Origin of the sequence: Trinickia terrae, assembly GCF_005144415.1 — a bacterium.
In the GTDB taxonomy this organism is placed as follows: domain Bacteria; phylum Pseudomonadota; class Gammaproteobacteria; order Burkholderiales; family Burkholderiaceae; genus Trinickia_A; species Trinickia_A terrae.
Window position 1 is genome coordinate 57,672 of the sequence record NZ_SWJE01000018.1, and the last position, 57,671, is coordinate 115,342.

The following is a 57,671-nucleotide window of genomic DNA, read 5'->3' on the forward strand; positions in this document are numbered from 1 at the left end:
GACGAGCATCGCGGACGGCCCGGCGGCGGCATGCCCGGCGTCCAGGTGTTCGGCGTGCACGGCGGGCTGACCGGCGTGCTCGCGCCGACGCTCGATCGCCGCAGCGTCGGCGCTGCGCTGCGCGCGCGCCGGACTTGGGCGACGACGGGCGAGCACAGCGCCCTCCTCGTGCGCTGCGGCGAGCACTGGCAGGGCGACGCGTTCGAGCATCGCGGGCCGGCGACGCTCGACTACCGGCTGCTCGGCCGCGCCGGCTGGGAGCACGTGGCCGCGTACGACCACACCGGGCTGATCTGGGAGCGCAATCTGCATGCGGAGCTCGGCTACGCCGAGCGGCTGATCCGGGTGCGCTGGGGCGGCGCGCGGATTCGCGACCGCTATCGGTGGGCGGCGTGGCAAGGACGCATCCGGATCGTCAACGGCACGATTCATAACTTCGGTGCGGCGGGGTTCGAGCACATCGAGGAGGCAGCCTGGCGCACGGGCGCGACCGATATCGAATTCCGCAGCGACACCTACGGCGACGCCGACAGCATCGAAATCGACGTGAGCAACCTGGCGGCGGCGACCATCGTGATCGAGGGGACGATCGACAGCTTCGTGAAGGTCGGGGATCCGCTCCAAGGGAATCCGTTCGTGCATGCGCCTACGTTCCGTTGGGAGATCAGTGGCGCGGAGCTGCTTGCGCGTGGCGCGGCGACGCACGATCTGGGCGGGACGGGGCTCTTCGTGGCCGTCGAGCGGCTGACCGACAAGCCGTTGCCGGCGGATCTTTCCGGCAGCGTGGAGATCGAGCCGCAGAATGCGCCGTTTGGCTTCAGGCCCGTCTATTTCTTCGGTCGGCAACGGGATGACAGCAAGGTGTGGGCGTCGGCGCAGTTTATTGAGTTTGGGGGGTAGACGGGGCAAGCGCGTCGTTGATCGGGGCGTGTCCGGAAGCGGATCCCCAGGCGCTGTCGGGACCATCGAACCAACATTGCCAGAGACTAACGATAGTGCCGACCAGCAATTCCCCAGAAAGTAAAACCCGCGATGCCGCCTGAGATTCCTAAAAACGGAACTAGTGGTGATTCTCCGTCGCCCCATGGGTTTAACCACACTATATAGATCACGGCCGTAAGCAGTCCGATGCCAACTCCTATGGCGACATAGAATATAAAAATATTAATTTTTATAAATCGCACAAAAAATGACAAAATTGCACAGGGAATAGCACAAGTCAGAACCGCAATTGCCCACGATGCAAAAAACGTCAATCCTGACATAAAAACCAGGTCGGCGGCTTTCTGCCAGAAAGTAAAATTCGTTGAACTCTCAAAGGTTGTGACTCGACTCATTGTCTCAATAGCAACGAACGTAAGCGTTGCTACTGTAACGCTCGCGAAGTAGCCAGCAATCACGCGCTCTGTTGAGGGCATCAGCAGTGCCTTATCTGGTTGCATTTGCTCTTCCCGTTCGATGGCGGCATCTTACTATTTTTCGAAGATAATCTTGAATAATTTAAATTGTATGGGATATGAAAACCATGATCGCAATAACTCATGAAGTTGGCTCCGCATTCTGCGTTCAACCAAGCGTAGAAAAGTTGGCCGCATCCATCACCTCCCAGCCCAAACAACATCACTATCCACCGCATAAAGCCGACACCCGCGATGCCCATTCGCGCACGCAGCAAGCGCATCGTTGATCGGGTCCAGTCCGGACGCCGCTCCCCAAGCGCCATCGGGCGCGACCGCAAACGCGCGCGGCCTGTGTGCCGTCAAGAATTTGCCATAGGCCTGCCGCCCTGGCGCGCCCAAATAGGGAACCGCGGCAACATCCGACAACGCAGCAAACTTCGTCACCGGCGGCTCGGATTCCAGCCGCGGCCAGACGACGGCATTGTCCACAGCGTAGAGCTGGCAATACTTCGTGATCTTCCAGCAATTCTTCATCGCCGCAGCGGCGGGATCGAAACCTCCCGACGCCCACGTTCCGTTGGTCAAGCCGATGGCCATCGCACGAGGCAGCGGCGCAGCAAGAAACCCTCGATACAGCTTCTCGCGTTGCGCGTCGCTCAGATAAGGCACTGCGCTGAGATCGTTGATATCGGCATAAGCATTCGAAGCAGGCGCACGCGCGGGCAGATATTCCGGGTTCACTTCTTCGCTTGGCATGTCGATGCTGGCAAGAAAGGCATCCGCCTTTTTCACCCAAAGCGGCAAGCCTGCACCGGATGCAGTCATCGCATGCGCATCCTTCTGGAACGCACCATAGTCGACGAGCTCGGCATGCGCCCCCGCAGCCGTGTATTGCCGAAACATCGCCTGCCAAGTGGACGTGGCGAATATCTGATCGTTCTCGCCGAAGAACCATATCGAGCGCAGACGCGTACGCGCACCGAACTGCCCCGCTCCGCTGATCAGGCCAGCATCGGAACTGGCGCAATCCGATTCCTTCACGCCGCCCGCAAAACTCATGAGCCCTTTGACGTCGGGCGGATTCAGCGCGCCGAACGCCAGCGTGTTCCAGCCACCCATGCTCTTTCCCGCGACGACGATATGCGCGGCATCGATGCCTGGCTGCCGCTTCAGGTAGTCGAGCACCTTGCGAATGTCTTGCGCCGCGTCGAGACCGATACCCATGATGTCGCATCCATGCGGACGCAGGTAGCCTTCGGACCCGGCATAGCCTCGCATCATCGGCATGGCGACCGCGTAGCCGCGCGACAGAAAGTAGTAAGGGATGAACTCGTCGGCAACTCTCGGTGCATTCGCTGGATCGTGCGATGAGCCGTGGTTGACGAGCGCCAGCGGAAACGGGCCGCCGCGCGAAGGCATATAAAGCGTGACCTTCAGGCGCACGAGCGGCGAGGAATCGACGGGCACGGTCAAGAGCCGCTCGTTAAGCGGCGCTGGGGGCGGATCGGACGGATCGCAGACGGCAGGCCGCGCGAGCAACAACAGCGACAGTGCAATCAGCATCGGCGCGACAACGTTGAAGAATCCTCGCGACATGTCGTTTTTCTTGAAGAATCGGCGCAGTTCCGCGCAGCTATTTCGAGGGATGGGGAAATCGGAATTATGTCGATGAGCCGCCCGCCTGCCAACTCTGACAGTCCACGCATCCCAGTCCGTATTTATATAGTGGAGGGCCCCACAACAATTCGCGTTACGCGAAGGAGACATCCATGACACTGGTCCCGCAAACACGCGCCCCGCTGCAACAGCTATTCCCTGACGAGGCGTCCGCAAACGCACCCGACGACACACGGCCCGGCTCCGGCTGGCCCGTCGCTTTCACCAACTACGAATTCCCGGTGAGCGGTCAAGGCACGATCTCCTTCACATTCAAGACCGATCGGCCCTTTCGCATCGTGCTGAGCTCGCAGAAGAACCTCGACGGCACGCTGCTCGTGCTCGAGGTCGGCCTGGAAAAAACCGCCCTGCGCCGCGACAACGGCACGGACCCCAGCGGCGTGATCGCCGAAACCACGGCGAAGAAAGCGCTGATCGACCCGGGGACCGCGATCTCGTACTGGATGAGCCTGGACTACCTGAACGCACGCGTGCGCTTCGGCAAGGGTGAGATGCTGCCGCAACTCGTCGTGTTCGAAGCGCCGCTGCCGATCACGCCGGCCAATTGCCAGGTGCTGCCCGCCGGCGCGACCGCCAAGGCGCGCCGCGAAGCGCGCAAGGCGGCAGCGAGCGCGGCGGCCGGCGACTACAAGAAGCTGCGCTACATCGGACTCGCGGCGCAGGCGGGCACGCGGCGGCCGGAAGCGCTGGCGCACCTGCTGTGGCCGCTGCCCGTCGTGCTCGCGCCGCCGCCGGTGCTGGTTACGAGCGACCGCATCACGCTCGACACGATTGCACGCAACGAGGCGACCGTGATCGCGAGCCTGCCCGACGCGTGCCAGGTGCTCTACGGCAACGTAGCCGGCCCCGCGATCGAGCTCGACACGCTGGACTTCCCCGATTTCTCGAAAGCGATCAACTACAGCATCGTCACGCCGGGCTGCATCTGCTATGAGAAGCTGAAGGAAAAGGCCTGCGAATTCGGCAAGTGCGAGCCCGACGAGACCTATCTGCGCATCACGATCGGCCCGAACCAGGGCGACTCGCCCGGCTCTCCTTACGTGCTCGAAATCTGGCCCGGCAACCACTATTCGCCGATCCACGACCATGGCGAGGCGTGCGCGGTGATCAAGGTGCTGCACGGCGACATCTGGGTCGAGCTTTATCCGGAGCTGAACCCGAAGGTCACCGACTATTTCACCGAGGCGGTGTTCCACAAGGGCGAAGTGACCTACCTGACACCCGAGTATTACCAGGTGCACAAGCTCGTCAACCGCAACCCGCCGGGCAACATGACGGCGACGATCCAGTGCTACCGCTACCCGGACGACGATACGGTGCACTGGGAGTATTTCGACTATATCGACGGCGACCAGATCAAGCAGTTCACGCCGAACTCGGATTGGGAATACCTGCAGTTCCGCGCGCTGATCCGCGCGGAATGGGCGAAGGTGAATGGCTAGGAAACGCGTTCAACCAGAAAAAGCGTATTGCCCTTGCGGCATTGCCGATGGCGGCGTGGAAGGACTCGTGCCGCCGAGCCGGAATACCGATACGGTAACCTTCAGGCTCCTTGCCTGCTCTTCGAGAGACTGCGCAGCAGCTGCCGCCTGCTCGACGAGCGCCGCGTTCTGTTGCGTGACCTGATCCATCTGGTTCACTGCCTGGTTGACCTGCTCGATGCCGCGGCTCTGTTCTTCAGACGCCGCGGCAATGGCGCCCACGATATCCGAAACATTCTTGATGGCCTGCTTCACGTCCCCCATCGTTTCCCCTGCCTTCACAGCTTGTTGCGCGCCATCCCGAATCAAGATCACCGATGACTCGATCAGGTCCTTGATCTCCTTCGCCGCGGCCGACGAGCGCTGGGCCAGGTTGCGCACCTCGCTCGCCACGACGGCGAAACCGCGCCCGAGCTCGCCCGCGCGCGCGGCCTCGACAGCGGCGTTCAACGCGAGAATGTTCGTCTGGAATGCGATGCTTTCGATGACGCCCGTGATTTCCGAAATCTTGCTCGAGCTCCCGCTGATCTTGCCGATCGCGTGCACCATCCCCTGTACCGCCTCGTTGCCCAAATCGGCCGTCTCCGTGGCGTCGGTGGCGAGTCTGTTCGCCTCTCGCGCGTTATCCGCGTTCTGCTTCACCGTCTCGGTCAGCTGCGTCATGCTCGCCGCTGTTTCCTCCAGCGACGCGGCCTGTTCCTCCGTGCGGGAAGACAGATCCGTGTTGCCCGACGAGATCTCCTGCGCGCCGGTCCGCACGGAATCGGTAGAGAGAACCACGGAGCCGATGACGTTCCTGAACTGCTCCAGGAGCGCATTGAATGCCGCGGCGGTTTGTCCAATTTCGTCCATTCGCCGCACCGGCGCCGCGCGGGTCAGGTCGAGCGATGCCTGCATTTCCGTCATGGCAGCCCGCATGCCGTTCAGGCTGAGCTTGACGCCTCGGACGACGCTCAGGCCGAATGCGCCGACACCCAGCAGCACGGCGGCCACGCCCAGCAGCATGACCCAGAACGACATCTGAAAAGCGGCTTTGTTCGCTGTTCGCAGATCATTGCCCAGCTTGATGTTGTAAGTGATCTGGGCGTTCAGATCGGCCAACAGCTTCTGGATCGCCGCGCCGATGCCGGTGGTATCGTCCGCCAGCATCGTGACAGCCCCTTCGTGATCGCCCGCGTCAGCCTTGGCGAGAAACGCAGGCAGCATGGTCCTCACGTTGGCGAGATCGGCCCGCATGGCGTCCGTCATCCGCTGATCGGTCGCATCGGAAACGTCATTTTTGTTGTAGTAGCCGACAAGCTCGTCGAGCTTGTCGAGCGTAGCGGCGATGCGGGTCTCCACCTTGGCCCGCTTTGGCTCGTCGGCTGCCAGGATCTGCTTGTTGAGCAAGATGCGCAGCGCCGTCGACTGCGCGACTATCTTGTCGATATCCGCAATGCCTGGAATGGTGTGGTCCTGCACGTACTCGAACCTGGAATGAGACTTCAAAAGAAACGCAATGCCCATTGCGCCGCACAGAACCAGTGAAGCGGCAAGCAGCGCGAAGACCAAATACAGGCGTCGGGAGATCGTCATCATTGGACCCACGATGTAAGTTTCACAGAAAAGACAAGACGGAATTTGTCGTAACAAATGGGGCAAAAGATACCGGCGAGGACCGGGTGCCCCGGCCATGAATCTCCCTGGCCGGGATGTCTGCCTATCCGGACCGGATAGCGCATGTTTGCCGCAGCGCTTGTCGATGAATAACGGCACGAATCTGTGACGACTCAAGGCGATTCGCCGGAAGTGTGAGCTGAATTTTCTGTAAGGATTTTCCGAAGTAATTCGTTATCCGTATCGAAGTGTCCGGCCGGCGCCGCTCGCCACTTGATCCAGGAGCTCTACGCAGCCGCGCCGCTGTTTCGTGCGTTGAGAGCCTCGGCGTGGGACCTCGCCATTGTGGGTTGGCACCTTGGTGACGTCGACGGAAGAGATCTGCTGCGGTGGATGCGCGCAACGTTTCCAGTGCTGCCACCCGTCGTATTCTTCACGGCGCACAACACAGCGGATGACATCGTATTTGCGCTCGAGAACGGCGCGCTCGACTACATCGTCGGGCCGATTCCCGTGATGGTTCTGAGAGCGCGCCTCAAGGCGATCGCGAGGCGCATTGCAGCCTGATTTCTCCCCTCATCACGATGCCGCTCGGCGTTGATTTACGCTGCTGACCAGCGGCTACTCCAGCAAACTTCGGCCGCGGCGATTTCCGCGCGAGCGCCTCGATCCCCTGCCTTTCCCAGCCACGAAGCACGCTCCCCCAGGGAGCGGCGCCCCGCACGCGCCGCCGTTCAACTTTTCCGCCCGCCTGCCGTTAAACGAACGAGCGCGATGCCTTTATAGGCCATAGCATCAGCACCAGAACCCACCCAGCCCAACCCCGACCGTCATGCAACCAGGCACCCCCACCACCGCCGCCAGCTTCGACACCATGGGCGTAGCCCTGTTCGACTTCTTCGATTTGACGCCCACGTCGCTGTGGCTGGAGGACTATAGCCAGCTGCGCGAGCTGTTCGACAACTGGCGCGCTCAGGGCGTGACCGACCTGCGCCGCTTTCTCGAAGAGGACACGCGGCGCGTGGCCGCCTGCTCCGCCTGCATCCGCGTGCTGAAGGTCAACCGCCGCACGCTCGCGCTCTACGGCGCACAGTCTTTCGACGAGCTTACGTCGCGGCTCGATCACGTGCTGCGCGACGACATGCTCGAAGCGCACGTGGACGAGCTCGTGCAGATGTGGTCGGGGAGCACGTCGTTCGAGAGCAAGAGCGTGAACTACACGCTCGACGGCCGGCGTCTCGACATCCTCCTCAAAGGCGTGATTCTGCCCGGACACGAAGCGAAATGGGATCGCGTGCTGGTGGCGATCGACGACATCACCGAGCTCGAAGACGCCCGCCGCCGCGCCGCGGCGAGCGAGCAATACGCACGCGGCGTGTTCGAGCACGCGCCCGTGTCGCTATGGGTCGAGAACTTCTCGACCATCAAGGAGCTGCTCGAAGACGTGCGGGTGCAGGGGATCACGGACTTCCGGACGTTTACCGACGTGCACCCCGAGTTCGTCGAGCGCTGCATGGCCGAAATCCAGGTGCTCGACGTCAACCAGCACACGCTCGGCATGTTCAAGTCGCCGGACAAGGCGACGCTGCTCTCGCGGCTGCCCGAGGTGTTCCGCGACGACATGCGCCCGCACTTTCGCGAGCAGTTGATCGACCTGTGGGAAGGACGGCTCTTTCAGCAGCGCGAGGTGGTCAACTACGCGTTGGACGGCAACGAAGTGAACGTGCATCTGCAGTTCTCGGTGTTCCCGGGACACGAAGCGCGTTGGGACCTCGTGCTGCTTGCGCTCACCGACATCACCGCGCGCAAGAAGGCCGAAATGTACCTCGAATATCTCGGCAAGCACGATGTGCTCACGAAGCTGAAAAACCGCTCGTTCTATGTCGACGAGCTGAACCGGCTGGAGCGCAAGGGGCCGTTCCCGGTCAGCGCGATCATCGCGGACCTCAACAACCTGAAGGCCGTGAACGACCAGCTCGGCCACGCGGCCGGCGACGCGCTGCTGCGCCGCGCCGGCGAAGTGCTCGCCAAGGCGATCCAGAAGCCGTTCCAGGCGGCGCGCATCGGCGGCGACGAATTCGCGGTGCTGATGCCGGGCGCCGGGGAGCGCGATGCGGAAATCGTGATGGAGAGCATCGCCAAGCTGGTCGAGCTGAACAATCAGTTCTATACCGGATCCAAGCTCAGCTTCTCGATGGGCAGCGCCACCTGCGAGAAGGGCGCCCGCCTCGAAGACATGCTGCGTGCCGCCGACGCCGCGATGTACGAGAACAAGCGAAACCACTATGAAGCGGCGAACAACTCGGAGCGCTAGGCCCGCGGCGCATCACCGGCCGCACGGAGATACGATCAGCCCGGCGATATCGGTCGCGACAAGGCCGGCCAGGAACAGCAGCGTCGACATCAGGCTGACGCCGGTGATGAACGAGACGCGGCGCATGAGCGGATGGTTCGAACGAGCGCCCGCTTCGCGCGCCGTCGCCACGGCCACGCGCCGGTTACGCAAGGCGAAAGCGGCGCCGCACAGGCCGATGGTCAAGCACACGGCGCCGGCCCACGCGTTTGCAGTCAACCCGCCATCCAACTGCGGCTTGTCATAGGCGAAGCAGCTTTGCGCCGCGAGCGCCTCGACGATGCCGATCTGCACGAACCACGCGAGCGGCGCAGCCAACAAGCCGATCAGCAACGCCGGTGCACCGAGCGGATGATGTACGGCGCGAGGGGCGCCTGACGAGGTCTGTTCTTGCATAGGGACTGCGCTCCGAGTCGAGTCGATTCGACAAACGCAGCAAGCGGCGTTCCCGCCGCGCGATCGACCTCGCCATGCCCCGTGCGTGGCGCGTTCCGCGTGGGATATGTGGAAGTCCCTTGTAAATATGACGCGCGTCGCGTCACTCCCCGGTTGATTCTTGTGAAGGGGATTGCCCTTTTCTCCGGACGAGATGAAACAGGAGCACTGCGCACCAAACGCAAAGAAGGCAGGCTCCGATCGGGATCGTCAAGAGGCCAGCCCAGCCAAGGACGCCCATTGCCGCAAGCAAGCCCCCGAAATCATGTCCGAAAATGACGCAGGGATAGGCGCCTGCTTCGTCCAGCCTGCACCCGTTCGCGCTGGCCACCGTGCCCGCAATGACAACGGGGATGAAAGGAGCCACGGCAAACAACAGAATCAGCGCCAAGGCAGTGAAGTATCTCGACATGATGTATTCAGCCACTCGCAACGAAAGATCCCGCCAATCATACCTACGGCAGGAGCGCACGCTGCGGCTGCGCGCGCGGATCGTGCAGCGCGGCAGTCGACCACCCTCCTCCCAGATCGCCGATCAGCGAAGCTGCGTCGAGCAGCCGCTGCTGCTGCACGTTCAACGCGCTCTGCTCGTCGTTGAGCTGCGTGGTCTGCGCGGTTGCGACGGTCGTGTAGTCGACCGTGCCCGCCTGATATTCGTTCTGCGCGATTTCGGCGCCGCGCTTGGCGTCGCGCACGGCCGCCGCCAACGCGTCGGCCTGCTGCGCGAGAATGCGCAAGCCGGCCAGGTCGTTCTCGACGTTCTGGAACGAGCTGAGCACGACGCCGCGATAGTTCGCGACCGCGGCGTCATACGCGGCCTTCGCCGCCGCCACCTGCGCGTTGCGCTCGCCGCCGTCGAACAGCGTCTCGGTGGCGCTGCCGCCGAGCGACCACACGTAGTTGCCGATGTGCAGCAAGCCGTTCAGCGGCGACTGGGTGAAACCGTCGAGCGCCGACAGCGAGATCGACGGGTAATACGCGGCCACCGCCACGCCGATCGACGCATTCGCCGAGGCCATCTGGCGTTCGGCGACGGCGATGTCGGGGCGGCGTTCGAGCAGCGTCGACGGCACGCCCGCGGGAATCTCCGGCAACGTCGGCAGTGCCGTGCTGTGGGGGATCACCAGGTCCTCGGGGTTCTTGCCGACCAGCACCGCGATCGCATGCGCGTTCTGCGCGCGGGCGACGCCGAGCGCGATCAGGCTCGCCTGCGCGTTTTCGAGCTGGGTGCGCGCGAGGATCAGGTCGGACGGCGGCACGGTTCCGGCCTGGTCCTGATTGGCAACGACGCGCAAGTAGCCTGTATACGCATCGACGGTTCGCTGCAGCAGGTCGATGTTGGCGTCGGTGACGCGCAGATCGATGACGGCCGTCGCGAGCGCGATCTGCTCGGATAGGGTCGCGTTGGCGAGCGTCGCTTCGCTCGCCTGAGCGGTTGCGGCGCTCTCTTCGACCTGGCGGCGCACCAGGCCCCACAAGTCGGGCGCCCAGCTGACGTTGCCTTCGAGCGAGCCGGAGTTGTTCACGGGCTGAAAGCGCGAGCTGCTCAGGTTGCTCGTCGCGGTGCGCGAACGCGTGAGCGAGCCTGTCACGCCGATCGAAGGAAACAGCGCGCTCCTCGCCACGCGCATTTCGGCCAGCGCCTGCTGGTAGTTCGCGTAATCCCGGCGCACGGTCTGGTTCGAGACCGACACGAGCGGTTCGAGCTCGTCGAGCAGCGGATCGTGAAAGCCGGTCCACCAGTCGCCCTTGGGCCCCTCGGCCGCATCGGGCTCGGCCTCGGTCCAGCCTTGCAGTTCCTGATAGTGCGCAGGCACCGCCACCTGCGGGCGATGGTAGTCTGGCCCCGCCATGCAGCCGCTAAGCAAGGCAAGCGTCGCGGCCATCGCTGCGGTCGAAGTCTTCATCATCATGCGCTCGCATCCGGTCGGCGGTTCCACGGCAGGTTCGCGCTCCACCTGGCAACGCGGGAACGCAGGCGATCGAGGTAGAGGTAGATCACGGGCGTCGTGTAGAGCGTAAAGACCTGGCTCAGGATCAGGCCGCCCATCACGGTGACGCCGAGCGGCTGGCGCAGCGACGCGCCCTGCCCGATCCCCACCGCGAGCGGCACCGCGCCGAGCACGGCGGCGGCCGTGGTCATCATGATCGGCCGCAGCCGCACCACGGCGGCTTCGTGGATCGCCTGCTTCGCTTCCATGCCCTGGCTGCGCTGCAGCTGAATCGCGACATCGACCATCATGATCCCGTTCTTCTTCACGATGCCGATCAACAGAATGATGCCGATCATCGCGATCACCGAGAACGGCGTGCCGAGAATCAGCATCGCGAGCGTCGCGCCGATGCCCGCCGACGGCAGCGTCGAGAGGATCGTGATCGGGTGGATCGTGTTCTCGTAGAGGACGCCGAGCACGATATAGACGACCGTCAGCGCGGCGAAGATCAGCAAAGGAATGGTGCCCATCGATTGCGCGAACGCCTGCGCCGCGCCCGCGAACGCGCCGTGGATCGACGCGGGCATGCCGATCGCCTGCGCGGCTTCGTCGATCGCCACTTTCGCCTGGCTCAGCGAGCCGCCCGTCGGCAGGTTGAACGAGACCGTCGCGGCGACGAGCCCGCTCTGGTGGTTCACCTGCGTCGCCGTGTGGTTGCTCGTGTAGGTCACCATCGCGGGGAGCGGCACCATGCTCTCGGCCGCCGTGCTGTCGGCGCTGCCGCTCGAGGTGCCGCCCTTGCTGTTGGAGATGCTGTTGGTGAGCTGGTTCGCTTGGGCGTCGGCGTTGAGCGAGTTGGTCGCGGTGGCGGTTTTCGCGGCGCTCACCGCCACCGCCTGCTGAGTCGCCTTGACGGTGCCGCCCGGCATCTGCGTCTGCTGCGTGCCGCTCGAGTTGCCGGCCGCCGCGCTCAGGAACACGTTGTCGAGCGTCTGCGGATACTGCCAGTACTGCGGCGCCACCTCCATCACCACGAAGTATTGGTTGAGCGCGTTGTAGATCGTCGAGACCGTGCGCTGGCCGAACGCGTCGTAGAGCACGTTGTCGATCTGGTTGGGCGCGAAGCTGTAGCGGCGCGCGGTGCTGCGGCTGATGCTGACGTAGGTCTGCAGGCCATTCTGCTGAAGGTCGGTGTTCACGTCCGTCATCTGGGCGCGGTGCTTGCCCAGTTCCGCGACGAGCAGCGGCACCCATTTGAAGAGCGAGTCGGGATCGTCGCTCGTCAGCGTGTACTGGTACTCGGCCGCCGCTTGCCGGCCGCCGATCCGCAGGTCCTGCTGCGCCTGCAGGAACAGCCGCGCGCCCGACACCGCATTGAGCTTCGGCCGCAGCCGGTTGACGACCTCGGCCGCCGACAGTTGCCGCTCGGCGAGCGGCTTGAGCTCGATGAACACGTTTGCGGTATTGAGCGCGCGCCCGCCAGTAAAGCCGGCGACGGCCGCCACCGCCGGATCCTTCTGCGCGATGTCCTGCAACTGCACGAGCTTCTTTTGCATGGCGGGGAACGAGATGCTCTCGTCGGCAATGATCTGGCCGATCAGGATGCCGGTGTCCTGCTCCGGAAAAAACGTCCCCGGCAGCAGCCTGAACAGGAACACGTTCGCCACCAGCAGGCCCACCAGCAAGAGGCCGATCAGAAGCGCGTGGTCGAGCACGGCATGCAGCGTGTGCGCATACATGTTCTTGAAGCGCTCGAACTGCGTTTCGACCCATACCGCCCAGCGCGCCTTCGAATGCTCCGCACTCTGACGCGTGAGCACATAGGCGCACATCGTCGGCGTGACCGTCAGCGAGATCACGAGCGAGATCAGTATCGCGATCGACAGCGTCACCGCGAACTCGTGGAACAGCAGCCCGACGATGCCCGGCATCAAGAGGATCGGCAGGAACACCGCGATCAGCGACAGGCTCATCGAGATCACCGTGAAGCCCACCTCCGCGCTGCCCCGCAAGGCCGCTTCGCGCCGCGGCGTGCCCGCCTCCAGATGGCGCACGATGTTCTCGAGCACGACCACCGCGTCGTCGACCACGAAGCCTGTGCCGATCGTGAGCGCCATCAGCGAGAGATTGTCGATGCTGTAGCCGAGCAGGTACATCGGCCCGAACGTGCCGACGATCGACAGCGGCATCGCCACCGCCGGAATCAGCGTGGCGCGCGGCGAGAGCAGGAACACGTAGACGACGCCGATCACGAGGAACACGGCGAGGATCAGCGTGCGCTCGGTATCGCCGACGGACGAGGCGACCGATTGCGAGCGATCGAGCGCGACCCCCACGCGGATGTCGCTCGGCAGCGCCGCCTCGATGATCGGCAGCCGCGCGCGGATCTGCTGGACGGTCTTGACGACGTTGCTGCCCGGCCGCGGATACACGATCACGAGCACGGCCGACTTGCCGTTGTAGAGGCCCGCGTTGCGGATGTTCTCGTTGGAGTCGAGCACGTCGGCCACGTCGCGCAGCTTGACGGGCGCGTCGTTGCGGTAAGCGATGATGAGGTCCTTGTACGGCTTCGCGCTGCTGATCTGATCGTTCGAGAGGATCTCGTAGCGCTGGTCGCCCTGGTCGATGTGGCCCTTCGCGCTGTTCGCGTTGGCCGCGCCGATCGCCGCGCGCACGTCTTCGAGGCCGATGCCGTAGCTCGTCAGCTTGCCCGGCTGCAGCTCGACGCGCACGCTCGGCAAGGCCCCGCCGCCCAGCGTGATCTGCCCCACCCCGCTGATCTGCGAGAGCTGCTGCTGGATCACCGAATCGGCCGAGTCGTAGAGCTGCGCCTTGGTCAGCGTGTCCGAAGTCAGCGCGAGCACCATCACCGGCGCATCCGCGGGGTTGTACTGGCGATAGGTGGGATTGCTGCGCAGCGTCGTCGGCAGGTCGGCGCGGGCGGCCTGGATCGCCGCTTCGACGTCGCGCGAGGCGCCGTTGATGTCGCGATTCAGGTTGAACACGACGATGATCATCGACGAGCTCGTGTAGCTGATCGACGTGAGCTCGTTCACGCCGGCGATGGTCGCGATGCGCCGTTCGAGCGGCTCGGCCACCGTCGACGCCATGATCTCGGGGCTGCCGCCCGCCATGTTCGCCTGCACGACGACGACCGGATAGGCGACGTTCGGCAGCGGCGCGACCGGCAGCCGGAAATAGGCGAGCAGGCCCGACAGCTCGATCGCGATCGCGAGCAGCGTGGTCGCGACGGGCCGCCGGATGAAGAGCGCCGAGATGTTCACGGCGCCTCCCGCCGGGCCGCCCCAAGGAAGGCGCCCGCCCCCTCGGGGGGCAGCGAACGAATGTGAGCGTGGGGGTCGTTCATTCCCTGGCTCCACCGGCGCCACCGGCTCCGTCACCCGCGCCTGGCCGCTCGCTCGCCGCATGGCCGCGGAAGCGCCGCGCAAGCCGGTCGAACATCAGGTAGATCACCGGCGTCGTGAACAGCGTGAGCAACTGGCTCAGCGTCAGCCCGCCGATGATCGCGAGACCGAGCGGCCGGCGCAGCTCGGAGCCCGTGCCGGTGCCGAGCAGCATCGGCAGCGCGCCTAGCATGGCGGCGAGCGTCGTCATCAGGATCGGCCTGAAGCGCAAGAGCGATGCCTCGAAAATCGCTTCCCTCGGCGGCTTGCCGTGCACGCGCTCCGCTTCGAGCGCGAAGTCGACCATCATGATCGCGTTCTTCTTGACGATGCCGATCAGGAGCACGATGCCGATGATCCCGATCACGTCGAGGTCGCTGCCCGCCATCATCAGCGCGAGCAGCGCGCCGATCCCGGCCGACGGCAGCGTCGAGAGGATCGTCACCGGATGGATATAGCTCTCGTAGAGCACACCGAGCACGATGTAGACGGCGGCGAGCGCGGCGATCAGCAGGTAGACCTCGCTGGAGAGCGAATCCTCGAACGCCTGCGCCGCACCCTGGAACGCCGATTGGATCGACGGCGGCAGATTGACGGCCGCCTCGGCCTCGCGAATGCGCGCGACCGCCGTGGAGAGCGAGGCGTCCTTCGCGAGATTGAACGAGATCGTGACGGCCGGGAACTGCGCGAGATGGCTGATCACGAGCGGCGAGCGCGTGATGCTGATCCTGGCGATGCCCTTGAGCGGCACCTGGCCGCTGCTGCTCGTCTGGCTCGGCAGGTAGAGGTTGCCGAGCGAGGCGACATCGGGCAGCGACTCGGGCTTGGCGACGAGGATCACGCGGTACTGGTCGGACTGCTCGAAGATCGTCGAAACGATGCGCTGGCCGAGCGCGTCGTAGAGCGCGTTGTCGATCGTCGCCGCCGTGATCCCGTAGCGCGCCGCCAGTTGCCGGTTCACCTCGACGTTGACGCTCAGGCCGTCGGTGTTCAGGTCGCTCTGGACGTCGGTGATCGACGGGATCTGCTTCATCTTGTCGATGAGCGCGGGCACGTACCGGTTGAACGCCTGCGAGCTCGGCCCGCGCAATACGAACTTGTATTGGTTCGGCGAGACCGTCGTGTCGAGCGTCAGGTCCTGCTCGGGCTGCAGATAAAGCTTGATGCCCGGCACGTTCGCGACTTCGTCCTGCAAGCGCCGCGCGATCTCGACGGCGGTGAGCGGACGGTCGTCGCGCGCGCGCAGGTTGATCAGGAAGCGGCCGTTGTTGAGCGTGGTGTTGGTGCCGTCGATGCCGACGTAGGACGTGACCGACGCCACGTCGGGGTCCTTCAGGATCGCCTCGGCGAGCGCCGCCTGGCGCGTCACCATCGCGTGGTACGACACCGAGTTGTCGGCGACGCTGATCCCCTGGATCACGCCGACGTCCTGCACCGGGAACAGCCCCTTCGGAATCAACACGTACAGCACCACGGTGAGCACGAGCGTGCCGAGCGCCACGAAGAGCGTGAGCGTCTGGTGTTCGAGCACCCAGGCGAGCGACCGTTCGTAGGCCGCGAGCGTCTTGTTGAAGAGGCCCTCGCTCACGCGCTCGAAGCGGCTCGGATGCCGCTCGGCCTGCGCGCGCAGGATCCGCGCGCACATCATCGGCACGACGGTCAGCGACACCACGGCCGAGATCACGATCGTGACCGCGAGCGTGATCGCGAACTCGCTGAAGAGCCGCCCGATCACGCCCCCCATGAACAGCAGCGGAATCAGCACCGCGATCAGCGAGATCGTCAGCGACAGAATCGTGAAGCCGATCTGTCCCGCCCCTTCGAGCGCCGCTTCGAGCGGGCTCATGCCCTCCTCCAGATAGCGCACGATGTTCTCGATCATCACGATCGAGTCGTCGACGACGAAGCCCGTCGCGATGATGAGCGCCATCAGCGAGAGGTTGTCGATCGAGTAGTTGAGCTCGTACATCATCGCGAGCGTGCCGACGAGCGAGACCGGCACCGAGATGCTCGGGATGATCGTCGCGGGCACATTGCGCAGGAACACGAAGATCACCGCCACCACCAGGGCAATCGCGAGCAGCAGCTCGAAGGCCGCATCCGAGACCGAGGCGCGGATCACGCCCGTGCTGTCGCCGACGATCGTCACCTGCATCCCCGCCGGCAGCGTCGATTCGAGCAAGGGCAATTGCTTCTTGATCTGGTTGACGGTGGCGATCACGTTCGCGCCCGGCTGGCGCTGCACGTTGAGCACGATCGCCGGCGTGCGGCCGTACCACGCGCCGCGCTCGACATCCTCGGCGGCCTGGCTCACGCGCGCGACGTCGCGCAGATAGACCGGCGCGCCGTTCTGGTAGGCGATCACCGTCTGCAGGTAATCGTTCGGGTCCGAGATCTGGTCGTTCGCGTTGATCGTGTAGTCGAGCTCGGGACCGTCGAAGTTGCCCTTCGGCTGGCTGACATTGACGTTGGCGAGCAGCGAGCGCAGGTCGTCGAGGTTGAGGCCGTAAGCGGCGAGCTTCTGCGGATCCGCCTCGACGCGCACCGCCGGCACGTTGCCGCCCGCCGTCGTCACCACGCCCACGCCCGGCACTTCGGAGATCTTCGTCGCGAGCCGGTTGTTCGCCGCGTCCTGCAGCTGTGTGAGCGACATCGACTTCGACGTCACCGCGAGCGTGAGGATCGGCTGGTCGGCCGGGTTCACCTTCGCGTAGGTCGGCGGCGCCGGCAGGCCGCTCGGCAGGAAGCTGTTGGCCGCGTTGATCGCCTGCTGGACGTTCTGCTCGGCGATGTCGAGGTTCAGCGACAGGTCGAACTGCAGCGTGATGACCGACGCCCCTTCCGAGCTGTACGAAATCATCTGCTGCAGGCCGGGGATCTGGCCCAGCTGCACCTCGAGCGGCGCGGTCACCGTGGTCGCCATCACGTTCGGGCTCGCGCCGGGATAGAAGGTCTGCACCTGGATCGTCGGATAGTCGACGTCGGGCAGCGCCGACACCGGCAGGAAGCGCACGGCCACGAGCCCCACCATCACGAGCGCGATCATCAGGAGCGACGTGGCGACCGGCCGGAGGATGAACAGGCGGGAGATGTTCATCGGCGTGCGGTCCGGGGCTTATGAAGCGTTCGAGGCTTGCGATGCCGCGCCGGCTGCCGGCCGGCGGCGGGCATCGCTCGCCGCGCCTGGAGCTGCGGCCTCGGACGCGCCGCTCGCGGGGGGACGCGCCTCTCCGACCTGGATTTTCGCGCCGTCGCTCAGGCGGTCCATGCCGTCGGTCACGACCGTGTCGCCCGCGGCGAGGCCTGAGGCGATCACCGTATGCTTGCCGTCGCTCGGCCCCAGCGTGACCTTGTGCACGGACACCGTCTTGTCGGCATTGACGAGATAGACGTAGTCGCCGGGCGCGCCATTCTGCACCGCGGGCGTCGGCACGAGGACCGCGTTCCGCAGCGTGTCGACGAGCAGCTTGACGTTGACGAACTCATTCGGGAACAGCGCTTCGTCGTCGTTGGGAAAGGTCGCGCGCAGCGTGACGGTGCCGGTGGCCGTGGCCATCTGGTTGTTGACCGCATACAGCATGCCGGCGCCGATCTCCTTGGTGTTGTCGCTGCTGTACGCGGTGACCGTCATCTTCGCGCCCGAGTTGAAGCGCTGCAGCACGTCGCCGAGCGAATTCTGCGGCACGGTGAACTCCACGGTAGTGGGCTTCATCGTCGTGATGACGGCGATGCCGGGCTGGCTCGACGCGGTCACGTAGTTGCCCGGATCGACGAGCCGCAGGCCGACCCGTCCGGAAACCGGCGAGGTGATGCGGCAATAGGCGAGATCGAGCTCGAACTGCGCGATGTTGGCTTGATCGACCTTGACCGCGGCCTCTTCCTGCTGAACCAGGAACTTCTGGTCGAAGTAGGTCTGCTCAGCGATCGATTTCTTCTGATAGAGGTCCGCGTAGCGCGCCAGATCCGAGCGGCCCTGCGCGAGTGAAGCTTTATCCTTGGCGAGCTGCGCCTCGGCCTGCTGCTTGGAGATTTCGTACTGACGCGGATCGATCTGGGCAAGGAACTGCCCTTTCTCGACGTCCTGCCCTTCGCGGTAGCCGACCGCCGTCAGGTAGCCGCTCAACTGCGGCAGCACGGTGACGGTGGCGACCGGGGTGACGGTGCCCAGTTCGCTGAGGACGACGGGCATCTCGCCGAGCGTCGCGGTGGCGACCGTCACGACCTGGGGCGCGGAGCCGCGCGCGGGAGCCTGCTTGCGCAGCACGTGCACGACGATGAGCGCGACCAGCGCGACCAGCACGACCGCGATCACGAGCCGCCTGCGCCCCGGGTGCTTCACCGGCGTTTGCGAAGCCTCGCTCATACCCGCCTCCGGATACGATGACTGCCTTCATGTGACAGAGAGACTCCGGCCCGCCGGCAACGGCTTCGGCAAACGGCAGGCGCCTCCTGCTGGGCACGACCAAAGCTTGATGCTGACGCTCGCGGCCCGCCGAGACGGCCCGCCGCGTTCACCGCGCATTGTCACGTCGCGGTGGCCGGTGTGCAAGTTCGGAGCGTAACGCAGGGGGAGCGATCTGGTGAGGCGGGGATGTTCCGGTTTGTTACGACGGGGGAAGCGGGTAAAGGCAGGTAATGGTTTTTTTGGCTGACGCGTGCCTGCAGACTTCAGGCACGCATCATGAGTGTGTCGTGGTAGCGCCAGACCTTGGGGTCGGCGCTGAGCAAGGGAATGCCCTCAACCAGCGCTTGCGTGACCATCAGCCGGTCAAATGGGTCAGCGTGGTCGGCATGCAGAGGCAGTTGCGTGACAGCTTCGGCGTGCTCGCCGGAAATGGACAACTCAGTAAAACCGGCCAAGCGAAATGCCGTGCGGGCGTCGCGCGGGTGCAATTTCAGATTACCTTTTGTGTGCTTGATGGCAATTTCCCAGATTGCGGCAACACTGACCAGCAGTGTGTTGGCAGGATCCTCGATCAAGCGGGCCGCCTCGATGGACAACTGAGGCGCCCCTTCGGCGGCCCATAGTGCGATGTGGGTATCGAGCAGCAGTCTCACGGCGCGAGCCCGCCGTCGGTGCTTGCGGAAAAATCGGCGTCGATCGCCTCGTCGCCTGCATTGAACGCTTCCACCGAGGTGGGCACGTCAAGCCCGGCAAGCAGATGCCGGGCGGCGCCGATGCGCTGCGGTGGGGCGTATGGCACGAGTCGGGCGACCGGTGCTCCGTTGCGCGCAATGATGACCTCGGTTTCCTGGCCGACCTCGAGTCGTTCGACGAGGCTCGAAAGACGGGACTTGGCGTCGTGCATGTTAACCGTCAGCATGACAAGCTCCTGAGTATTAGCTAACCAATATTAGCTAGTATGCCGGCGCAAGCACGGGTACGCAAGCGTGCATGCGCGCATCGCTACGCCATGCGCCGATCCGAGCCCCAAAACTGCAACGCATCAGCGTTGTAATGCCTCAATTAAAAAACACTAAACCTCTCAAATCTGTTAGTGATTTTCAGACAAATCGCATGCTACTTTCGCGTGGTCCTCAATTAATCAGAGGATGAGTCAAAAAGAACGAGACCTGTTTTTCAAACCATTCAGGAGAAAATCATGGCGGAAAGCTTTCCTTTCAATCACACGGGCGTATTTACGATCGGCAAGCAGGGCCTGCCGGGCGGCCTCACGCTCAAGGCGGTTCTCTCGGTGCCGCAAAACAGCAGCGAAGTTAACGGCTACGGCCAGCTGACCCAGGCAACGCACCCGCCGCTGAATTGCAAATCCGCTTTTCATGGCTCCGTGCATTCACTGGGCGTCGGCAGCGCCAAGCAGGTGTATGCCGTGCAAGGCACCGCGGTTCCGCCGCTGCTGGGCGCTCCGCACGTGACGGAACTGGTGATCCAACTGGACGGCATCTGGGGCAAGTCCGGCAAGGCCTCGTATACGTATGTCGTCGGTAGCGAATTCCACCGCGTAGAAGACCAGGAGGTCACCGTGCAGTGGCTCCTGCAAGAAGGCGAACGCGCAGCTTGAGGTGCTTCCGTCTCCGTGACGCATCACTAGGCTGCCGCTAACAGGCACCCGGTATCCGAAACTCGCCCGACTTGATCGGGCGAGTTTTTTTATTGTCGACGCAAAAAGCTCAAAGCTCGAGCTTCATCCCTTCATGCGTCGCCACGAACCCCAGGCGTTCATAAAAACGTTTCGCGTTTTCGCGACGTTTATCCGTCGTCAATTGCACAAGGCCGCAACCTGCGGACCGCGCGATATCGATCGCATGTTCGAACAGGCGTTCGCCGATGCGCTGACCGCGCCGCTCTCGCTTCACCCGGACGCCCTCGATCTGCGCCCGCGTCATGCCGAGCCGCGACAGCCCCGCGATCAGCGTCAGCTGCAAAAGCCCGACGATCTCGTCGCCGTCCATGCATAGCAACACCCGGTTGCCCGGCTGCGCGGCGATGGCGCGCAGCGCCGTTTCGTAGCGCTTCATGTCGGCATCGTTCACGCTTTCGCGGCTCGCGCCGATGTCGTCGTCGGCAAGCAAGGCGGCGATCTCATGCAGGTCGTCGACAGTGGCGTCCCTGAATATCAGCACGTTGATTCTCATTGTTCTGCAGATAGCCGCTCAATGCGGTGCGAACGGCCTCTGGTACACGGCCGCGCCGCGCACGACGATCGCCGTGCTCTCCGGCACCTCCTCCCACCAGCCCGGCAGGTCGACGAGCGGCTCGGACAGCACGAGATAAGCGTCCTCGCCGACCGCCTTGATGCGCTCGTCGTTGGGATAGAGCTCATGCAGGTGGCGAAACGAAGTGCTGTGAAACAGCGACCTCGACTCGCGCTCGCTCGAATAGCGCACTGCAATGATCTGGTCGCCGTCGGTCGCGCAGACCGTCATGTTCAGCGGAAACCGCACGCCGTTGCGCCAGCCGACCTCCTCGATCGCCGCCGCCATGCGCTCCAGCGCGGGCACCGGCTCCTGTTCGAGCCCCATCGTCAACGCGAGAAAAAACATCACTTCGGAATCGGTCGAGCCCTCGATCGACGCGAACAGCTCGGGCTTGACCATCAGCATCAGCTCGCGCCGCACGTTGGGATAGTCGCGGATCAGGCCGTTGTGGACGAAGAGCCAACGGCCGTGCCGAAACGGGTGGCAGTTGGTCTCCTGGGATGGCGTATCCGTCGCCGCGCGAATGTGCGCGACGAACAACGGCGTGCGGATCGCGCGCGCCGCATCGCGCAGGTTCCGGTCGCTCCATGCCGGATGCGCGCAGCGGTAGCGGAACGGCAGATCCCCGAGGTGGCCGTACCAGCCTACCCCGAAGCCGTCGCCGTTGGTGGTCGTCGCGCCCATGCGCGAATGCAGGCTCTGGTCGATCAGCGAATGCTTCTCCCGGAACAGCACGGTTTCGAGCTGAAGCGGGTTTCCCGTGTAGGCAAGCCAGCGGCACATGATCGGACTCCGGTTGCGCGGATTCCGCGATTCTCGCGCATTTCCCGTTGCCCCGGGCCGCTGCGCGCCCACGTGTATCGGTCAGTCCAGCCTCGTGAAGCCGTCGGCGCTCCAGCGCTCGCTGCCGACGCCGTGATGGACGAAGAACAGCCCCTCCGGGTCGTGTTGCGAAGCGCGTCGACCAACGCTTGGCGCCGGTCGTCCTGCAGCAGGTTCGCGGGCAGCCACGCCGACTGATAGCCGTGCCAGACAGCCCCCGCGTCGGATTGGTCGCCCGTCCAGAACACGTTGTCCTTGGGCGCGCCCGGCCGGTCATCGGCGTGCATCAGGCCGAGCAAGCGCTTGACCGCTGTCGGCTCCCAGAATGTCCGGGCGGGCGTCGCCAGAAAACTCAGCGGCGAGGCGTCCACTTTGAAATCGTCCGGAGCCTGCGCGAGCGTGTCGAGAAACGGTTGCCAGATCGCCTTGGCCTGGGCGCGGCCGAATCCCTGGAACACCATCTGAACGTGGAGCGCGTTGTCGCGCTGCAAGCGGATTTGCTCGCCCCAATGCGGATTGAGCAGATGCTTGGCGTAGAAGTCCATCGTCAGGCCGATCAGCCGGTGGAACGCGTCCTCCGAGGCTGCCTTGACCGAGAAGTTCACCGCGCCGAAGGTCTCCGGCAGCTCGTGAACGCGCAGCGTCAGCCGCGTGACCACGCCCAGGCTGCCCCCGCCGCCGCCCTTGAGCCCCCAAAACTCCGGGACGCACGCGCGAGCGCGGCGGCGGTGCGGCGGGCTTGAAGTATCGCCTTCACGCTCCCGGCGGATTGACGTCCTACGTTTGCATGCCTGGGCCGGCTACATGCCAATCCGAATGGGCACTGCCATCGCCAATCAATCGTCAAGGAGGTCACCGCCATGTTGACAGTCAATTTTCTTGGATTTTCCGAGGACCAAAAGGGCCGGGAACAAAAGAACCATATTGCCGAAGCGCTCAAAATCGCCAGTACCTGGGCAGATAAAGTCAACACGGCCTATCTCAACTGGAATCTGAACGCAAACTCGGACGCGAAGTTCGCGGCATTGGCCGAGCAGTGGTTTGACCTGAAAAACGATCAGGGCCGCAGGAAAATCCTGGCCAGCATGGTCCGCCGAATGGCGGTCTATTTTCAAAGCGACCGCACACTGAACCTGCGCTATGGCGGGATATCCTCTGACGATCCGGACGATCTCGCTGAGACAGCGTTTCAATCCGGAGAGATAACGCTGTTCGCCCCGTTCTTCGACGCGGAGATGACGGGAACCGACAGTGCTCCAGGCACCCTGCTGCACGAACTCACCCATCAAATCCAGAACACGGAGGACTTTGCATATGGGACCGACGATTCGATCGATCTTGCCCTCGATGAACCCTTCGACGCCGCGCGCAATGCCGATAACTTCGAGTACCTCTACGAGGGCTACTGCAGCTGACTAGTCGACAGTAGGGCCTGGTGCGCCGCGGCCGGTGCACCGTTTAGTTCGCCTGCAGATAAGGCGACTGAAGCGGCGACGGCGGGAATGCCGGGATGCCGCCTTGCTTGTTGAACGCATACCGCACGTAGACGGCCGCCACCCACTCGCGATACTGGTACGCGTTGCCGAGCGACGCGGTCGCCCCGACGGTCAGCTGCGGCGCGACCTGATATTCGCCGGTCGCGGCGAGCGAGTAGGCGAAGCCGGTTTTGCTGAACGCCGGATAGACCGCCCCCGAATCCGGCGTGATCGCAGTCGCCTTGGCCTCGCTCTGGACTGTCGAACTGGTCGGGAAATACAACGCGCTCGCCTCGCGGAAATGCTGCATCCCGATCGAGCCCTTCAAGTCATAGGTAAAGAGCCCGTTCCTGCCCATCAGCTCGAGCGGGAAGTTCAGGATCACGTAGAGTTGCGGGCTGAAGTAGCCGCCCTGCCCGTACGTGAAGTACGACTCGTTCTTGCTATAGCCCATGACCGTCGTGTTCACGCCCGCGGTCAGCGTCTGATCCGAAGACTTCACGAGGCGCGTATAGAACCCGGCGCCGCCCTTGCCGCCCATATTGTCCTGGACGTTGTCGCCCATGAGGAACTGGAACTGGCCGTTCACGTAAACACCGCTCGTGCCGTCGTCCCAGCCCAGATCGCCGCGCAGCGCGTTGTTTACCACGCCGCCCCATTTGTAGGTGTTGCCGAAGCCGTCGGTCACCCGCGCGCCCGCGTATGACACCAGGCTGTCCGTGACGGCCCGCCGCGATGCGCCGATCGAGTACGACGTCTGGTCCGTGAACGCGTTGCTGTATTGCACGCCGCCGACGACGTTCGTCTCGCGAAAGCCGACCGGCGTCGAGCCGATGTCGGCCTTCACGTAGCGGTTTTCATAGCCGACCGAGAGTCCCACGCCGGTCGCGTCCTGCGAGCCGGGCGCCGGCACGCTGCTGGATATCGCGCCGACGCCGTAGCGCGAGAGCGTATTCGTACTGGAGGCCGCCGTGCCCGCGTCGAGCGTGACCGGCGTCGCCCGCACGACGACCTGGCCGTCGCCCGCGTGGATGCGCCCTTCGATCGGGGTCTCGATGTCGGTCAGCGAGGACAGGCCGTCCTCGCCCGCGCGGTTGCGGATCAGCACGCCGGCCGAAACGGTGCTCGTCTGCTCGCGGTTGATCTGCGCCAGTTCCTCCTCCACGCTCAGTTGCTGGACCGCCGCGCCGGAAGGCGGCGCGTAGCCCGCGTTGGCGGCTTGCGCGGTCGTGGCTGCGGCCGCCGGCGCAAGTTGGGCGTAGGCGGCGTTGGTGTTCTGTGCAGGGTAAGGCGCGGGCGGCGTCGGCACGTAGCCCTGATACGGCTGCTGGTTCGGATAGGCCGGCTGATACGGCTGACGTGCGTATCCCTGCTGCGCGTAGGGCTGCGGCGTGTACGGCTGCTGCGGATAAGGCGCCTGCGCATAGCCTTGCTGCGGATACGGCGCCGCCTGCTGCGGGTACGCCTGCTGGCCGTAATAGCCCTGTTGCGGATAGGCAGGCTGGCCGTACCCCGGTTGGCCGTACCCCTGCTGCTGCGGATACGGCTGTGCATAGCCGTTCTGCGCAGCCGCGGTCCGGGCCGTCTGCTTCGCGCCGTTGCGCGCCGTTTTCGAACTCTTGGCGCCCTTGGCAGCCGGCGCGCCGGCGTTCGCCGGTTGGCCGTACCCCTGCTGCGGCGCCGTCGGCCACGGCGTGTCGGCATAACCAGGCGCGGCTTGCGCATAGCCTGCCTGCCCATACGGCGCCGGCTGTCCGTAATTCGGCTGCGGCGCATACCCGGGCTGGGCGTAGCCGCCCTGTCCCGGATACGCCTGCCCCGGCGCCACGCCACTCGCCCCGGACTGCGAGGCCGCGTACGGATCGGCGCCATAGCCGCTCGCGTTCGGCGTCCCATCCGACGCGGACTGCGGCGCCAGCGGCGCATAGGAGTTGACAGGCGCGGCGGGCGCCGCCGGCGCGACATAAGGCGCCGGTACCACAGGGGGGGTATAGGCGGGCATGGTCTGGGTCGAATACGGTGAGAGTGCCGGGGCGCTCGCGCCGGCGGCATCGGCAGCGTTCTTGCCGGCAAACGGATTGGTGCCGGGCAGCGGAATCGGCCCCTTTTGCCGATACGGGAAGGTCCAGCCGGGCGGCACGCCGCGCTGCGCGCCGTTTGCCGCGACGGCCGGCGCGTTCTGCGCGAGCAGCGAACGCCGCAGGTATTCCGCCGCGAGCGTGTTCTTGCCTTGCGCGCGGTACATGCGGCCGACGGCCGCCAGCGTCTGCGGATCGTTCGGCGTGAGCCGCAAGGCCGCGTTGGCGGCCGTCTCCGCGTAGCTGAAATCCTTCGCCGAGGCCGCCGCGCTCATCGCCGCGACCCACAGCCCGGCATCGCCGGGGCGCTGCGCGAGCGCCATCCGGTAGCAGGCGAGCGCGTTGTTGTCGTCGCCCGAGGCCGTGTAGAGACGCCCGAGCGCCGCTTGCAGGTCCGCGTTGTCGGGGCGCGCCGCGAGCCACGGCGCGATCACCTCGTAGGCGCTCGCGAGGTCGCCCGTCTGGCGGACGGCGTCGGCGCGGCGCACGACGATCGCGAGGTTGATCTTGTCGAAGTCGGTCCGCTGCTGGGCGTTCAGCCGCATGCCGGCGACGCGCTGCATCACCGTGCCGAGCTCGGCGTCCTGCTGCGTGGCGAGCAGGAAACCGGCGTACTGGAGCAGCGCGCCCGCATCCGACGGATTCATCGCCAGCACGTTGCGCATCAGCGCGAGTCCGCGGTTCGCGTCGCCGCTCGCCACGTAGGCCGATGCGACCACGCCGGCCAGCTCCGGATCGTTGCCGGCGACCGGCTCGGCCGCCGCCACGAGCGCGTGGCCCTGCGCGGCCTGCCCCATGCGCGCGAGCGCCGTCGCCTGGTCCGCCTGCCGGTGCACCCAGAGGCGATGCTGGAGCGTCGTCATCGCGGCCGTGCGCTTGTCGGCAGGGATCTTCTCGAGCTGGTCCAGGCCGTATTGCCAGTCCTGCATCTCCGAGGCGAGCAGCGCGCTCGCGTAGAGCGCGTCGGGCATGCCGGGATGCTTCGCGAGCAGGCCGTCCATGATGCTGCGCGCGTTCGCGAGCGCCCCCTGCTGCACGTAGATGCGCGCGAGATCGAGCCGCAGCCACGGGTCGTCGGGATTGTTGAGGAGCGCGTCCTCGAACGACGTGCGCGCCGTGCCGAGATCGCCGCGCGCCAGCGCCGCCTGCCCTTGCGCCGCTTCAGCCTGCCCGCGCAGCACGTTCGCGCCGCCCGCCTTCGCGCGCTCTTCGTCGGTCAGCTGATTGGCGAACGCGAGCGCTTCGTCGCCGCGCCCCTGGGCGGCGAGCGCGCCGACCAGGCCGCGGATCGCATCGGGGTTGCCGGACTGGCGGCGCAGCACCATCCGGTACGCGGCCTCGGCGCCGCGCGCGTCGCCGGTGGCGAGCAGCATGTCGCCGAGCAGCGATTGCGCCGTGACGTCGCTCGGGTTCACGGCGATCGCGCGCTCGAAGAGCGTCTTCGCCTGCGCGGTGTCGCCGTTGCTGCGGGCGCCGATCGCCTCGCTCGTGTAGGCCCAGTAGGTCGCGCTCGTGAGCGCGTCGCGCCAGCGCGCGGGGTTGCCCGCCTGCGAGGCGCGCTGCAGATAGTCCCGCGCCTGCGTGAATTTCTCCTGCTTCAGCAGCACGACGCCCATGCCGCCGAGCGCGTCCGCGTCGTTCGGCGAGCTCTCGAGCACCGACGCGAACCTGGCGCGCGCCGTGTTCAGGTCGCCCTTGCCGAGCGCGGTGAAGCCTTCGCCGATCGTGCGCCCGCGAGCGTCGGCCGTCGCCGTCAGGCCGGCGCGCTCGCGCGCGGCCTTGTCCTGCGAGGTCAGCGCGTCGAAGCGCGCCTTGATCGCCGGATCGTTCGGCACGGCGGCGAGATAGGCCTGGTAGAGCGGTGTGTCGGCGTCCCGCGCGCCGAGCCACAGGAGCGCCTGCCGCCAGCTCGACTGCGCCGCGCTGCCGACGGTCGCATCCCTCGAAAGCTGCGCGAGCAGCGCGATCCCCTGGCGTCGGTCGGATTCGCGATACGTGAGGTGCTGCGCATACGCGAGCTGATAGCGCGGATCTTCCGGGTGCGCTTTCGCAAGCGCTTCGAGCCCCTGGCGCGCCTCGTCCCAGCCTTGCGGCGTCGAGCCGAGCGCCTGGTAGTACTCCATTTGCAGCTGGGGCGACGCGGGCTTGCCGCTCATCGCCTGCTTGTACTCCTGCACCGCCGACGCCGCCTGCCCGGACTGCTGGAGCCGGCGCGCGTCGTTGATCTCCTGGTTGCGCACGCTCGTCTCGCCGAGGCGCGCGGCGAGGTCGTCGACGCCCGGATAGTCGGGCTCGGCCTGCCGCAGGCGCGCGAGATACTGCTGCGCGCCGCTGCCGTCCTTCTGGTCGGCAAGCAGCATGCCCATGCCGAACAAGGCGTCGGGCTGCCTGGGGTCGATGCGCAGCACCTTCAGCCAGGCCTGCTGCGCCAGGTCGCCGCGCCGGTGCGCCTGCCAGTACTTGCCTTGCTGGACGAGCACGTTGAGCGGCGTGTCGCCCGAGGGGACGGCGCTGGCGGAGGGATCGGCGGCGTGGACGGCGCCCGACGCGGCGAGGGCCGCGAGTGCGGCAGCGGCTCTCAGAATGCGCGGGCGGTGGCGGATTGGCATGTGGTCTCCCAGCGCGGCATGAGGCGGCCCGCTTCGTCGAAGCGGTAGCGGCCCTCGGCGGCGCCCGTGCCGAACAGCGTCAGCACTTGATCGTAATAAGCGGGTTGATGGTTCGGTTGCGGTGCTTGCCCGTTGGCGGCGGGCGCCGGCGAATTCCAGAACGACGCCAGGTGCGCCTGCGCGAGCCCAGCTGCGCGGGCGTCGCCGAGCGCGTTGAAGTACGGCAGCAGCGCACCCCAGAAGCCGAGCGGGGCCTCGCCCTTCACGGCGCCGCTCGTCGTCGCGACGTGCTCGGGCGGCACGCCGGTCGCCGCGATCTGCTCGCGCATTCCGCCTAGCGACGCGAGCCACGGCTTGGCAAGCGGATCGCCCGGCGCGGCGAGGCCGGCCCACAGGTAGACGCGGATCGCGTCATAGCTGCCGAGGTCGCCCTTCACCGGATCGACGATGAACTGGCCGCCGACGTTGACCCGGTAGGCGGCCCAATCGGGCGCAAAGCCGCGCGGCGCGGTGGTCTTGACGAGCGTGAAGGCGTTCTCGGCGAGCCTGGCCCACGGGCCTGACGGCATCTGCGCCGCCAGCGCGCGCAACAGCGGCAATGGCAGATAGCTCGGGTTCACACGGGTCACGCCGCCGTTCTGGAACCCCTGCTTGCCGGGCAGCAGCATCGGCCCGAGGCCGTTCAGGTCGGCGACTTCCTGCTGCGCGATCTGCGTCGCGAGCGCATAGGCGAGCTTCGTATAGGCCGGCTCGCGCCACAGACGCCCGGCTTCGAACAGGTCGTAGGCGATCCAGAGATCGGCGTCCGAAGCGGAGTTGGGGTCGAGCACGCCGTACGAGCCGTCGGGCTTTTTGCCCCATTGCCAGGCGGGCAGCGTGACGCTGGCGGCATCGAAGCGCCCTGCCGACAGGTTGGCGCGCGTCCATTGCAGCAGCTTGTCGAAGGTCGCGCGATCGTTGGCGACGAGCGCGAAGAACATGGCGTACGACTGCCCCTCCGAGGTCGTCTGCTGCACAGGCACCGAGAAATCGACGACGCGGCCGTCGGCCTGGACGAGCTTCGATACGAACTCGCGATAAACCGGCCAATCGCCGCACGGGGCGGCGCCGGAAGCGAACGCCGGCGCCGCCAGCGATACGGCGGCGCCCAAGGCCGCGGCGGCAAACCGGGACGGCTTACGGCGCGAACGCGGGGGCTTGGTCGTCATTCAATCCCCCAGGCGCCGCGCCGCGATCCCGCGCAGCACGCGATAGCAGAGCGTCGCGAGAATCAGCGCCGCAATCAGGCCCGCCAGCATCAGCAGGACCGGATGCGTCGAGAACGCCCAGCGCAGGTACTCGATGACGGGCAGCTTGCCGACGTAGTAGATGTCGCCGTTCGAGACGGTCTCGAGCGTGCGGCCGTGAATCACGGTCATGCCGCCCTGGATCTCGCGCACGAGATCAGGGTCGAGCAGCGCAGCGGTCAGATCCGAGTCGGACTGCCCCGCCGCGCCGATCAGCGCGACCACGCTCTTGCCCTTCGCGAGCGGCGATTCGAACCCGGTGATGAGCGCATCGCCCGAGGCGCTGACGAGCGACAGGTCCGCCCGCGCCGCCGCGCGCTCGGCGCCGCGTTCGCCGTTCCACCAGCCGGAGAGCCGGTACTCGACGTCGGAGAGCTGGAACGTGCGGCCTTCGTCGGCGCCGGAAAACGGCATGTTCTTCTGCCAGTCGGCGAGCAGCGGCTGCTTGCCGGGCGCGCCGATCAGGAGCAGATCCTTGTCACGGTACTTCTCGGCATCGCCCGCGTTGGCGACGGTCACGCCCGTCACCGGATAGCCCGTCGAGGCGCCCATGCGCCCCATCGCCGCGAACAGCAGGCTCAGGTCGCTGCCGTTCGGGTCGTTCGGCAGGATCACGGCGGTCTCAGAAAGATCCGCCATCCGCGTGAACGGGAAGCCGCTGTTGGCGAACGCGGCGAGGTCCGGCATCGCCATGTAGTGCGGGAACGACGACAGGTCGATCGACGAATCGGGATCGATCTCGCCGCGCACGTTGTCGATGACCTGCCCCTGGCATTCGCCGGTTTTCGCCATGTCGTAGAAGAAGTGAAAGCGCAGCTGCGCCTGCGAAGTCAGCAGGTGCGGCGGGATGTAGACGTCGTGCTGCGCGGACGCGGTGTGGTCCGGCAGCATCCGGTTCAGGTAGCGCCCGAGGTCGAGCATCGACGCCGATTGCGCCGGGATCCGCAGCGCCTGCACGAAATCGTTGTTGACGCTGATGTTCAGCGTCGAGCGGTCCGGCGCGGGCCGCGCCGTGTAGCGGTAGCGCAGGTCGATCGGCACGCCCTTGGTGCGCCAGGTGAAGAGGTCGGGAGCCACGCGCAGGTTCACGCGCACGACGTCCGCGTTGTAGCCCGTCACCGACAGATCGCGCAGATCCACGAGCTCGCCGAAGCGCACCGGGCGGTCGGTCGGCAGCCAGTTCGGCGCGTCGTACGGCACGCGCGGCTTGACCGGCACGAAGTTGGAGACGGTCTCGCTCGCGCCCGAGAGCGCCGCCTGCCCGATGCCGAGCGCGGTCGCCGCGGTCTTGATCTCGTGCGCGTCGCGGCCCATCACGAGCAGCAGCTTGCCGCGCGCGGGCGGCGCCCGGTCGACGATCGCGAGCATCGGCCCATTGATCTCCGGCAGCGTCACGCCGGCGGGCTTCTCGTCGCTCGTCGCGAACACGACGGCGTTGCCCGAGAGCGGCGCGTTGTCGGTCTGGGCCGGGAACAGCGCGCCGCGGTAGCCCGCGAGCGCGCCGAACCACGACGCGACGACGCCCGCCGCCTCGATGGTGTCCGGGCTCGGATGCGCGCCGAACACGAACGGCAGCTCCAGGCGGCGGATGTCGCGGCGGTCGAAGAACGGCAGCGGCAACGTGCCGAGATCGGCCTTGGCCGGCAGCACGGCGAAGGTCATGTCGAGCGTGCTCGCGTTGCTGACCGTCGCCCACAGCGCGCTGTTCTGCGGATCCTCGCAGCCTTGCGTGTAGTGCGCGATCAGCTGGACGTTCAGGTGGTTGAACTCGGTGATGAAGCGCGGCTCGATCGGCACGTCGCGCGACACCAGCATGCCGGCTTGCTCGCGCGGCAGCGGCAGCGTCGCGACCGGCTCGCCGTTCATCAGCACCTTCAGGTGCGAAACGTTCGGCAGCAGAGACGGCGAGTAGCTGTAGATCAGGTGCAGCGTCGCATTGGTGACGACTTCGTCGGCACGCACCGAGAACGGCACGCCGTTCTGGCTCTCGACGCCGTGCAGCTGCAGCGGATCGAGCGCGCCGAGCTGCTGGAACGTGAAGCTCTGGCGGCGTCCGCCGGAGACGAGCGTGCCGTCGTCCGCGGTGGTGGGCATCGCGCTGCGCCGGTCGCGCCCGATGGCGGCCAGGAGCGGCGCGGCCGGGATCGCGAGCGCGCCCTGGCCGCCGGGCTGGGAGATGAGCGGTATCGCCGGGGCAAGCGGTGCGGCGCCGGAAGCCCCCGCGGCCGCGCCGGCCGAGGAAGCCGGCGCGGCCTTGTCCTGCGCGTCGGCCGTGCCGATCGCGAACGCCAGCAACGCAATCATCGCCGCCGCCAGCCCGGCCCGCCCGCCCGCGACGCCCCGCCCGTTACGCACTTCCCGATGCAACACGCCCCGCACCCGCCCCATCAGCGCGCCGACCGTTCGCCAAGCCCGAACCCGCCGCGCATCCCAACGCCCTTTCCTCATAGATCAGTTCTTGTCCTTTGCCTGGTCAGCCGCCGCCAGACGGCGCATGCGCCGCGCCTTCTGGAAATCCGCATAGATGTGCTCGAAAAGCCCCGTGATGCCCGCGCAGCCCACCCGCATCACGTGCATGAGGCCGCGCAGCGGCGCGTCGGCCTGGCGCCCCTCGGCCCAGTTGGTCCAGGCATCGGCGCGCGCGAACGTGCTCTGCACGAAGTCGAGCTCCTGCTCGCGCGAGAGCGGCGCGAACTGCAGGCCGGCGCGCCCCGGCGCCGTGAAGGTGACCGTCGCCGGAAACACGAACTCCTCCTGCCCGCGAAACAGCGACACGCGGACCTTCTCGTGCATCGGGATCTCGATCGAGGCGGGCAGCCGCAGGCCGACGCCGCCCTCGGCGTAGTCGATGGTCTCGCAGACGAGCGTGCGCCCGGTCGAAAAGCGCAGCGAGGCCGGCACCGTCATCGCGACGCGGTGCGCGCCGCGCACCTGGCGCTGCTCGCGCGCCGCGGCGACGCTCGCGCCGAGGATCAGCATGTTGTAGCCGGTCCACGCGAGATTGAGCACCGTGGTCTGGACCTCGCTCTGCGACTGCACGTTGAGCCAGATATGGACGAGACCGACCACGAAACCGATCAGGTTCAGCACCAGCAGAAGCAAGTACGGCCGCGAGATCGCCCAGTCGAAGTACTGCTCCTCGATCTTGCCGCCCTTGGCCGTCACGTTGAACTTGCCGAGCCTCGGGTTGATGAGCGCGAGCAGCGTCGGCGCAGTGATGTACGACGCGAGCACCGATTCGTAGACCTCCGCCCAGAACGAGTGGCGGAACTGCCGCTGCATCCGCGAGTTGGTGATGCTCGCATGCATCATGTGCGGCAGCGCGTAGATCGCGATCATGCTCGCCGCCGCCTGGATCACGTGCGCGCCGAAGAACAGGAACGACAGCGGCGCGGTGAGGAAGATGAGCCGCGGGATGCCGTAGAAGAAGTGCATCATCGCGTTCAGGTAGCAAAGCCGCTGCCCGAACGACAGCCCACGCCCCGTGAGCGGATTGTCGATGCGGAAGATCTGTGTCATGCCGCGCGCCCAGCGGATGCGCTGGCCAATGTGGCCGCCGAGGCTCTCGGTCGCGAGGCCCGCCGCCTGCGGAATCGCCAGGTAGGCGGTGGTATAGCCGAGGCGGTGCAGCTTGAGCGCGGTGTGGGCGTCCTCGGTCACCGTCTCGACAGCGATGCCGCCGACCTCCTCCACCATCGAGCGCCTGAGCAGCGCGCACGAGCCGCAGAAGAACGTCGCGTTCCACAGGTCGTTGCCGTCCTGCACGAGGCCGTAGAACAGCTCGCCTTCGTTGGGCACCTTGCGGAAGGTGCCGAGGTTCTTCTCGAACGGATCGGCCGAGAAGAAATGGTGCGGCGTCTGCAGCATCGACAGCTTCTTGTCGCGCAGGAACCAGCCGAGCCCGATCTGCAGGAACGAGCGGGTCGGGATGTGATCGCAGTCGAAGATCGCGAAGTACTCGCCCGTGGTGATCTTCAGCGCCTCGTTGATGTTGCCCGCCTTCGCGTGCCGGTTGTGCGAGCGGATCGTCCAGGCGACCCCGACCTCCTCGCAGAACGACTTGAACTCGGGCCGCCGGCCGTCGTCGAGCACGTGGATGGAGAGCTTGTCCTTCGGGTAGTCGAGCGCGATCGCCGCGTAGATCGTCGGCTTCACGACCGACAGCGGCTCGTTGTAGGTCGGGATGAAGACGTCGACCGTCGGCCAGGCGCTGCGGTCGGCCGGCAGCGTGACCGGTGAGCGCTTGAGCGGCCAGGCGGTCTGGAAGTAGCCGAGCATCAGCACGATCGTCGAATAGACCTCGGCGGACACCAGGAGCACGCCCCAGATCGCGTCGACGGGACGGTCCCAGAACGTCGTCTCGGTGAGCCGCCAGTACATGTAGCGGCCCGAGGCGATCGCCGACAGCATGATCATCACGAGCGTCGCGAAGCGCCCTTCCGCGCGGCGGAACAGCAGCGCGGCGACGAAGCAGCAGGTCGCGAACATCAGCTGCTGCGTGAGCGACATCGGCACCGTGAACACGAGGTAGAGCACGGCGAGCGCGAACACCAGGAGGAGCGCCGCGACGGGCTTGCTCCCCCACGCGGGGGCGTTCACGAGCCGGCGGCTGAAGCGCGCGAAGCGCGAGCTGCCGGCGGCTTCCGTGGCCGCCGCGGCTTCAGCGGCCACACCAGCCGCCCCGGCTTCGTCCGACACGGTGCTCATGCCGCGCTCCTCGGCAGCGAGCGCCGCCCGGTCAGTTTCCCGAGCAGCCATTCGCCGCACTTGCGGAAGTCGGCGGTGGCCAGGCTGAGCGGATCGTAGTGGATGACGGTCGTGTCGTAGGCGAGCGCTTCGCCGACGCCCTGGTCCTCATGCACGACGCCCGGATAGAGATGCGCGCCGAGCACGCCGCGCAGCACCTTGACGACATCCTTGGCGAGCTGGCGCGACTGGTCGGCCTGGTTGATCACGTAGCCGAAGCCTAGAAAATCCGGACGCGGCGCCGCGTAGGCATCGATCAGCCGCTCCATCAGCGGGATCGCCGCATACGACGCCGCGTCGGGCAGCACCACGTTCAGCGCGAACTGCGCGTTCATGAGCGCCGCGCGCGTGTAGACCGAGGCGCCCGGCGGCGTGTCGATCAGAACGATGTCGGACGGCTCGAGCGAGAGCGCGTCGAGCGCCTCGGCGAAGAGCTCGGGCTCCGCGTCGAGACGCTGCTCGAAGACGCGCCGGTCGTCCTCGTTCAGCACGCCGTACGGCAGCACCGTGACGCCGTCTGGCGCATCGAACATCGTGCCGTGCCAGGGCCCGTGGGCGAGCGTCGCGCGCGAGATGCCGTCGATGCTGTCGAGCGGCATCCCGAAGTGGAGCCGCAGTGCGTTCTGCGGATCCAGATCGAGCGCGATCACGCGCCGCCCCGGCCCGGCCAGCACCGAGGCGAGATTGGCGGCCAGCGTCGTCTTGCCGACGCCGCCCTTGGCGGAAACCACGGCGACGACGTTCATGACGGTTTTCGGGGGAGGTCGAACCGCGCTCGCCCGAGGACGTTGCCGGACGCCGGCTCGGGCTCGCTCTTGCGCGAACCTTCGAGGCGGCGGAACAGGGTCGAAAGACCGGCCTTGGTTGCGGGCTCGGGCGCGGCAGATTGGAACAGCTGGCCGAGGATTGAATTCGCGGCAGGAGCGGCAGAAGCGGCCGGACGGGCCGCGGCGGCGCGGCCGAATACTGCGGCCAGCCCGCCGGACGGCGGCGTAGCCGCAACGCCGGACGGCGCCGGGCTGGCCGAACCGGCGGCTTTCGCGCCGAACGTGCCAGCCAGCCCCGAACCGCTCGCCGTCAACGGAGCGGCGGGAGCCGGCCGCGGCGCGGTTTGTTGGGCCTCGGCAGCGCGCTCCTCGCCCGCCGCCTCCTCCTCTTCCTCCGGCGTCGGCGCAAAACGCGGCGCGCCGACCAGACGCGGCGGGGCCGCAACCGTCTGCACCGGATGGGTCGCATGCCGATGCGCGCGCCCGAAGAGCGGCAGCCGCGACGCCGGGCGCACGGTGTTGGCCGCGGGTGGCGGCGCCTTGATCTGGACCGGCGTGGCGGCGCTGCGAAGGGTCACGGTCGGCACGCTCTGGTGCTGCTCGACGTCGAGCGTCGCCAACAGCGGCCAGCGGGCGCGCGCGATCTGCGAGTCGTCGTCGCGGGCAACCTCTTGATAGGCGTCCGCGTTGCCGCCGAACTTCTTGAAGAGATTGCCGATATCGTCGGAGACACTCATTGCCATTCCCTTTTAGGCCGCCTGGTCCGGCATGGCTTAGCTTCGATGATCGGCCCCTTCGTTCACCAGGCGAAACTCCAGGGCCAGCGGGTTCTCCACGCGCAGCTGGGTCAGCGTCAGCTCGCTGCCTGCGCCGAGCTCGCGCAGCCAGTATTGATAGGCGCCTTCGAGAAAGCCCGGCGTCCAGGCGTGGGCGTTCGGCCCGAACGCGGCAAGCGGCGCGCAGAAATGCTGGATCGCGAGATGGTCGTCGGTCTCGACGAGGTCCACGAAGCCCCAGTCGAGCCGGCTCCAGATCGCGTTCAGCGCCGCGGCGAGTGTGTCTAGGCTGTCGCATGCCTCGATGGCATGGGCGGCGGCGAAACGCTCGCCGACGCGCGCCATGAGCTGCCGCAGTTGCGCGGCGTCGAGCTGGGCGTCGAATTCCTCTGCCAGCGCAGTCAGAAAATCGCGCCATTGCGTTGATGGCTGCTGCTCAGCGAAATAGCTGACTATCGCGGACGTATGTGCTTGCATGACGACGAAAAAGGGTGCCCGGGTCGGCGTTGATCGGCTGCGATCTGCTTGACGGTGCGCGACGGCGGGCATGACTTGCGCCCGCGCTGGCCTCGGCATCCGCACTGCCCCGCGATTTTATTGCGGAATTGTCTCAAAAACTTAATTCCGTGTATTCACACCGTAAACAAATGTCAAACAAATAGAGCGCAAACGTTTGTCGACGGCCCGAAAACAACAGACGAACAGACGCCGGCGCGCGCCTATACCGCGATGACGCAGTTGCGGCCGTGGCTCTTGGCCCGGTAGAGGCGCTGGTCGGCGGCGCGCAGCAGCGAATCGATCGTGCTGCCGTCCTGCCCGAATTGCGAAATGCCGATGCTCACGGTGATCGAGAATTGATCGCCGCCCGCGGCGTCGAAGCGCGTGCTCTGAATCGCCATACGAATGCGCTCGCCGATCATCAGCGCGGCATCGAGCGCCGCCTGCGGCAGGAGGACCATGAACTCCTCGCCGCCCACGCGCGCCACGCCGTCGTAGGGACGGATCGCCTCGAGACAGGTCTGCACGAAGCCCTTGAGGACCGAGTCGCCGACCTGATGGCCGAAGGTGTCGTTGACGCGCTTGAAGTTGTCGAGATCGAGCGCGAGCAGCGAGAACGGCGCCTCCCCGCGCCTGGCCCGCCCGATCTCGGTCTCGATCCGCTCAAGGAAGATGCGGCGATTGACGGCGCCCGTGAGCGGATCGATGGCGGCGAGATGCTCGAGCTTCTGGTTCGTGTGCTGCAGCTCCTGCAACGCGGCCTCGGTGCGCGCCATCGCCTCGCCGAGGCGCGCCATCAGCTCGTCCTGGCTGTAGATCGTCGAGAACGAGCGCGTCGTATGGAATGCCTGCACGACGCCGAAGCTCAGCAGGAAGAAGCCGCTCGCGAAGATCGCATGCGCGAGCCACCACATGTGATTCCACGGCTTGCCGAGAATGAACGCGAGCGACGAGAGCGCGAACGACATCACCGAGATGCCGAAGATGAGCATCAGCGGCGAGCGGATGCGACGCCACAGCATCAGGCCGACGTTCACGAGCGAAACGGCGAGCGCCCCGCCCTCCATCGACAGGCGCGTGCCGAGCGAGCCCGCCACCGGCGAGTACGCGAGCACCGCCACGAACAGGTCGATCACGAAGAAGCCGATGAGCCAGCTGATCCAGAACCAGAGATCGGCGCGCCGCGCGACCGGATCGGGCGGCGCCTTGTAGGAGAGCAGCCCGACGAGCAGCAGCAGCGCCATCACGAGGCGCGAGGCCGGTCCATAGAGCAGGAACAGCCAGATGTTCCGATGCGAGAAGCCGGTAAAGACGCCATGCAGCGTATAGATCACGACGAACCCGGCGAAACCGAGCGTGAGCCAGCGCAGGATCGGCTCGCCCGACAGGCGGTAGCACTGCCACGTCACGTAGGTCACGAAGAGCCCTTCGAGCGTCGCCGCCGCGATCGCGATCTCGTGAAAGAGATGGTTCTCGAACTTGAGTGAGGGGTCCTGGAAGAAGTAGAGGTAGGCGACCAGGTAGGCCGGGATCAACGCAAAGCCGACCAGCAGCAGCCGCCCGTAGATCTGCGTCACATACCGGATCCCGGCGGGCGGTTCCACGATTGGCGCCGCGCTGGCTGCGATATTCGAGCTCATGTCCGCTCCCCTCGGATGATGGTTTTCCGGCACGGTCTGGCGGCGCGGCTCGCGGCGCGATGCGCCCCCGCGACCGGACTCGAACTCTACTCCAAGCTTATGGAGATAAGATAAGACAATTCCGCGCGATTGGGATAGGGCCAGCAAAGAAAACGCGACGCAATGGCAGCAAGGTGCGCTGCAACTGCGTCGCCAAGGGATGCTCGGTGATTCGGTCTACTTGGCCGCGGCAGCCCGCTCCGCTTGCTCGGCAGCGCGCTTCGTGGTTTTCGATACGGCCGAGCTGACGGCCTCGACATTGTTTTCCGCGACTTCGATCGCCTGCTGCGCCGCCTTGCGCGTCGACTCGTACCACGCGCCGGCCGCGTTGATCGCCGACTTCAGCGCCGTGATCGCGGGCTCTGCCGCAGCCGGCGCGTTGCGGCCGGCCGCGTCGACGAGATGATGCAGGCGGTGCTGGTGCTCGGTGTACTGCTCGTTGGCGAGCGTCGCGAATTCGGCCTGCGCGGCAGTCGCGATCGAGAACAGGCGCGAGTAATAGGCCTGGGTGCGCGCGACGGCGTGCTCCGCCGGATTCCCATGCGGCACGCTCCATTCGCGTGGATGCTTGCCCGATACGGCATGCAGCACCGCCTCCTGCGCGTCGCCGGCGGCCGACTTGAGCGTCTCGAAGTTCAGCTCGACGACCTTCTGCCAGTTCTCGACAGCCTTGCCGGCAAGCGCAAACGAAGTTTCGAGGCTGGTGCGCTGCATTGCGGCGGTTTGTTCCGGATTCCAAAAGCTCATTGATTCGCTCCCAAAGGCGCCCTTGTGACGGGCATGGTTCAAGACAATGCTGAGTCTCCTCGTCCCCTCTATGATCCTCTTCACTCTCTGATGTCGGCTTGCTCCATCAAGCGTTCGACGACCACGTGGATCGCCTGATTCAGCCGCTCGTCGGTCAACTCCGCCCGAATGCTGTCCTCCAGCATTTCCCTGCCCAATACCCGGTACGAGCCTGGCTCGATCGTCTGCAAGACCTCCGAGATCTGCGCATAGCGCGTACGCACGTCGGCGTCCGTCACCGCGGCGGGCCGCACCTCGTCGCGCAGGTAGCGCTTGATCGCCGTGTCGACCTGCACGGACGACTGCGCCTCGCCAGCGGCCGCCTCGCCATAGCGGCGCTGAGCCGCCTGCCACAGCAGCTCGCAGGCGATCAGGCGGTATTTGAGCGTGCGGCGCAAGCCGGGCGTATCGGGCTCCCCCGATTTCGCCACGGCGGCAGCGAGCTCGGCTTGCGTGACCGGCGTGCCGTTGACCATCGCGATGGCCTCGGACAGCACCGGCCGCGACGGCGATTCGCTGACGCGCGTCAGCGGAATCGCATCCGTCGCCGTGCACGACGACGCGCCTGCGAGCAAGGCGGCGGCGACCATCGAAACACGGGCTACGTATTGCATGGCTGCGCCTTGCATCGATGCCATTTCCAGGGTGTCAAGCAATGGACGCCAATCTAGCAGTCGGAAAAAATTACGGGACCTAGCGATCTTGCTAGCTAGGACAATCGGTGGCACACCCAATATGGCGGCGTCGACGAGTTGCGCTACACTCCCGCGCCAATGTGAAACGGCCTCGCGGCAACACGATTGACCGCGGCCGTCTCCATGACGCCGGCCGCTTGGCGGCCAGCGTCGTTACTGCACCGGCTCGCGACCCGAGCCGGTGTGACGGGAAGGCGAAGTTATCGCTTCGGCTTCTTCAACCCAACGGAGTCAACGCTTTGTCACACCACCTCGATCAAGGGCTGGCCGGCCTGTTCGGCACCGGAGAAGGCCCCGCCCACGAGCGCACGACGCTCTTCACCGACGCCAAGTCGGGTCTCGCCGCCATCATCTCCGTCTACAGCACTGCGCTCGGCCCCGCCTTCGGCGGCTGCCGCTACTGGACCTACGCGAACGGCAACGACGCGCTCGTCGATGCGCTGCGCCTGTCGCAAGGCATGGCCTACAAGAACGCGCTCGCCGACCTGCCCTTCGGCGGCGGCAAAGCCGTGATCCTGCGCACGCCCGAGCAGACCGACCGCACGAGCCTGTTCAAGGCGTTCGGGCGCGCGGTCGAATCGCTCGGCGGCCTCTACATCACGGCGGAAGACGTCGGCACCACCGTCGACGACATGCGCGCCGCGCAGACCGAAACCCGCTATATCAGCGGCATGCCGCGCGACGGCGAGTTCGGCGGCAACCCTTCGCCGAAGACCGCATACGGCGTGTTCGTCGGCATCGAGGCGGCCGCGCAGTATGTGATGGACAAGAAGAGCCTCGCGGACATGACGGTCGCCGTGCAAGGGCTCGGCTCGGTCGGCTGGGATCTGTGCCGGCGGCTCGCGGATGCGGGAGCGAAGCTGATCGTCGCCGACATCGACGAGGCGAGGGTCGCCGAGGTGCGCGTACGGTTCGGCGCGCAAACGGTGAAGCCGGACGAGATCGCGGGCGTCGAGGCCGACGTGTTCGCGCCGTGCGCGCTCGGCGCGGTCATCACGCCCGAGGTCGCGGAGCATTGCCGCTTCCGCATCGTGGCCGGCGGCGCGAACAACCAGCTCGCCTCGTTGGCGGAAGGCGACACGCTGCACCGCCGCGGCATCTTCTATGCGCCTGACTTCCTCATCAACGCAGGCGGCATCGTGAGCTGCGCCCGCGAGTTTTTGGGCGGCACCGATGAAGCCTCCGTCATGACGGAAGTCGCGAAGATCCGCGAGCGGCTGTTTGCGCTCGCGCAACGGGTCGAGAAGTCCGGCGAGGCGCCGGCGCGCGCCGCGGTGAGCTGGGCGCGCGAGAAGATCGAGAACGCCGCGGCCCGCTGAGATCGCGCGCGATCGAATCGCTTTACGCCGAAGCCGCTTCCCCGTGAAGCGGCTTTTTTATTTCGAGCCTCTTACGCGCGATTACCCGCGCGTGACGCGCCACATCCCCTTCCGTACGGCGATTGAAAGCCTCCGTCCAGCCTGTAATGGATGGAAATCTGCGCACGATGCTTCGATGCACTAACCACGCCCGGTCGCGTCTACACTCGCGCCGTGTGCGTGATGCGGCGCGTTCCGTCCATCGCGCGGCGCACCGTCTTCCCCGCATTTCGCACTACCTGCCTGCACGAAACGAAAGCATGTCGCCGTATTCCGCCGGATCGAATCGCAGCACGCCGCCTCGGCGCATCATGAGGACGAGCGCCGCAAGGACGCGCCTATGACGCCCGATGCGCGCCGCCTCCCCGCGTGGAAGCTCGTCGTCTTCGCCAACGCGTTCGCCGAGCGCGGCGCGGCGAACGAAGCGCTCGATCTCTATCGCCGGGCAGTCGAGGTCGGCGCCGACGACGCGAATCTTTACAACACCGTCGGCCGCGCGTTCGAACAGCTGACGAGCCTCGACGATGCGATTCGCTGCCATCGGCGCGCGATTGCCATCGAGCCGTCGTTTCACGGAGCCTATAACGATCTCGGCAACGCGCTGCATGCGAACGGCCACCTTGCCGAAGCGCTGGCCGCGTACGAAGCCGCAATCCGGCTCGCGCCGCGCAACGGCTCGTATTACCGCAACTATGTCCAGGCCACCCGCATCAAGGCCGGCGATCCGCTATTCGCCGTGATGGACGAGCTCATCCGCGATACCGATCGAACTCCGCTCGAAGACCGCATCCATTTGCATTTCGCCCTGGGTCTCGCGCTCAGCGAAGCGGGCGAGCCCGCGCGTGGCTTCGCGCACCTCGTCGAAGCCAATATCGACGCTCGTCGAGCAGATACTGGCAAGCCATCCGCAAGTCGTGGGCGGCGGCGAGCGCCCTGACTTTTCGCGCGCGCTCAAGGCCTCGATCGAAACGATCGCAGCATCGGCCGAGGGCCGTTCGGCGCAAAGCGAGCTCGATGTCTTGAAGCCGGAGCGGCTGCGCGCCATCGCCTCCGCCTACCTCGCACGGCTTGACCATGCGGCCGCAGGCAGGCGATCGTACCGGCGCATCACCGACAAGATGCTCTTCAACTTCGAGCTCGCCGGCATGATCCAACCGGCGCTGCCGAACGCGCGCTTCATCCATACCCGGCGCGCGCCCGTCGAGACCTGCCTGTCGTGCTATGCGCGTCTCTTCAAGGACGTGCCGTTCAGCTACGACCTCGGCGAGCTGAGCAAAGCGGCCGCTCGGCGCCGCGACATCAAGCGCACCACTCGCGCCACATCTGCCGGAACGCGCCTTCGATGCCGCGCGCAAAGCGCGCGCCGTCCATCAGCGGCGAGTGCTCCATCCGCGAGCGCAGGCCCGCGCGCAATGCCGCGAGGCGCGGCAGATCGTTCGCGAGCTGCACGGCGATGCGGACATAGTCGTCGTCCGTTTGCGCGGCCAGCTCGGTCAGCCCGAGGTTGGCGAGCTGGCTCAAGCCGCCCCGCCCCACCGCCGTGCCCCCCACGCGCGTCACGACCGGCACGCCCATCCAGAAGGCGTCGAGGCTCGTCGTGTGGCCGTTGTAGGGGAAGGTGTCGAGCGCGAGATCGATCTCGTGATACGTCTCGAGGTACCCCGCGCGCGGCCGGAACGCGACAAAGCTCAGCCGTTCCGGCGCAACGCCGTACGCGGCGAGCCGCGCGGTGAGCCGCTCGCGCGCGGTCCCCGGCGCCGCCATCAACACGAGCCGCGCTTCGCCGGCAACGGCCAGCACCCGCGCCCAGATCCGCAGCGTGTGCTCAGTCAGCTTGCACGCGTTGTTCAGGCAGCCGAACGTGAAGCGGCCCGTTTCCAGCACCGGCAGCGCGTTGACGGCAGGCGTTTGCGTCAGCGGGTCGTAGCACCAGAACGAATCCGGCAGACGGACGGAGCGCTCGCTGTATTGGTCATCGACGTGCGGCTCGTTTAGCGGATCGAGCCACGGGTCCGTGAGGCGGTAACCGATCGCACCGCTGCCGGTCGTGCCCGGATACGCGAGCCACGCCACTTGCACCGGCGCGGGCCGCCGTGCGAACAGCAAGGGGCGGCCGTTCGCCATGTGCATCGTCAGGTCCACGAGGACGTCGATCCGGTCGTCGCGGATGCGTTGCGCGAGTGCGTCGTCGTCGAGATCGCGCACGTCGCGCCAGACATCCGCATAGGCCGCGAGACGCCGCGTGAAGTCATCGGGCCGCGCGACGCTCGAATAGCAGAAGATCTCGTAGTTCGCGTGATCGTGATGCTTGAGAAGCGGCGTCGTGAAAAGCGTCTGGCAGTGGTCGCGGAAGTCCGCCGACACATAGCCGATCCGCAAGCGCCGCGACGGCATGCGATCGTTCGCGTAGTGCGGCTGCGCGCTTCGAAACGGCGACTCGTGCCGTTCGGCGAAGTGCAGGCACTCGTCGCGGATCGCGCGGCCGTTCTCGCACTGGAACGTCAGCGCGTACGCGAGGTTGCTGTGTGCGACGAGATTGGCGGGATCGTGCAACAACGCACGTCGATAGCAGTCGATCGCATCGTCGAGCGAGCCCGTGTCCTTCAGCACGTTGCCCAGGTTGCTCCAGCTGACCGAGTGCGCCGGATCGGCCGCCAGCGCGCGGCGATAGCAGGCTTCGGCCTCGTCCATGCGGCCCAGCGTGCGAAAGAGATTGCCCGCGTTGTTGTAGGCGGCCACGAAGCCGGGGCGCAGGCGGATCGCCGCGTCGAACGCCTCGGCCGCCGCGGCGTATTCGCCGAGCTCCTTGAGGGCATTGCCGAGATTGTTGTGCGCGTCGGCGTGATCGGGCCGTATGGAAAGCGCGGCGCTGTATTGCGCGGCGGCGTCGCCGTGGCGGCCGAGCGCCTGCAGCACGTTGCCGAGGTTGTAGGCCGCCTCGGGTGCATTCGCATCGATGACGAGCGCGCGCTCGAGCATCGCTGCCGCTTCGGCGAACTGGCGCCGCTCGCCGAGCGCCACGCCAAGGTTCACGAGATGCGCAGCCGCGCCCGGCTCCGCGCGGACCGCCTCGCGCAGCAATGCGATGGCGTCGTCCAGGCGGCCCTGCGCCTGGACCAGCGTCCCGAGGTTGGTCAGCGCGCTCGCGTAGTCCGGCCGCACGTCGAGCACGCGGCGATAGGCGTCTTCGGCGAGCGCGAGCTGGCCTAGCTGCCTGAGACAGTTGCCGAGATTGTTGAGGGCGTCGAGATGCTGCGGCTCACGCGCGAGCACCGATGCATAAGCCTCGGCCGCCGCCGCGAGATCGCCCCCGGCGTGCAGCGCGCACGCGAGCGCGAACCACGCATCGACCGATTCCGGCTCGTGCGAGAGCGCAAGGCGATAGGCACCGGCTGCCTCGTCGAATCGCCGCAGCGCGGCGAGGACCTGGCCTTTGCCGAAGTGGTAGCGCGCCGTCCCGGGCTGTTGCGTGCTCGCGCGGTCGAGCCATGCCAGCGCCTCGCCGCCGCGCCCGGCTTGCCATTCGAGAATGCCGAGGCGGAACATCGCTTCGTGATGATTGGGCTGCGCGGCCACGACGCCGCGGTAGAGCGCGCCGGCGGCCGCGAGGTCGCCGGCCAGATGCCGTTCCTTGGCCTGTGCGAAACGGTCGTTAAGCGGCGCGTCGATCGGCATGGAGATAGCGCTTCCCTTCGAATGAATCCTGACCCGATTCTAGACAGGCGTCCCGGGATTCAAAACGCGGATCTGCGGGCACATTTGGCTTCGATCGTGGCGCAACGCGTCTTGCCCGCATCAATTCGGTAAGGAAATCCAGCCGATTCGAAGGTTTGCCCGAGTCCTATCGGAGGTAATCCTGTGTAATATTCGGCCTTTTATTCGCCCCATTCCGGATGACAAGGCTGCTGCTGCGCGGAACAACTAGAAGCTTGGCGGCGTCGCCCGGGCCAGTCTCGTCCCAGAGCCGGGTGCGCCGCGCGGCGGCGCTCGCCTTCTTCTTCGCCGCCGCATTCGCGTCGCGCGACGCTGCGGCAGAGAGCGTCTGCACGATCGCAGGCGACGCGCACCGGCCCTCGGTCGGCCTCGTGCTGTCGGGCGGCGGCGCGCGCGGCTACGCGCACCTCGGCGTGCTCAAGGTCCTCGAGGAGAACCGCATTCCGGTCGACTGCATCGCCGGCACCAGCATGGGCGCCGTGGTCGGCGGCCTCTACGCGAGCGGCATGAGCGCGGCCGAGATGGAAAAGCGGCTCGAAAACGTCAACCTCGCCGACATCGCGTTCGATGTCAGCGAGCGCGCGGAGCTGCCGCAGTCGGAGCGCGAGGACGAACGGCTCTATGTCGGCAGCCTCGGCTTCGGACCCAACGGCGTGAAGCTGCCGGCCGGTCTCGTGCAAGGCAACCGCTTCCGGGCGCTGCTGCAGGACTGGACCTCGAGCGTGCCGGGCAACCAGCCGTTCGACAAGCTGCCGATCCCCTATCGCGCGATCGCCACCAACCTGCGCACCGGCGAGAAGGTCGTGCTAGACCACGGCTCGCTGCCGCAGGCGATCCGCGCCAGCATGGCGCTGCCGGGGCTGTTCGCGCCGACGGACGTGGACGGCGTCACGCTCGTCGACGGCGGCCTCGTCAGCAACCTGCCGATCGAGACCGCGCGCGAGATGGGCGCGAACGTGGTGATCGCGGTCGATATCGGCTCGCCGCTGCGCCCGCTCGACGCGCTCTCCTCTCCCGCCGACGTGATGCAGCAGACGCTCGGCATCCTGATCCACCAGAACGTGGCGCGCCAGCGCGCGCAGCTCGCGGCGAGCGACGTGCTGATCGAGCCGCAGCTCGGCCCCCTCAGCTTCACCGACTTCGCGAACGCGCGCGCGGCCATCGCGGCGGGCGAAGCGGCCGCACGCGCGGCCCTGCCCAAGCTGCAGGCGCTCGCGCTACCGCCCGAGGCGTACGCCGAATACCGCTCCGCGCACGCGGCATTGCCACGGGTGCCGATCCGCGTGACGAGCGTCGTCGTCGAAACGAACGGCGAGGTGCCGCCCGCGCGCATCCTCGACCATCTGCACGTGAAAGCCGGCGACGTCTACGACCCGGCCAAAGTCAACCAGGATCTGCGGGAGCTCACGACCTCCGGCGACTTCGAAAGCGTCACGCAGCAATTGATCACCGAAGGCGAGGGCCACCGCCTCGTCATCGATGCGCGCGAGAAATCGTGGGGGCCGAACTTCCTGCTGTTCGGCCTCGGCATGTCGAGCAGCTCCAAGGACCAGGGCGGCTTCCGCGTCAATCTCGGCTATCGCAGGCCGTGGCTCACGCCGTCGGGGCTGGAGTGGCGCGTCGACAGCATCCTCGGCAGCGAGCTCCTCAGTTTCCACACGGAGCTGCGCCAGCCGCTGTCGACGTCGTTCGGCTACTACGTCGCGCCCTACGCGGAAGTCCAGCGCCACTTCGCGAACATCTACGACAACGACACGGGTTTCCGTCTCAACCAGTACCACGTGCAGACCGAGCGCGCCGGGTTCGATTTCGGCGTGCCGCTCGCCCGTCTCGGCGACTTCCGCATCGGGCTCGCCTATGCGCACGGCTACGCCGGGCCCGTCTACAACGCGTTCGACGATGCCGGAATCAACTCGGAGGCGTACCCGAAGTTCTACGGCAGGCAGGTCACGGCGCGCGCCCGGCTCGTCATCGATCAGCTCGACGACCCGCTCTTTCCGCGCAGGGGCTATTTCGCCGAGGCGCGCGGCGAGCGCACCGTGTTCGGCGGCAGCGACAAGTTCACGGAACTCTACGGCAAGAGCATCGTGGCGGAGAGCTTCGGCCGGCAGAGCGTCAGCGCGAGCCTGGAGGCCGGCGCCGACATCGGCGGGGTGAACGTGGTCAACCCGTTCGGCTTCACGCTCGGCGGCTTCCAGCACTTGTCCGCGTACGCCGCCGACCAGCTTTCGGGCAACTCGCTGCTCTACGGGCAGGTTACCTACCTGGACCAGCTGATGTCGTTCAACATCGCGCCGTTGCGCGCGCTCTTTGCGGGCGTGAGCCTCGAAGCCGGCAACGTCTGGGACCAGGGCGACCGTTTCGGCAGCGGCAAGTTGCGGCGCAGCGTCACGTTCTTCACGAGCGCGACGAGCTCGTTCGGGCCGCTCTACGTCGGCATCGCGTTCGCTCCTGGCGGACGCCGCAACATCTACTTCCAGCTCGGGCATACGTATTGACGGCGCCCGGCGCTGGTTCGCGCCTCAAGCCACCTTGCTCACCGGCCAGCTGAGCTCGAAACGCGCGCCCGTCAGCGTCAGCGGATCGGTCGCGACGATGCGCCCCTGGTGCGCCTGCAGCACCTGCCGCGTGATCGCAAGCCCGAGCCCATAGCCGCCCGTGGTGCGGTCGAGCCGCACGAACGCATCGAAGATCTGCTCGCGCGCGGCCGGCGCGACACCCGCGCCGTCGTCCTCGACCGCGATCTCGACGTTGCCGCGCACGATCGCAACGGTGACGAGAATTTGCGAATTCGCGTATTTGCCCGCGTTGCGCAGCAAATTGCGGATGGCGTAGGACATCAGGCGCGTGTCCATCGCGACGCGCGCGCTCCGGTCGACATCGGCCTCGATCTTCAGCGTCTTGCCGCCGCACAGCAGGCTCGCCTCGCGCATCTGCTGGCCGAACCACGCCGCGAGCGGCGCCGGTTCGAGTTGCGATTGCAGCGACAGGTATTCGAGCCGCGCGTAGGTGAGGCTCATCGCGATCAGCTCATCGAGCTCGGCGATGTCCTGCTCGATGCTCGCGATCGCCGTCTCATACTCGTGCGCCGACGACGGCTCGCGCAGGATCTCGAGCGCGAAGCGCGCGCGGGCAAGCGGCGTGCGCAGTTCGTGCGAGATGCCGTTGGTCAGGTCCCGCTGCGCGGCGATCAGCCGTTCCATGCGCTCGGCGAGCCGGTTGAGCATGCGCGCGAGCGGGCCGATCAGCACGCTGTGCGACTCGCGGGCGCGCGTGTTGAAGCGCCCGCCGGTGAAGTCCGTCGCCCGCTCGCGGATGATCACGAGATCGTGCCAGATCGGGCGGACCCAGCGGTAGGCGGCCAGCGCCGGCAAGCCGAAGACCGCGAACGCCGCCAGTGCGGCCGCCGGCATCGAATCGACGACATGCCGCAGCGAACCCGGCGGCAACGTCAAGGAGAGGGCCGCAAGCATCGCCGCCACGATCAGCAGCACCATGCCGAGCAGGTGGAGATAGACCCGCAAGTACAGTCTCGACCAGCTCGGGACGCGGTCGGCGCGCGTGTCCGTCCAGGAACGTCGAAAGCGCAGCCAGCGCCATTTGCAATAGCGATACGGGGAGAGTCGGGAGGGCGTGGCGCGAATCATGGTGTGAAGGCGCTATCTCAAATGGGTGGCAAAGCGTCGCATTTTGCCCGATTCGACTAGGCAGCCGCACCGGGCGAGCGGGATAATGCCGCCCTTTGGCGGCATTCGCCGCCGCAATCGCATGTGCGAAGGCCTTTCTCGAAATGGATAGGAATCCGTGCGAATCAAAGAGATGGAGTTCACATGCTTATCGTTGATGCAGCCTGGACGGAGTGGCTGAATACGAACGCCGGCCTCGGCTGCACGCCTGAATCGATGGTCGACGCAATGGTCAAGAGCGGTTTCGACGTCGACTATGCCGGCGTCCAGGTAAAAATGGCGATCAACCGGCACAAAGGCCGAACGGACGCGCCTGCGGAAGCGGAGGCGGCTGCGGGCCAGATATCCGCCGAATACGTGTACGACGCCATCCCGGTGGCGAGCGGCAACGTCATCCGCGCTTACGATCGCGACGTGCAGGTGCTGATGCGTGTCGAGCAACCCCAGGTGATCGTGTTCGGCAACGTCCTGTCGCCCGAGGAATGCAGCGAGCTCATCGAGCGTTCGCGCAGCAAGCTCAAACGCTCGGGGACGGTCAATCCCGAGACCGGCGGCACCGACATCATTCCCGCGCGAACCAGCGAAGGCACATGGTTCAAGCGCTGCGAGGACGCCTTCATCGAGCGCATCGACAAGCGTATCGCGAGCCTGATGAACTGGCCGCTCGAAAACGGCGAAGGGCTCCAGATCCTGCACTACAAGGTGGGCGGCGAATACCGGGCGCACTACGATTACTTCGATCCGAACACCAAAGGCAGCGCCGTTCACATCCAGCGCGGCGGGCAGCGCGTGGCGACGCTCGTCGTCTACCTCAACGACGTGCCGGACGGCGGCGAAACCACGTTCCCCGAGGCCGGCATCACCGTCGGCGGCAGGCAAGGCAACGCCGTGTACTTCCGGTACATGAACGATCAGCGCCAGCTCGATCCGCTCAGCCTTCATGGGGGGGCACCCGTGCGCGAAGGCGAGAAATGGGTCATGACGAAGTGGGTGCGCGAGCATCGGCGCGACGTTTGACGCGTAAAGGCGGGTTCGCGCCAACGACACGCCCCGCTACTCCCACGCCACCTTGCTGAACTGATAGCCCTTGCCCCGCACCGTCTTGATGCGCTGCGGGTTCGCTGCGTCGTCGCGCAACTTGCGCCGCAGCTTTGAAATCCCTCCGTCGACCGAGCGGTCGAGCCCGTCGAACTCGATGCCGCGCAATTCGCGCATCAGATCGTCGCGCGTCACCACTTCTCCCGCGCAGCGCACGAGCACCCACAGCATGTCGAACTCGGCCGACGTCAGGTCCGGCGTGCTGCCGTCCGGCAGCGTCGCCGTGCGGGTCGCGCGGCTGATCGAGAATTTGCCGAAGCGGTAGCTCTCGGGCTGCTGCGCGGACGCGGCTTCGTTCGATCGCACCGGCGAGCGGCGCAGCAGCGCCTTGATCCGCGCGAGCAGCACGCGCGGCTCGACGGGCTTGTGCACGTAGTCGTCGGCGCCGAATTCGAAACCCAGCACTTCGTCGAACTGGTCGTCGCGCGCGGTCACCATGAGGATGAGACCGTTGAAGTGCGTGCGAGCCTCGCGGCAGATCTGGAAGCCGTCCTTGCCCGGCAGGTTGACGTCCAGGATCACGAGATCGGGGCGGCGCCCGATAATCGCGGGAACCGCCTCGTCGCCGTGGAGCACGGCGTCGACCTCGAATTCGTTCTTGCGCAAGTAGCCCGCGACGAGCGCGGAGAGTCGGCTGTCGTCTTCGACGAGCAAGATCCGTATTGGCATGGGACAGGCCGCCATGGCTGGCTTCACAAAATCGAGATGATACGCCAGGGAGTTCACCCCGATCGCTTCGTTCCTTGGCGGCATTGGCAGGAAAAGAAGGCGAGTCGGCATTTCCGCGTCGCTGGCCAACGGTAGAGTGTCATTTCGCGATTTTTCCCGGGAGCCGCCATGACGCAACACGATGCAGAACACACAGACCCCACCCCGCTGCGCATTGCGATGGTGGTCTTTCCCCGCCTGACGCAGCTCGATTTCACCGCCCCGTTCGAAGTCTTCGCGCGCGTGCCGGATGCGCAGGTGGCAGTCGTCAGCGAGACGGCGGAGCCGGTCGTCTCCGATACCGGTCTCGCGATCCTCCCCACGCACACGTTCGAGACGGCCGGCGCCGCCGACGTCCTGTTCGTGCCCGGCGGACCGGGACAAATCGCGCAGATGACGAACGACGCCATGCTCGGCTATCTGCGCCGCACGGCGGCGGATGCGGCCTGGGTGACGTCGGTTTGCACCGGGTCGCTGCTGCTCGCGGCGGCGGGCCTGCTCGAAGGCCATCGCGCGACCTGTCACTGGCTTTCGATCGATCAACTGAGCCTGTTCGGCGTCGAGCCGCAATCGAGCCGCGTGGTCGTGGACCGCAACCGGATCACCGGCGCGGGCATCACGTCAGGGATCGATTTCGCGCTCGCGGTCGTCGCGAAGCTGCGCGGCGAAGAACTCGCGAAACGCCTGACGCTGCAGCTCGAATACGATCCCGAGCCGCCCTTCAGGACCGGCCATCCGCGGGTCGCGGATGCTGCGCTGGTCGAGGCTGCTCGACGCAAGTCCGCGCCGATGCTGGAGGAAAGGCGGCGGCAGTCGCTGGCCGCCGCGGCCCGGCTGGGTCTGAGCGCGGGCGGCTGACACTTGGCGGCCAACAAGCCTCAAGCCACTTCGCGCAGCGTCTCCGGATCGAACACGAGCTGCACGAGCGTACCGGGCGCATGGAGGTCGGCGGCGGAGCGGTTCAGCACGTCCACCGACAACATCACGCCCGACGCCCTCACCCGATAGCGGATGACATTGCCGAGCAGGCTGTGTCCTTCGACTGCGCCGCCGACCGCGAGCCCGCTCGGCCGGGCATCGTCGGGCACGAGGCGGATCGACTCCGGCCGGATCGCGACCGGCTTCTCGAACGAGCGTTGCAGCAAGGCGCCCGCATCGGCGGCATCGAGCACGTTGTAAGCGCCCATGAAGCCCGCAGCAAAGCGGTTCGCAGGCGCGGTGTAGAGCGCTTCAGCCGAGCCGCTCTGCACGATTTGCCCTTGGTTCATCAGCACGATCCGGTCGGAGACCGTCAGCGCCTCTTCCTGGTCGTGCGTGACGAAGATCGTCGTGAGCTGCAGCTCCTGCTGGATGCGCCGGATCTGCTCGCGCAGATGCTTGCGGATGCGCGCATCGAGCGCCGACAGCGGCTCGTCGAGCAGCAGCACGCGCGGCCGCGTGACGAGCGAGCGGGCCAGCGCGACGCGCTGGCTCTGCCCGCCCGAGAGCTGCCGCGGATAGCGCGCCTCGAAGCCGGTCAGCTCGACGAGCGCAAGCGCCTCGGCCACGCGCTTGGCCACCTCCCCTGCCTCGACCTTCTGCATCTTCAGCCCGAACGCGACGTTCTGCTCCACGGTCATGTTCGGAAAGAGCGCATAGCTCTGGAACACCATCGCCACGCCGCGCTTTTGCGGCGCGACCGGCACGATGTCCTTTCCTTCGATCAGGATGCTGCCCGCATCGACCGGCGTGAGGCCCGCGATGCAGCGCAGCAGCGTGGACTTGCCGCAGCCGCTCGGGCCGAGCAGCGTCACGAGCTCGCCGCGCTCGGCCGCGAAGTCGATGTCGCGGAACACGAGCGTCTGCCCGTACGATTTGTTGAGCCCCTGGACGTTGACGAAACTCATGACGATTGCCTTTCGGATGTGTCGCGCGTAAGCCGCGCGGTAACCCAGGTGGAAAGCAGCACGAAGGCGAAATAGGAAATCACGATTGCGCTCGTGAAGTGGCCGCTGTCGTTGCGCATGTTGTTCAGATAGACCTGCAGCGTCTCGTAGGTCGTGCCGACGAGCAGGTTCGCGAACACGAACTCGCCGATCAGGAACGAGAACGAAAGGAACAGCGCGACGGTAAGCCCTTTCTTGAGGTTCGGCAGCACGACGAGCCACGCGGCCTGCGCCGTGCTCGCGCCGAGCAGATGCGCGGCGTCCATCAGGTCCGGCAGGTTGATCGCCTGGAGATTGTTGCCGATTGCGCGATAGATGAAGGGCAGCGCTATCGTGAAGTAGCAGCCGATCAAGATCCACGGCGTGCCGACCATCGGCAGCGGCTCGTCGCCGAAAAGCTGCAGCAGGCCGACCGACGACACCACGGGCGGCACCGCGAACGGCAGCAGGATCAGGATGTTCATCAGGCCGTCGAGGCGCGGAAACTTGTAGTGGATGACGAACATCGCCGGCAGCACGAGCACGACGCTCGCGACGAGCGCTCCGCCGCACACGACCAGCGAGCGCGCAAACGCGGCGAGAAAGCGCGGCTCGCTCCAGAGCGTCGCGTACCACTTCAGCGTGAGGCCGCTCGGCAGAACCGTCGCGCCCCACTCGGTCGCGAGCGAATAGAGGAGCGTCGCGACGAGCGGCAGCGCAAGGATCGCGAACAGCGTGCACACGACCGCGCGGTGCCACAGCGCGCGGCCCGTGCGCTGCCGCGAACGCCTTTGCGGCTGTACCGAGGCTGCTGCCGGCGGAGGTGCTGAAACGTCAACGCGCGACATGGTAGCTCCTCTTCAGCAGCCATTGATGGACGATGGTCACGACCGTCATCAGGCCGACCAGCACCATCGCGAGTGCGCTAGCCATGTTCGGGTCGAGCGACGTATCGCCGGCGACGAGACTCGAGATGCGGATCGGCAGCACGTTGTAGTTGCCCGTGGTCAGCGCATAGACGGTTGCGTACGCACCCAATGCGTTCGCGAACAGGATGACGAAGGTGCCGAGCAGCGCGGGCGCGAGCACCGGCAGCCCGATATGCCGCCAGTATTGCCAGCCGCTCGCGCCGAGCAGCGCGGCCGATTCGCGCCAGTCCTCGCGCAGCGCGTCGAACGCGGGATAGAGCAGCAGCACACCGAGCGGAATCTGGAAATACGTATAGAGAATGATGAGGCCCGTCTTCGAATACAGATTGAAGCTCTGCATCCAGCCCCAGTGGCGCAACAGCAGCGTAAGGCAGCCGTTGAAGCCGAGCAGGATGATGAAGGCGAACGCGAGCGGCACGCCCGCGAAATTGCTCGTCATGTTCGAGAACGCCATCACGATTTCGCGCAGGCGCCCGTCGACCTGCCGCAGCGAATAGCTGCCGAGCACGGCAATGGCGATCCCGAGCAGGCTCGACCACGCGGAGATTTCGAGGCTGTGCCCGACGGCCTGCCGGTAGAACGGCGACGTGACCACATCGAGATAATTCTGTGCGCTCACGCCGCTATCGGTGAGCGCGCTATGGACCGCCACCCAGACGAGCGGCGCGATCTGGAACACGCAGAACACGGCCGCGAACGGCAGCAGGGCCGCCGCCGCGAGCCATTTGGCAGACGACGCTTTCATCGCTTCAGCAATTCCTGGCAGACGGGCTTGTCGTGCTCGACGCCCAGCACCTCGCACAGCGTGCCGCACAACTCGGTCTGGCGCGGCCGCGCCTGCGGATCGAAGCTGAACGCGCCGCCGAACACGAAGAGCGGCACTTCGCGCTCTTCCGGCAAGAGGCCGCCGTGCGTGCAGTCGTCGTTCATGCCGTGGTCCGACGTGACGACGACCTGATAGCCGGCTTCGAGCCACGCATCGAGGTATTGCGAGAGCAGGATGCCAGCTTGCCGCGCGACGTTCCGGTATTGCGGCGAATTGAGACCGTGCGCGTGCCCCGCATCGTCGATATTCATCGGATGGACGAGCAGGAAGTTCGGACGATGCTTGACGCGCAGGCTTTCGGCGTCGTCGAACAGGTGCGAATCCGGATAGTGATCCGCGTAATAGAACGTGCCATATTGGATCGGCAATTCGGGCGCGACCGTGTGGCGATCGCGCGCCGCATCGAACGGCGTGCGGTTGTAGAGCTCGCTGATCCAGTGATACGCGGCGGCGGCCGTGGTGCGGCCGGCCGCGCGCGCATAGTGGAACACGCTGCGCTGATTCGAGAGACGCGCGACGCCGTTGTGCACGACGCCGCTCATGACCGGCGGCACGCCGGTCAGAATGCATTCGTACAGCGGCCGCGACAGCGACGGCAGCTCGCACTCGATACGGTACAGATGCCCTCTTCCTGCGGCGGCGAGCGCCTGCAGGTGGCCGAGAGAATCGTAGGCGACCTGGAAATTCAGGCCGTCGAGCACTACGAGAATCACGTCGCGTCGCATGGCTGCCGCCTTACTGCATGTTGATGATCACCTGATCCTGCCAGAGACGCGGCAGACGCTTGGTCGTCGCTTCCCACGCGGCGGCGTCCTTGATCGGACGCACGTGCGCGTATTCGCTGTTCGGCAGGAGCTTGGCCGTCACGTCGGCCGGCATCGTCAGGTGCTCGGCGCGGATCGGACGCGCATAGCCCCGGGCGAGGTTGATCTGGCCGGCGTCGCTGAAAATGTACTCACGTGCGAATTTTGCCGCGTTCGGGTGCTTCGCGTACTTGTTGATGATCGTCGTGTAGCCGGAGATCACCGAGCCGTCGCTTGGAATCAGCACCTCGAAGCGCTTCGGATCGATCTGGTCGCGATAGTTCAGACCGTTGAAGTCCCACACCACGCCGACGTCGATCTCGCCTTTTTCGAGCGTCGCGATGGTCGGGTTCGACAGCGACAGGCGGCCCTGCTTGGCGAGCTTGGCGAAGAAATCGAGCGCCGGCGCGATGTTCTTCTCGTCGCCGCCGTTCGCGTAGGCCGCGGCCAGCACGCCGTTGACCGCCTGCGCCGCGGTGCTCACGTCGCCGATCGACACCTTGTACTTGCCCTTGAGCAGGTCCGCCCAGCTCTTCGGCGCGTCCTGCACCGTCTGCTTGTTGACGATGAAGGCGATGCTGCCGGTGTAGGCCAGTGCCCAGTTGCCGTCGCTATCTTTGGCCCAGGCAGGGATCTGGTCCCAGGTGCTCGGCTTGTACGGCTGGGCGACGCCCTGCTGCACCGCAACCGGCCCAAACGACGCGCCGACGTCGCCGATATCGGCCGTCGCGTTGCCCTTCTCGGCAACGAACTTTGCGATTTCCTGCGCCGAGCTCATGTCGGTGTCGGCGTGCTTGATGCTGTACTTGCTCGCGAGGTCGCCCCAGGTGCCCTTCCAGTTCGCCCAGGTGTCGGGCATGCCGACGCTGTTGACTTGGCCTTCCGCCTTCGCTGCGGCCTGAAGCGCGTTGAGATCGGCGGCGAATGCGCCGGCTGCGTGCAAAGCGATGACGGTGCCCGCAAGGGACGCCAGCAGGTGTTTCATTCGATGCTCCTCGTTTTCTTGTGAATGGATGGTTATTCCGGACGTCGACGAACTTGCTGGGCCGCCATTCGCTAAAATGGCGCACCCCGGCGCAAGTTTAGGCGAGTCAAAATTACGTGGTCTAGATCAGCAAGATTGCGCGCATTTTAATTCGTATCGATGAAATTTCCGTGTCAGCGCTAGACTATCCGTTCTGCTCCGTCATGCAGGCCACAGCGCCCGCCCGGACCGCCGGAACGCGCCAGACCCAAGCGGCGCTGACGATTCCACCCTCTCCGAGGATTATGTCGAGATAACGTACTGTCACAGATCAGCCATGTTTCACAGGTACGGTACGAATTAAGCGACGGAGCAAGAATCGCGTAAGAATACGAAAATCGTGCCCCGTCACGGGCTGGACTATGCCAACCAGAGACTCAACTCAAATCGAGGCGCCGCGCACCGCTGCGCGCATCTGCCGAGCACTGACAGAACAGATCGATCGCAGCCTGCTGCCGCCCGGCGGCCGCCTGCCCGCCGAGCGCAAGCTCAGCGAATTGTTCGCGACCACCCGCATCACGCTGCGCGAGGCGCTGGGCCAGCTCGAAGCGCAAGGCCTCATCTATCGAGAGAAGCAGCGCGGCTGGTTCGTCGCACCGCCGCGCATCCAGTACGATCCGCTCAAGCGCACGCACTTCGAGGCCATGGTGCGCGAGCAGGGACGCGCGCCCGGCACGGAGGTGCTGTCCGCCCAGCAGATTCCCGCGAGCGCGGCGATCTGCGAGATGCTGGCGCTGCCGGCGCTCTCGAGCGTGATCCAGATCCGGCGTGCGCGCTCGATCGACTCGCGCGCCGTTCTCTACGTCGAGCACTATCTGAACCCCGCGTACTTTCCGGGCATTCTCGATTTCGACCTGCGCCAATCGCTGACCGGGCTCTATGCGAGCGAGTACGGGATCCGCTACGGGCGCGTGCAGTTCGGCATGGTGCCGTCGGTGCTGCACCGGCAGGCGGCCGCGCCGTTGAAGGTCGCCGAGGGCACGCCCGCGCTGCACATCACCCGCGTGAACTGCGACCAGCACGGACGAATCATCGATTGCGACCTCGAGTTCTGGCGCCACGACGCCATTCGCGTGTGCGTCGACGTGCCGGATCGCGCGGAAGTTTAAACACGGCGTGTCTGTGCGCCAGGAATCGTTTGAGCCCGCTGGACACGTAGGCGATTCCCTATGCGAAGGCGTCACGGGCGGTGTCTATAATCAAGACTCTTACCCAGTCCCACCGCGCGAAAGCGTCGGCATCACAACGCGGCTTCGCGCGTATCCCCAGGTTCGCAACACACGCAATGGAGGCTAGACATGACTATCCGCATCGGAGAGGACGCACCCGATTTCACCGCTGAGACGACCGAAGGACAGATCCGCTTTCATGAATGGATCGGCGACAGCTGGGCCATCCTCTTCTCGCACCCGAAGGACTTCACCCCCGTCTGCACGACGGAGCTCGGCTACATGGCCGGGCTGAAGCCGGAATTCGACAAGCGCAATACGAAGATCATCGGCTTGTCCGTCGACCCTGTCAGCGATCACAAGCGCTGGGTCGGCGATATCGAGGAAACGCAGGGGCATGCGGTCAACTACCCGCTGATCGGCGACGCCGACCTGACCGTCGCCAAGCTCTACGACATGATTCACCCGAACGCGAGCGGCGGCGGCCCTCGCACAGCCGCCGACAACGCGACGGTCCGCTCGGTGTTCCTGATCGGACCGGACAAGAAAGTGAAAGCGATGTTCGTCTATCCGATGAGCGCCGGCCGCAATTTCGACGAGGTCCTGCGCCTGCTCGATTCGCTGCAGCTGAATGCCAAGCATGCGGTGGCGACGCCCGTGAATTGGCGCCCCGGCGACGACGTCATCATCCCGACGTCGGTATCGGATGAGGATGCGAAGAAGAAATATCCGCAGGGCTTCAAGACGCTCAAGCCTTATCTGCGGGTGGTGGCGCAGCCAAAATAGCAAATCGGGCTACGCGTGGCGGGGCGCCGGTCGATTGGGGGCGGCCCCGCCCGTCAAAGATGCCTCGAAGGCTTGATAAGCCATACTGAGCGTCAGGAATTCAGTCTCGGCGCCTCACAATCGTTTCATCAACTCGGATTCGAACGCGGCATTGCGCTCTTCGGCTGCCTCGATCGGGTCCATCGTTTCGTCGACGAAGAACTCCGCGCGCTCCGCCATGGTTTTCGTCTCATCGTAGCCGAAGCCTTCCTCGTCATCGTCGGGCGGCTGCAGCATGTCGTGCAGCATCGCCTTCAGCTCCGGCGTGTCCCACTTCTTGCCCTGCTGTTTGCGCACTTTTATGTAGTGCCTCACTTCAGCATCCTGCTCGGGCGTCAAAGGAAGACCTCGGAACGTACGGCCTGGGTCGATGTCAGCCATGGTTTTCTCCAGCACTGAGCTCGTCGCTTAGCGCGAGTTTAGCGCTAATTCGTATGGGCAAGAACAGGGTAAGCCATTTCCCTGTGCTC

Annotated in this window: 45 protein-coding genes and 1 pseudogene (1 of these 46 only partly in view); 14 read left to right on the plus strand and 32 right to left on the minus strand. The window is 66.0% G+C overall.

Annotated features, from left to right (window positions below; translation table 11 throughout):
- Window positions 1-900, plus strand: the 3' portion of a protein-coding gene (locus FAZ69_RS27945; RefSeq protein ID WP_136898330.1) for a hypothetical protein. It extends 1,506 nt beyond the left edge of the window; 900 of the gene's 2,406 nt are visible here — the last part of the coding sequence; its start codon lies off the left edge, out of view; the stop codon is at window positions 898-900.
- 86 nt (window positions 901-986) lie between these two features.
- Here the strand turns inward: FAZ69_RS27945 and FAZ69_RS27950 are convergent, their stop codons facing one another.
- Together FAZ69_RS27950 and FAZ69_RS27955 are read right to left on the minus strand one after the other, a co-directional pair.
- A complete protein-coding gene (locus FAZ69_RS27950; RefSeq protein ID WP_136898331.1) occupies window positions 987-1,442 on the minus strand; it encodes a hypothetical protein in 456 nt (151 codons plus the stop codon).
- A 156-nt stretch (window positions 1,443-1,598) separates the two neighbouring features.
- Window positions 1,599-2,996 (minus strand): dienelactone hydrolase family protein, encoded by a 1,398-nt coding sequence (locus FAZ69_RS27955; protein ID WP_169708784.1) that lies wholly within the window; start codon window positions 2,994-2,996, stop codon window positions 1,599-1,601.
- Between the two features lie 173 nt (window positions 2,997-3,169).
- On the opposite strand from FAZ69_RS27955, the gene FAZ69_RS33450 reads away from it, so the two are divergent.
- A complete protein-coding gene (locus FAZ69_RS33450) occupies window positions 3,170-4,519 on the plus strand; it encodes a cupin domain-containing protein (protein WP_169708785.1) in 1,350 nt (449 codons plus the stop codon).
- A gap of 9 nt (window positions 4,520-4,528) precedes the next feature.
- Here the strand turns inward: FAZ69_RS33450 and FAZ69_RS34375 are convergent, their stop codons facing one another.
- A complete protein-coding gene (locus FAZ69_RS34375; RefSeq protein ID WP_304571743.1) occupies window positions 4,529-6,232 on the minus strand; it encodes a methyl-accepting chemotaxis protein in 1,704 nt (567 codons plus the stop codon).
- Between the two features lie 195 nt (window positions 6,233-6,427).
- On the opposite strand from FAZ69_RS34375, the gene FAZ69_RS27970 reads away from it, so the two are divergent.
- On the plus strand, window positions 6,428-6,721 hold the full coding sequence (locus tag FAZ69_RS27970; RefSeq protein WP_169708786.1) for a response regulator transcription factor: 294 nt from the start codon (window positions 6,428-6,430) through the stop codon (window positions 6,719-6,721).
- 265 nt (window positions 6,722-6,986) lie between these two features.
- A complete protein-coding gene (locus tag FAZ69_RS27975) occupies window positions 6,987-8,468 on the plus strand; it encodes a sensor domain-containing diguanylate cyclase (protein ID WP_136898334.1) in 1,482 nt (493 codons plus the stop codon).
- 12 nt (window positions 8,469-8,480) lie between these two features.
- Here FAZ69_RS27975 and FAZ69_RS27980 read toward each other — a convergent pair whose 3' ends face one another.
- From FAZ69_RS27980 to FAZ69_RS28015, 7 genes are all read right to left on the minus strand, one after another.
- Window positions 8,481-8,903 carry a hypothetical protein gene (locus tag FAZ69_RS27980; RefSeq protein WP_136898335.1) on the minus strand — a complete coding sequence of 141 codons (423 nt, stop codon included), beginning with the start codon at window positions 8,901-8,903 and terminating at the stop codon, window positions 8,481-8,483.
- Window positions 8,904-9,397: 494 nt separating this feature from the next.
- Window positions 9,398-10,852 carry an efflux transporter outer membrane subunit gene (locus FAZ69_RS27990; protein WP_136898376.1) on the minus strand — a complete coding sequence of 485 codons (1,455 nt, stop codon included), beginning with the start codon at window positions 10,850-10,852 and terminating at the stop codon, window positions 9,398-9,400.
- Window positions 10,852-14,160 (minus strand): efflux RND transporter permease subunit, encoded by a 3,309-nt coding sequence (locus tag FAZ69_RS27995; protein ID WP_136898337.1) that lies wholly within the window; start codon window positions 14,158-14,160, stop codon window positions 10,852-10,854. The genes FAZ69_RS27990 and FAZ69_RS27995 overlap by 1 nt, the downstream gene beginning before the upstream one ends.
- 79 nt (window positions 14,161-14,239) lie before the next feature.
- The gene (locus tag FAZ69_RS28000; protein ID WP_136898338.1) at window positions 14,240-17,377 is read right to left on the minus strand and encodes an efflux RND transporter permease subunit; all 3,138 of its coding nucleotides are present in this window, start codon (window positions 17,375-17,377) and stop codon (window positions 14,240-14,242) included.
- A gap of 18 nt (window positions 17,378-17,395) precedes the next feature.
- On the minus strand, window positions 17,396-18,643 hold the full coding sequence (locus tag FAZ69_RS28005) for an efflux RND transporter periplasmic adaptor subunit (RefSeq protein ID WP_136898339.1): 1,248 nt from the start codon (window positions 18,641-18,643) through the stop codon (window positions 17,396-17,398).
- A 305-nt stretch (window positions 18,644-18,948) separates the two neighbouring features.
- Window positions 18,949-19,338, minus strand: coding sequence for a type II toxin-antitoxin system VapC family toxin (locus FAZ69_RS28010; RefSeq protein ID WP_136898340.1), 390 nt, complete (start codon window positions 19,336-19,338; stop codon window positions 18,949-18,951).
- Window positions 19,335-19,604 carry a type II toxin-antitoxin system Phd/YefM family antitoxin gene (locus FAZ69_RS28015; protein WP_136898341.1) on the minus strand — a complete coding sequence of 90 codons (270 nt, stop codon included), beginning with the start codon at window positions 19,602-19,604 and terminating at the stop codon, window positions 19,335-19,337. The genes FAZ69_RS28010 and FAZ69_RS28015 overlap by 4 nt, the downstream gene beginning before the upstream one ends.
- A gap of 279 nt (window positions 19,605-19,883) precedes the next feature.
- On the opposite strand from FAZ69_RS28015, the gene FAZ69_RS28020 reads away from it, so the two are divergent.
- A complete protein-coding gene (locus FAZ69_RS28020; protein ID WP_136898342.1) occupies window positions 19,884-20,303 on the plus strand; it encodes a DUF1842 domain-containing protein in 420 nt (139 codons plus the stop codon).
- Between the two features lie 109 nt (window positions 20,304-20,412).
- Here the strand turns inward: FAZ69_RS28020 and FAZ69_RS28025 are convergent, their stop codons facing one another.
- Genes FAZ69_RS28025 through FAZ69_RS28035 form a run of 3 tightly spaced genes read right to left on the minus strand, consistent with a single transcriptional unit; the run spans window position 20,413 to window position 22,421 of the window.
- Window positions 20,413-20,877, minus strand: coding sequence for a GNAT family N-acetyltransferase (locus FAZ69_RS28025; RefSeq protein WP_169708787.1), 465 nt, complete (start codon window positions 20,875-20,877; stop codon window positions 20,413-20,415).
- An 18-nt stretch (window positions 20,878-20,895) separates the two neighbouring features.
- On the minus strand, window positions 20,896-21,723 hold the full coding sequence (locus tag FAZ69_RS28030; protein ID WP_136898343.1) for a class II glutamine amidotransferase: 828 nt from the start codon (window positions 21,721-21,723) through the stop codon (window positions 20,896-20,898).
- On the minus strand, window positions 21,648-22,421 hold the full coding sequence (locus tag FAZ69_RS28035; RefSeq protein ID WP_136898344.1) for a hypothetical protein: 774 nt from the start codon (window positions 22,419-22,421) through the stop codon (window positions 21,648-21,650). Before FAZ69_RS28035 ends, FAZ69_RS28030 begins: the two co-directional genes overlap by 76 nt.
- Window positions 22,422-22,622: 201 nt before the next feature.
- On the opposite strand from FAZ69_RS28035, the gene FAZ69_RS28040 reads away from it, so the two are divergent.
- Window positions 22,623-23,177, plus strand: coding sequence for a M35 family metallo-endopeptidase (locus tag FAZ69_RS28040; RefSeq protein WP_136898345.1), 555 nt, complete (start codon window positions 22,623-22,625; stop codon window positions 23,175-23,177).
- A gap of 43 nt (window positions 23,178-23,220) precedes the next feature.
- Here FAZ69_RS28040 and FAZ69_RS28045 read toward each other — a convergent pair whose 3' ends face one another.
- The 10 genes from FAZ69_RS28045 to FAZ69_RS28090 all read right to left on the minus strand — a co-directional run bounded on the left by FAZ69_RS28045 (window position 23,221) and on the right by FAZ69_RS28090 (window position 39,076).
- Window positions 23,221-27,924 carry a cellulose synthase subunit BcsC-related outer membrane protein gene (locus tag FAZ69_RS28045; protein WP_136898346.1) on the minus strand — a complete coding sequence of 1,568 codons (4,704 nt, stop codon included), beginning with the start codon at window positions 27,922-27,924 and terminating at the stop codon, window positions 23,221-23,223.
- Entirely contained in the window at window positions 27,894-29,132 is a 1,239-nt protein-coding gene (gene bcsZ, locus FAZ69_RS28050; RefSeq protein WP_136898347.1) for a cellulose synthase complex periplasmic endoglucanase BcsZ, read from the minus strand. The genes FAZ69_RS28045 and bcsZ overlap by 31 nt, the downstream gene beginning before the upstream one ends.
- Window positions 29,133-31,658 (minus strand): cellulose biosynthesis cyclic di-GMP-binding regulatory protein BcsB, encoded by a 2,526-nt coding sequence (bcsB, locus tag FAZ69_RS28055; protein WP_304571744.1) that lies wholly within the window; start codon window positions 31,656-31,658, stop codon window positions 29,133-29,135. It lies immediately after the preceding gene.
- Window positions 31,659-31,661: 3 nt separating this feature from the next.
- The gene (gene bcsA, locus FAZ69_RS28060) at window positions 31,662-33,917 is read right to left on the minus strand and encodes a UDP-forming cellulose synthase catalytic subunit (RefSeq protein WP_136898349.1); all 2,256 of its coding nucleotides are present in this window, start codon (window positions 33,915-33,917) and stop codon (window positions 31,662-31,664) included.
- The gene (gene bcsQ / locus FAZ69_RS28065) at window positions 33,914-34,702 is read right to left on the minus strand and encodes a cellulose biosynthesis protein BcsQ (protein WP_136898350.1); all 789 of its coding nucleotides are present in this window, start codon (window positions 34,700-34,702) and stop codon (window positions 33,914-33,916) included. Before bcsQ ends, bcsA begins: the two co-directional genes overlap by 4 nt.
- Complete coding sequence (gene bcsP / locus FAZ69_RS28070; RefSeq protein ID WP_136898351.1) at window positions 34,699-35,460, minus strand: cellulose biosynthesis protein BcsP; 762 nt, start codon at window positions 35,458-35,460, stop codon at window positions 34,699-34,701. The genes bcsQ and bcsP overlap by 4 nt, the downstream gene beginning before the upstream one ends.
- 36 nt (window positions 35,461-35,496) lie before the next feature.
- The gene (gene bcsD / locus FAZ69_RS28075; RefSeq protein WP_240702494.1) at window positions 35,497-36,048 is read right to left on the minus strand and encodes a cellulose biosynthesis protein BcsD; all 552 of its coding nucleotides are present in this window, start codon (window positions 36,046-36,048) and stop codon (window positions 35,497-35,499) included.
- Window positions 36,049-36,218: 170 nt separating this feature from the next.
- On the minus strand, window positions 36,219-37,637 hold the full coding sequence (locus FAZ69_RS28080) for a GGDEF domain-containing protein (protein ID WP_136898352.1): 1,419 nt from the start codon (window positions 37,635-37,637) through the stop codon (window positions 36,219-36,221).
- Window positions 37,638-37,853: 216 nt separating this feature from the next.
- Window positions 37,854-38,423, minus strand: a complete 570-nt coding sequence (phaP, locus tag FAZ69_RS28085; RefSeq protein WP_136898353.1) for a phasin family protein — start codon at window positions 38,421-38,423, stop codon at window positions 37,854-37,856.
- A gap of 80 nt (window positions 38,424-38,503) precedes the next feature.
- Complete coding sequence (locus FAZ69_RS28090) at window positions 38,504-39,076, minus strand: hypothetical protein (RefSeq protein ID WP_240702495.1); 573 nt, start codon at window positions 39,074-39,076, stop codon at window positions 38,504-38,506.
- A 320-nt stretch (window positions 39,077-39,396) separates the two neighbouring features.
- On the opposite strand from FAZ69_RS28090, the gene FAZ69_RS28095 reads away from it, so the two are divergent.
- The 3 genes and pseudogenes from FAZ69_RS28095 to FAZ69_RS34500 form a co-directional block, all read left to right on the plus strand.
- Entirely contained in the window at window positions 39,397-40,476 is a 1,080-nt protein-coding gene (locus tag FAZ69_RS28095; RefSeq protein WP_136898354.1) for a Leu/Phe/Val dehydrogenase, read from the plus strand.
- A gap of 379 nt (window positions 40,477-40,855) precedes the next feature.
- Window positions 40,856-41,452, plus strand: a complete 597-nt coding sequence (locus FAZ69_RS28100) for a tetratricopeptide repeat protein (protein ID WP_136898355.1) — start codon at window positions 40,856-40,858, stop codon at window positions 41,450-41,452.
- A pseudogene (locus FAZ69_RS34500) lies at window positions 41,430-41,762 on the plus strand (sulfotransferase family protein); the annotation flags it as partial. The gene FAZ69_RS28100 and the pseudogene FAZ69_RS34500, both read left to right, overlap by 23 nt.
- A 52-nt stretch (window positions 41,763-41,814) precedes the next feature.
- Here FAZ69_RS34500 and FAZ69_RS28110 read toward each other — a convergent pair.
- Window positions 41,815-44,190, minus strand: coding sequence for a tetratricopeptide repeat protein (locus FAZ69_RS28110; protein ID WP_136898356.1), 2,376 nt, complete (start codon window positions 44,188-44,190; stop codon window positions 41,815-41,817).
- A gap of 218 nt (window positions 44,191-44,408) precedes the next feature.
- On the opposite strand from FAZ69_RS28110, the gene FAZ69_RS28115 reads away from it, so the two are divergent.
- Window positions 44,409-46,727: a patatin-like phospholipase family protein gene (locus FAZ69_RS28115; protein ID WP_136898357.1), complete on the plus strand. Its 2,319-nt coding sequence runs from the start codon at window positions 44,409-44,411 to the stop codon at window positions 46,725-46,727.
- Window positions 46,728-46,751: 24 nt separating this feature from the next.
- On the opposite strand, the gene FAZ69_RS28120 is transcribed toward FAZ69_RS28115, so the two are convergent.
- Complete coding sequence (locus FAZ69_RS28120) at window positions 46,752-47,876, minus strand: ATP-binding protein (RefSeq protein WP_136898358.1); 1,125 nt, start codon at window positions 47,874-47,876, stop codon at window positions 46,752-46,754.
- Window positions 47,877-48,059: 183 nt separating this feature from the next.
- On the opposite strand from FAZ69_RS28120, the gene FAZ69_RS28125 reads away from it, so the two are divergent.
- Window positions 48,060-48,932, plus strand: a complete 873-nt coding sequence (locus tag FAZ69_RS28125; protein ID WP_136898359.1) for a 2OG-Fe(II) oxygenase — start codon at window positions 48,060-48,062, stop codon at window positions 48,930-48,932.
- Between the two features lie 36 nt (window positions 48,933-48,968).
- Here the strand turns inward: FAZ69_RS28125 and FAZ69_RS28130 are convergent, their stop codons facing one another.
- Window positions 48,969-49,682 carry a response regulator gene (locus FAZ69_RS28130; RefSeq protein WP_136898360.1) on the minus strand — a complete coding sequence of 238 codons (714 nt, stop codon included), beginning with the start codon at window positions 49,680-49,682 and terminating at the stop codon, window positions 48,969-48,971.
- Between the two features lie 168 nt (window positions 49,683-49,850).
- Here FAZ69_RS28130 and FAZ69_RS28135 point away from each other — a divergent pair, with 168 nt between their 5' ends.
- Entirely contained in the window at window positions 49,851-50,579 is a 729-nt protein-coding gene (locus tag FAZ69_RS28135; protein WP_136898361.1) for a DJ-1/PfpI family protein, read from the plus strand.
- A 20-nt stretch (window positions 50,580-50,599) separates the two neighbouring features.
- On the opposite strand, the gene FAZ69_RS28140 is transcribed toward FAZ69_RS28135, so the two are convergent.
- Genes FAZ69_RS28140 through FAZ69_RS28160 form a run of 5 tightly spaced genes read right to left on the minus strand, consistent with a single transcriptional unit; the run spans window position 50,600 to window position 55,168 of the window.
- A complete protein-coding gene (locus FAZ69_RS28140) occupies window positions 50,600-51,607 on the minus strand; it encodes an ABC transporter ATP-binding protein (protein ID WP_136898362.1) in 1,008 nt (335 codons plus the stop codon).
- Entirely contained in the window at window positions 51,604-52,473 is an 870-nt protein-coding gene (locus tag FAZ69_RS28145; protein ID WP_136898363.1) for an ABC transporter permease, read from the minus strand. Before FAZ69_RS28145 ends, FAZ69_RS28140 begins: the two co-directional genes overlap by 4 nt.
- The gene (locus FAZ69_RS28150; RefSeq protein ID WP_136898364.1) at window positions 52,460-53,299 is read right to left on the minus strand and encodes an ABC transporter permease; all 840 of its coding nucleotides are present in this window, start codon (window positions 53,297-53,299) and stop codon (window positions 52,460-52,462) included. Before FAZ69_RS28150 ends, FAZ69_RS28145 begins: the two co-directional genes overlap by 14 nt.
- The gene (locus FAZ69_RS28155; protein WP_136898365.1) at window positions 53,296-54,105 is read right to left on the minus strand and encodes an alkaline phosphatase family protein; all 810 of its coding nucleotides are present in this window, start codon (window positions 54,103-54,105) and stop codon (window positions 53,296-53,298) included. The genes FAZ69_RS28150 and FAZ69_RS28155 overlap by 4 nt, the downstream gene beginning before the upstream one ends.
- Window positions 54,106-54,115: 10 nt before the next feature.
- Window positions 54,116-55,168 carry an ABC transporter substrate-binding protein gene (locus tag FAZ69_RS28160; protein ID WP_136898366.1) on the minus strand — a complete coding sequence of 351 codons (1,053 nt, stop codon included), beginning with the start codon at window positions 55,166-55,168 and terminating at the stop codon, window positions 54,116-54,118.
- A gap of 401 nt (window positions 55,169-55,569) precedes the next feature.
- Between FAZ69_RS28160 and FAZ69_RS28165 the strand changes: the two genes are divergently transcribed.
- Together FAZ69_RS28165 and FAZ69_RS28170 are read left to right on the plus strand one after the other, a co-directional pair.
- Window positions 55,570-56,316 (plus strand): UTRA domain-containing protein, encoded by a 747-nt coding sequence (locus tag FAZ69_RS28165; RefSeq protein ID WP_136898367.1) that lies wholly within the window; start codon window positions 55,570-55,572, stop codon window positions 56,314-56,316.
- Window positions 56,317-56,505: 189 nt separating this feature from the next.
- On the plus strand, window positions 56,506-57,162 hold the full coding sequence (locus FAZ69_RS28170; protein WP_136898368.1) for a peroxiredoxin: 657 nt from the start codon (window positions 56,506-56,508) through the stop codon (window positions 57,160-57,162).
- Between the two features lie 114 nt (window positions 57,163-57,276).
- Here the strand turns inward: FAZ69_RS28170 and FAZ69_RS28175 are convergent, their stop codons facing one another.
- Complete coding sequence (locus tag FAZ69_RS28175; protein WP_136898369.1) at window positions 57,277-57,582, minus strand: hypothetical protein; 306 nt, start codon at window positions 57,580-57,582, stop codon at window positions 57,277-57,279.
- Window positions 57,583-57,671 lie beyond the last annotated feature (89 nt).

Coding starts and splice junctions, on each gene's coding strand:
- FAZ69_RS27950 (WP_136898331.1), bottom strand. CDS start 1,442: ATGCAACCAGATAAGGCACTGCTGATGCCCTCAACAGAGCGCGTGATT.
- FAZ69_RS27955 (WP_169708784.1), bottom strand. CDS start 2,996: ATGTCGCGAGGATTCTTCAACGTTGTCGCGCCGATGCTGATTGCACTG.
- FAZ69_RS33450 (WP_169708785.1), top strand. CDS start 3,170: ATGACACTGGTCCCGCAAACACGCGCCCCGCTGCAACAGCTATTCCCT.
- FAZ69_RS34375 (WP_304571743.1), bottom strand. CDS start 6,232: ATGGCCGGGGCACCCGGTCCTCGCCGGTATCTTTTGCCCCATTTGTTA.
- FAZ69_RS27975 (WP_136898334.1), top strand. CDS start 6,987: ATGCAACCAGGCACCCCCACCACCGCCGCCAGCTTCGACACCATGGGC.
- FAZ69_RS27980 (WP_136898335.1), bottom strand. CDS start 8,903: ATGCAAGAACAGACCTCGTCAGGCGCCCCTCGCGCCGTACATCATCCG.
- FAZ69_RS27990 (WP_136898376.1), bottom strand. CDS start 10,852: ATGATGAAGACTTCGACCGCAGCGATGGCCGCGACGCTTGCCTTGCTT.
- FAZ69_RS28000 (WP_136898338.1), bottom strand. CDS start 17,377: ATGAACATCTCCCGCCTGTTCATCCTCCGGCCGGTCGCCACGTCGCTC.
- FAZ69_RS28005 (WP_136898339.1), bottom strand. CDS start 18,643: ATGAGCGAGGCTTCGCAAACGCCGGTGAAGCACCCGGGGCGCAGGCGG.
- FAZ69_RS28015 (WP_136898341.1), bottom strand. CDS start 19,604: ATGCTGACGGTTAACATGCACGACGCCAAGTCCCGTCTTTCGAGCCTC.
- FAZ69_RS28020 (WP_136898342.1), top strand. CDS start 19,884: ATGGCGGAAAGCTTTCCTTTCAATCACACGGGCGTATTTACGATCGGC.
- FAZ69_RS28025 (WP_169708787.1), bottom strand. CDS start 20,877: ATGAGAATCAACGTGCTGATATTCAGGGACGCCACTGTCGACGACCTG.
- FAZ69_RS28030 (WP_136898343.1), bottom strand. CDS start 21,723: ATGTGCCGCTGGCTTGCCTACACGGGAAACCCGCTTCAGCTCGAAACC.
- FAZ69_RS28040 (WP_136898345.1), top strand. CDS start 22,623: ATGTTGACAGTCAATTTTCTTGGATTTTCCGAGGACCAAAAGGGCCGG.
- FAZ69_RS28045 (WP_136898346.1), bottom strand. CDS start 27,924: ATGCCAATCCGCCACCGCCCGCGCATTCTGAGAGCCGCTGCCGCACTC.
- bcsZ (WP_136898347.1), bottom strand. CDS start 29,132: ATGACGACCAAGCCCCCGCGTTCGCGCCGTAAGCCGTCCCGGTTTGCC.
- bcsB (WP_304571744.1), bottom strand. CDS start 31,658: ATGAGGAAAGGGCGTTGGGATGCGCGGCGGGTTCGGGCTTGGCGAACG.
- bcsA (WP_136898349.1), bottom strand. CDS start 33,917: ATGAGCACCGTGTCGGACGAAGCCGGGGCGGCTGGTGTGGCCGCTGAA.
- bcsQ (WP_136898350.1), bottom strand. CDS start 34,702: ATGAACGTCGTCGCCGTGGTTTCCGCCAAGGGCGGCGTCGGCAAGACG.
- bcsP (WP_136898351.1), bottom strand. CDS start 35,460: ATGAGTGTCTCCGACGATATCGGCAATCTCTTCAAGAAGTTCGGCGGC.
- bcsD (WP_240702494.1), bottom strand. CDS start 36,048: ATGCCCGCCGTCGCGCACCGTCAAGCAGATCGCAGCCGATCAACGCCG.
- FAZ69_RS28080 (WP_136898352.1), bottom strand. CDS start 37,637: ATGAGCTCGAATATCGCAGCCAGCGCGGCGCCAATCGTGGAACCGCCC.
- phaP (WP_136898353.1), bottom strand. CDS start 38,423: ATGAGCTTTTGGAATCCGGAACAAACCGCCGCAATGCAGCGCACCAGC.
- FAZ69_RS28090 (WP_240702495.1), bottom strand. CDS start 39,076: ATGCAATACGTAGCCCGTGTTTCGATGGTCGCCGCCGCCTTGCTCGCA.
- FAZ69_RS28100 (WP_136898355.1), top strand. CDS start 40,856: ATGACGCCCGATGCGCGCCGCCTCCCCGCGTGGAAGCTCGTCGTCTTC.
- FAZ69_RS28110 (WP_136898356.1), bottom strand. CDS start 44,190: ATGCCGATCGACGCGCCGCTTAACGACCGTTTCGCACAGGCCAAGGAA.
- FAZ69_RS28115 (WP_136898357.1), top strand. CDS start 44,409: ATGACAAGGCTGCTGCTGCGCGGAACAACTAGAAGCTTGGCGGCGTCG.
- FAZ69_RS28120 (WP_136898358.1), bottom strand. CDS start 47,876: ATGATTCGCGCCACGCCCTCCCGACTCTCCCCGTATCGCTATTGCAAA.
- FAZ69_RS28125 (WP_136898359.1), top strand. CDS start 48,060: ATGCTTATCGTTGATGCAGCCTGGACGGAGTGGCTGAATACGAACGCC.
- FAZ69_RS28130 (WP_136898360.1), bottom strand. CDS start 49,682: ATGCCAATACGGATCTTGCTCGTCGAAGACGACAGCCGACTCTCCGCG.
- FAZ69_RS28135 (WP_136898361.1), top strand. CDS start 49,851: ATGACGCAACACGATGCAGAACACACAGACCCCACCCCGCTGCGCATT.
- FAZ69_RS28140 (WP_136898362.1), bottom strand. CDS start 51,607: ATGAGTTTCGTCAACGTCCAGGGGCTCAACAAATCGTACGGGCAGACG.
- FAZ69_RS28145 (WP_136898363.1), bottom strand. CDS start 52,473: ATGTCGCGCGTTGACGTTTCAGCACCTCCGCCGGCAGCAGCCTCGGTA.
- FAZ69_RS28150 (WP_136898364.1), bottom strand. CDS start 53,299: ATGAAAGCGTCGTCTGCCAAATGGCTCGCGGCGGCGGCCCTGCTGCCG.
- FAZ69_RS28155 (WP_136898365.1), bottom strand. CDS start 54,105: ATGCGACGCGACGTGATTCTCGTAGTGCTCGACGGCCTGAATTTCCAG.
- FAZ69_RS28160 (WP_136898366.1), bottom strand. CDS start 55,168: ATGAAACACCTGCTGGCGTCCCTTGCGGGCACCGTCATCGCTTTGCAC.
- FAZ69_RS28165 (WP_136898367.1), top strand. CDS start 55,570: ATGCCAACCAGAGACTCAACTCAAATCGAGGCGCCGCGCACCGCTGCG.
- FAZ69_RS28170 (WP_136898368.1), top strand. CDS start 56,506: ATGACTATCCGCATCGGAGAGGACGCACCCGATTTCACCGCTGAGACG.
- FAZ69_RS28175 (WP_136898369.1), bottom strand. CDS start 57,582: ATGGCTGACATCGACCCAGGCCGTACGTTCCGAGGTCTTCCTTTGACG.